Origin of the sequence: Caballeronia sp. LP006, assembly GCF_031450995.1 — a bacterium.
Taxonomy (GTDB): Bacteria; Pseudomonadota; Gammaproteobacteria; order Burkholderiales; family Burkholderiaceae; genus Caballeronia.
Window position 1 is genome coordinate 230,687 of record NZ_JARTVW010000004.1, and the last position, 55,767, is coordinate 286,453.

Here is a 55,767-nt window from a genome sequence, read left to right on the forward strand (position 1 = left end):
CACGTGCGCCACTTCACGCAGATAAGTCGTCGCGCCGTTCACGGTTCGCACGGGCAGGTCGTTGAGACCTTCCACGGTGGTCGGTGAACCGTTCATGTTGATGGTGAATTCCTTCGGCCCGATCTTCGCCGTGCCGGTCGGCAGAATCAGGTTCTGCGCGTTGACGGCGCTGACCACATCGGTTGGCGTCAGGCCTTTGGCGAGCAGCGCGCGCGTGTCGAGGTCGATGGAGATGAGACGCGACTTCCCGCCATACGGATACGGCACCGATGCGCCCGGAATGGTCACGAGCTGCGGGCGCAGGAAGTTGAGCGCCGTATCGTTGAGCGATTGCTCCGACTCCTTGGGACTCGACAATCCAAGCTGGATCACCGGAATGCTCGACGCCGAATAACTGATGACGAGCGGCGGCGTTGCGCCGGGCGGCATCTGCTTGAGCTGCGCCTGTTCGACGGCCACCGTCTGCGCGATCGCCGTCTGAATGTTCGCGGTCGGCTGCAGAAACAGCTTGATGATGGCGATACCCGGCAACGACTGCGACTCGATATGCTCGATGTTGTTGACGGTGGTCGTGAGACTGCGTTCGTTCACGGACGTGATGCGGTTGGCCATGTCCTCGGACGAGAGGCCCGTGTACGTCCAGATGATGCTGACAACCGGAATGTTGATCTCCGGAAGTACGTCCACCGGCGTCGTCAGAATGACGAATGGCGTGGCCAGCAGGATCATGATGGCCATTACGATGAACGTATAAGGCCGCTTCAGCGCTACATTGACAATCCACATTGAGGCGTTCGGAAGAGCGAGGGAGGGACGCAGGTGCTTTCACGCGCGGGACGAGTCTCGAAGGCGAGTCGGTGAGCCGCCTTCGGTGCCCTATGGTAGTGGCAACGTACCAACGAGATAATGACGCGAAAATGGCGATTTCGTCATCTTGCGTGGAATGAAAGGCGTGCGTAATCCTAAGCGCTCGAAAGGAAAGCCGGCAGCGCGCAATGGAAGGTGAACGTAATCGGAAACTACGTCGATGCGTCGCGCGAAAGGCAATGCGAGTACCGCAGTGAGACGGCGCGGAATCGCTTGAATTCAGCGGAAACCGCGCTGGCCTCGTTCGGAATGGCGTGACTGTTGAATGACGTTATTGCGGAGTCTGGCCGAGCGGCGTGGTCGTCATGGTCGGTTGTCCCGATGCGGACGAGCCTTCCGACGATGCGCCATACGACGGGTTCGAGACCTTCTGTTCGGCAGCCTGAATATCGTTCGGGTAAAACGCATCGCGCTCCGACGGGTTGTAGCCGGCTTGTTCGACCTTGACGAGATCCTGTCTGACCTGTGCACGGGTGAGTCCTTCGCTTTGAGCAAAGGCGGCAAGTGGCGCTGCGGCCAACGTAACGATAGCGATGCGAGCGAGTAGTTTCATGGCGAACTCCCTGAAAAGTTAAGGACGATTCGCGGCGTGCGGTTTCGTGGTTTCGAGCGTCATGAAGCTCGTTACACCCACCACCGCCACGGCACCGATTCTATGTCTCGCACCGTGACGAGATGCTGGCGGTCAAATGGCGCTTTGGTCAGATTGAAGCGGGCGCTGTCACAAACGTTTTCGCCTGTGGCGGCGAGCGCCCGATGATAGACTCGCGAGCTTCGAGCGTCCTGTAAGACAAAGGCATGGTTCGTTTCAGTGACGCTCGCTTTCGTTCAAACATCTTTCGTTCAAACATCGACACCGGGACCGTCAATTGCCGTTCAAGCTGCCGACCACGGCCACCGCGCCATTCTGTCCGTCTGAAGTCAAAGGCTCCGTCGCCGTCGCGCCTGGCGCGTCGTTCTGGAAAAAGCTGCTGCAGTTCGCGGGGCCGGGGCTGCTCATCTCCATCGGTTATATGGACCCGGGCAATTGGGCCACCGATATCGAAGCCGGATCGCGCTATGGCTACGACCTGCTTTTCGTGGTCGTGCTTTCGAGCCTTGCGGCGATGGTGCTGCAATGTCTGTCGATGCGCCTCGGCATTGTCACCGGACGCGATCTCGCGCAGCTATCACGCGAACGCTACGCAAAGCCCGTCGCTCATGCGCAATGGGCGCTCGCCGAACTCTCGATCATCGCGTGCGATCTCGCCGAAGTGCTCGGCGGTGCGCTCGCGTTTCACTTGCTATTCGGCTGCTCGCTGATGTGGGGCGTGATCTTCACCGCGTTCGATACGCTCATCGTGCTCGGTCTCAAGGGCAAGAACTTTCGCGATCTCGAAGCCATCATGCTGGGTTTGATTGCGACCATCGGGCTTGGTTATATTGTCGAGCTCGTGCTCGTGAAGCCGCATTGGGCTTCGGTCGCCGCAGGTCTCGTGCCTTCGATCAGCCTCTTCTCGCAGCGCGAGCCGCTGTATCTCGCCATCGGCATTCTCGGCGCAACCGTGATGCCGCATAACCTCTATCTGCATTCGTCGATCGTGCAAACGCGCGTGGTTCAGCGCGATAAGAAGAGCCTGGCGTCGGCCATCGGCTTGTCGCGCATCGACACTATCGTCGCGCTCGTGCTTGCGTTGCTCATCAACGCGGCAATTCTGATTCTCGCGGCATCGGCGTTTCATGCGACAGGGCATACGCAAGTCACCGAGATCGAAGATGCCTACAAGCTGCTGGCGCCTATCGTCGGCACCGGGCTGGCCGCGGTTCTATTCGCGGTGACGCTATTCGCTTCGGGACAAAGCTCGACGTTTACCGGCACCATCGCGGGCCAGGTCATCATGGAAGGCTTCCTGCACTTGAAGATTCCGTGCTATCAGCGGCGTTTCATCACGCGTGCGCTCGCGCTCGTGCCCGCGCTGATCGGCGTGTATGCGATGGGCAACGGCGCGGTCGGCAAGCTGCTGGTCGCGAGTCAGGTCGTGCTGAGCCTGCAATTGCCGTTTGCATTGTGGCCGCTCATTCGCATGACGAGCGATCGGACGCTGATGGGCGAGTTCGCCAATGCCATGACCACGAAGTTGCTCGCATGGCTGTTGTTCGTCGTGATCAGCGTGGCGAATGTGTGGCTCGTCGTGCAGACCGTGAGCGACTGGCTCTCCTGAGCGCATAAAGAAAGCGCCATGCACGCGTGATTCGTGCATGGCGCATCTGTCGATGAAGGCTGGAGCTTACTTGACCACCGCTGCCGGTGCGGTCGATTTCGCCGCCACGGCCGCCGGAATCGCGGTTTCGGGAGGCAAGGTCTGATCCACCGTCGTGCGGCCGCCATCGCGGAAGAATGCCTGTTCCGCAGCCTTGTTCAGCACGAGAATACTGATACGGCGGTTGGTCGGTTCGTCGGCAACGTCCTTATTGAGCGGCAGCGCATCAGCGAGACCGCGCACCTGAAGAATCTTGCTTTCCTTCATGCCGCCGCTGACCAGCGCCCGGCGCGCGGAGTTGGCACGCTCGCTCGACAGCTCCCAGTTCGAGTAACCCGTTTGATTGCCGGAGTAGGGCACGGCGTCCGTGTGACCGGCGATAGACACGCGGTTATCGACGTCATTCAACGACGCGCCGATATTCGTGAGAATCGTCGTCACATAGCTTTCGAGCTTGAAGCTGCCCGACGCGAACATGGGCCGCTTGAGCGAATCGACAATCTCGATACGCAAGCCCTCGCTCGTGATCGCGATCCGAATCTGATCCTTGAACGCTTTCAGTGCAGGCGTCTGTTCGATCAGCGCTTGCAGCTTCTGCTTCAGTTGCTGCAGGCGCTGCATGTCGTCCGCGGCGACGGCGGCACGCGCGATTTGCGGCGGCACCGGCTGAGTCTGGCTCTTCTTGCCTTCGCCGGGACGCGTGCTCGACAGATCGCGTCCGCCGCCTGGAATCACGCTCGTGTGCGCGGATGCGCCGCCGTCGTTGCCGAAGAGCGCGGAGAGCGGTGTGTTGAAGTAGTCCTCGATGCCTTCCTTGTCGTACTTCGACGTGGAGCCGAGCAGCCACATCAAGAGAAAGAAGGCCATCATCGCGGTGACGAAGTCGGCGTAGGCAATCTTCCATGCGCCGCCATGATGACCGTGTCCGTGCGCCTTCTTCTTGCGGCGCACGATGATGGTCGGCGCGAGCACGGATTGCAGCGGATCGCGTGAAGGTTTCTCAGCCATGAACGTGTTTTCCGGTAATGAGCGCGAGCGGCTTTAAGCGGACTTTGGCATCTTGGTGGCGCGCACGGCGTCGTCCAGTTCCTTGAAACTCGGACGGTCCGCCGTGAAGAGCACCTTGCGGCCGAACTCGACGGCGATGGTCGGCGCGTAGCCGTTCATCGACGCGAGCAACACGGACTTCACGCACTGGAACGGCTTGGCTTCGGCCGCGCCCTTTGCGTTGAGCAAGTCAGCGAGCGGTCCGAAGAAACCGTATGCGAGCAGAATGCCGAGGAAGGTTCCGACGAGCGCACCCGCGATCATCTCGCCTAGCACGGCGGGCGCGGCGCCGACCGAGCCCATGGTGTGCACCACGCCCATCACCGCCGCGACGATACCGAACGCCGGCAAGCCGTCCGCCATCTTCTGAATTGCGTTACCGGCAATGGCGCTTTCGGTGTGATGCGTTTCGAGTTCTTCGTCCATCAGGTCCTGCATTTCCATCGCGTTGACGTTGCCTGCGGACATCATGCGCAGATAGTCGACGATGAATTCGAGCAGATGATGATCGTTCATCACGTGTTCGTACTTCTGGAACACGGGGCTGGCTTCGGGAGCATCGACGTCGGCTTCGAGCGCCATCATCCCTTCCTTGCGGGCCTTTTGCAGCAGCTCATAGAGCAGCGCGATCAGCGCAAGGTATTTTTCTTTCGTGTAGGCGCCGCCCTTGAAGGCCTTCGGCAGACCTTGCAAGGTCTTCTTGAGCGTTGCGGTCGGATTGGACACGACGAACGCGCCGATTGCCGCCCCGAAAATACACAGCAACTCGAACGGCTGAACCAGCGCCGCCAGATGCCCGCCGACGCCGATAAAACTCCCGATCACCGAACCGATGACCACTACCCAACCGATAATGACAAACATGATCTCTCCGCAAGAAGTCAGGGCGTCGCGAGCACTGCGAGCTCGACATGAGACACGCACGGCACGCGAAACTTTATTGGCTTGTTGATGGCTTTTAACGGCGCGGACCACCCGAGATTTAGGGTTACGCGCGCAAAGATTTCTGCGCAATGGTTTGCGAGGTAAATGTTACGACGGCATTCGGCGCAACTTTGACCGGTCATTACGTGTCAGGTAATGGATCGCGGATGGACGAATCGACTAAGATCGGCGGCATGAATTCGACTCTTGCGTTCGTTGCATCGAGTGTCGCGCCGCCCGCGACGGTCGGCGCGCTGTTGCGTGAATGGCGCCAGAAACGGCGCATGAGCCAGCTCGACCTGGCCAGCGACGCTGAGGTATCGACGCGTCATCTGAGTTTCATCGAATCAGGGCGATCGTTGCCGAGCCGCGAGATGCTCATGCGCCTGGCCGAGCAACTCGATGTGCCGCTGCGCGAGCGCAATACGCTTCTGATGGCGGCGGGTTATGCGCCGCTATATCGCGAACGCCCGTTCGCCGATCCGCAACTCGATGCCGCGCGCCGTGCCGTCGAACTCGTGCTCAAGGGACACGAGCCGTATCCGGCGTTGGCCGTCGATCGTCACTGGACGATGATCGCTGGCAACGCCGCCGTGTCGGCGCTGGTTGCGCTCGCGGCGGATGCGTCGCTACTCGCGCCGCCCGTGAACGTGCTGCGCTTGTCGCTGCATCCGCAAGGCTTGGCTCACGCAATCGAGAACTGGCACGAATGGCGCTCGCATCTACTGGCGCGTGTGCGTCGGCAGATCGAGGTTTCCGGAGACGCCGCGCTCGCCGCGCTGCTCGTGGAACTCGAGGCGTATCCAACGCCGCCGCATGCCGGCAAGGCGAGGAGTGCCGAACTCGATCCCGTGGTCGTGCCGCTGCGCCTTTTGACGCCGCACGGCACACTGTCGTTTCTGAGCACGACGACGGTATTCGGCACGCCGGTGGACATCACGCTATCCGAGTTGGCGATCGAGGCCTTTTTTCCCGCCGACGAATTTACGGCTACCGCGCTCGCGGAGATGTCGTTGCGCTCACGGCCATCAGCTTACAAAAATGAACCTGACGACGCGGCGCGAATCAATGAATGAGCACGCGGCGTTTTAGCGAAGCGGCTAACCATGGCTTTTGTCCAACCAACGCGGAAGACAGCGATGATTCAAACATTCGAACAAGTAATCGGCGGGCAAAGCATGCAGTTCTGCGCGAGTATCGCGGACGGCGGCGGTCCCCGGCGCGTCATCATCAGCCGGGCGGATTCGGCGGAATCGCTCGTGATCGTGGAGGCGGGCGGCATTATCGGTGCCATCAAAGCGGAAGTCGAGGCGCCGGATACGTTCGTCGCGGATGCCGTGAAGCGGGCGCAGGAGGAAGGCTTGATCGAGCGCGCCCTGCAGACGGGTGCCGTGCAAACTACGAATTTGTAATTCTGGTTTAGACGGCAACAACGCCCGCGCGGCGATCTTCGGTCGCGCGGGCGTTCTGCTTTCTGTGTTTGGATGATAGTGCGAGCCACATAGCGCGCTGCTTAGGCTCCTGGCCTGCCGTCTCTGCGGTCAGTTAGGCGTGACCTCGACCGGCGCCGGCATTCAGCGGAGTCGCGCGGTCCGTTTCACGAAAGCAGCGCCGCTCGAACAACGCGCGCCTTCAAAGGCGCGGCTGCCCATTCCTCGGATCGGCGGGAACGAGTGGCATCGCTGAATCCGGGCCATCGGGCATGTCCGGATCGTCGGGGTTCGGCGCCGCGTCGGGGTCGAGCAGCTTGTCCGGGTCTGGTTCCATCGGCTCTTCGGGTGAGCGGGGCATCGTCGACATGATGGGGTGTTCTCCAGGGTATGCAGTTCGTGTGTGACCGGCACGGTTTCGTCGATGCCGGGCGTCCCTCATGCGTCTGCAACGCGCGTTCCCGAGTCTCGTCGCATTATTCCGTCGCCTGCCGTGCCGCGCTCATCGGGCGATTGCCACGCGCATCGCGCACGAGAAACCCGCTGAAGCAAGCGCAGACTAGGAGCGCGACGGATATGCCCGCCGACCAGCGCACCGCATCGACGATCTGCGCCGTTGCCGCGCCGCCTTCGCCATGTCCCGCGAGCGCGCCGAATGCCGCCACGCCGATTGCGCCCGCCGCCTGCCGCGCCGTATTCAATACTGCGGACGCCGTGCCCGCGCGCTCCTGACCGACCGTGCCGAGAAGCGCGGTGGTCATTGCCGGAACCGCGACGCCCATGCCGGTTGGAATCAGGAGGAACGGCACGACGAGCGCGAGCGTGGGCGTGTGGGCATCGACGAAAACGAGCGCCGCGAAACCGGCGGCGTCGATAAGCGCGCCGGCGATCATCGGCGCACGCGAGCCGAAACGCGCGACGACCGGTCCGCTCGCCAGATTCGACAGCAGAAAGCCGCCCGTCAGCGGCAGAAAAGCGAGACCGGTCTGCAAGGGCGTATGTCCGAGCACGCGCTGCAAGTACAGACTCAGCACGAACACCATCCCATAGTAGGTAAGATTCACGCCGATACCGAACACCACCGCCGCGCTGAAGGTGCGCTCCTTGAAGAGCGCGAGCGGCAGCATCGGCGAGCGTGTGCGGCCTTCGATCACGACGAACGACGCGCCCGCCAGCAACGCCAGCGCAACCCCGCCGAGCACTAGCGGATGTGTGAGTCCGAGCGGCCGCATCTCGATGACCGCGCCGACGAGCGCCGTGAGCGCGATCACGGCAAGCGCCTGACCGGGCAGGTCGATACCGCGCGCGCCACGACCGCTTCCAGGTTGCGCGGGTGTTTCGCGGACCCACGCGAGCGTCGCCGCTATGCCCGCCGCACAGATCGGCACGTTGACCCAGAAGATGCTGCGCCAGCCGAACGCCGCGATCAGCACACCGCCGACGATCGGCCCGGCCGCGATCGAAATCGAGCCCGCAGCCGTCCACAGACCCACCGCGCGCGCCCGCAAACGCGGATCGTGACCGCAGGCTGCGTTGAGCAGCGCGAGCGAATTGGGCAGCATCGCCGCCGCGCCGATTCCTTGCAGCGCGCGGGCCGCGATCAACTGCGGGGCATCGCGCGAGAACGCGCAGGCGAGCGACGCCAGCGCGAACAAGGCGAGCCCGCCCGCAAACAGCCGCCGCGCGCCGATGCGATCGCCGAGCGAGCCGGCGGAAAGCATCAGCGCGGAAAAGGCGAGCGCGTAGCTATCGATGGTCCATTGCAGACTCGCGACGTTCGCGTGCAGGTCGTGACCGATGCTCGCCAGCGCCACATTGACGATGGATACATCGAGTTGCGAGACGACGAAGCCGACGCTGGTGGCGGCAACGATAAGCACCTGACGCGCGCTCAGGCGCGACGTTTTGGGATCGAGATCGAGGTTCGAGTTCATGCCCTCAATGCTAGACGCGGCGCACGCTCGATGTTTCAGGCACGGGTGAAACGTGGCGGTTCAAGGCGAAAAAAGCGCACTCACGGGGAGTGCGCGTTGCGTGATCGGATCAGGCCCGCCGTTCAGGCCTCGACCGCCGCATCCCGGATAAACAGCGTAGTCACCGCGCCCACCGCGCACAGCGCGCAGACGTAGATCACGGGCGCCATCGGACTGGATTTCATCATCAGCGAAACGACGATCGGCGTGAGTCCGCCGAAAACGGCATATGCGACGTTATACGAAAACGAAATGCCCGAAAAGCGAATGGCGGGCGGAAACGCTTTCACCATGACGAACGGAATCGCGCCGATCACGCCAACCGTGAAGCCCGCGCACGCGTACCACGGCAAGAGCACGGACGTATCGAGCGAAACTTGCCGGAACAGCAGGTAATACGACACGCCGAGCGCAATCGCGCCGATGAAAATCGTCCTGCCCGCGCCGATGCGCCCCGCAATCGCGCCCGCCAGCACGCAACCGATGGTCAAGAACAGCGTCGCCACGCAATTGGCCGCGAGCACGGTCGCCGGCGCGATGTGGAATTGCTTCTGCAGAAGCGTCGGCGTCATCAGAATGACCACGACGATAGCCGCGGAAAGCATCCACGTGAGCAGCATCGACACGATCACGGCGCGGCCATGATCGCGCAGCACGGCTTTGAGCGGAATCTCGGCGGCAAGCGACTTGCGCTTTTGCAGTTCGGCGAACACGGGCGTTTCATGCAGCCAGCGTCGCAGATACACCGAGCACAGCCCGAATAATCCGCCGAGCAGGAACGGCAGACGCCATGCGAAGTCCGCGACTTGCGCCGGCGCGAAGCTCTTGTTGATCGCGGTCGCGACCAGCGAACCGAGCAGAATGCCGGCCGTCAGTCCCGCCGTGAGCGTGCCGCACGCGTAGCCGACATGACGACTCGGCACGTGCTCCGACACGAAAACCCACGCGCCAGGCACTTCGCCGCCGACGGCCGCGCCTTGCATCACGCGAAAGAGGAGCAGCAGAACGGGCGCCATCATGCCAATCGAAGCGTAAGTGGGCAGCAGGCCCATCAGGAGCGTCGGCACCGACATAAGCAGCACGGAGAGCGTGAACATACGTTTGCGGCCGAGCAGATCGCCGAAATGCGCCATGACGATACCGCCCAGCGGCCGGGCAAGATAACCCGCCGCGAAGATGCCGAAAGTCTGCAGTTGCCGCAGCCAGTCAGGAATCGTGGCGGGAAAGAACAGCTGGCCGATCACGGGCGCGAAGAACACGAAAATGATGAAGTCGTAGAACTCGAGAGCGCCGCCAAGTGCGGCGAGGGTGAGCGTTTTATAGTCGCCGCGCGTGAGACGGCGGCCCGCGGCGCTCGTGGTGTCCGAGGCGCCGGGCAGAGGTGTTGCGTGCATCGAAAAAAGAACCCGTAAATGAAAAGAGCCGCGCACGTGTCGGGACGTGCCGCGCAAGAAGAGGCGTTGTCCTGCGGCTTTTCAAGACGCGCCGGGTGAGCGCGAATCAAGGACCGGATGATGAGTCCGACGGACGCATTGTCGTATCGCGCCCGGCGGCCGCGCTGCGCGAACGACTCGGAGTCGCGCGGCAGCGTTCCTTTGCGAGACATCGGTAAGAGCTCGCAAACGGGGACGTTCAAGCCAGACGCGCGATGTTACAGGATGAAAGGCCACCTCCGGCAGAACGGCCGATCTATTTTCGAGATGGTTGTGCATGCGACACGGTGTCGAAATCGTCACATGCGTTGACAAATTCGGATGAGTCCGATGGGAAAGGGAAACAGGTCTGCCCAGAATGCCGCCTGTATTTAACCGTCTCAGTCTGTAACGAGACGTCCTGCGGTGCCCGTTCGACAAGGCATCTGCTTATTGCCCCTCAGACTCATCAGGCCAGACCCTATGCGCGTCGCCGTTTTGCAAACCGACCCAAGTTATAGAAATCTCATCAGCGACGTCGTCAAGCGGCTTGGTCACGCGTGCGTGACCTTTGGCGACGGCCTTCAGTTGTCCAAGGCGCTCTCGCGTTCCACGGTCGATCTGCTCATCCTCGACTGGAATTCATCCGGTCTGTGCGGTCTCGATCTGCTCAAATCCGTGCGCTCCAGTTTCGGCGAGCGCGTGCCGGTCATGTTCGCCACGCCCGACGGCGCCGAACACAACGTCGTTTGCGCGTTGACGGCAGGCGCGGACGATTATGTCGTTTATCCGGTGCGCCCGGGCGAATTCGGCGCGCGCATCGAAGCGCTGATCCGCCGGGCGTATCCAACCACGTCGAGCGCTTGCCTCGAAGTCGGGCCGTATCGCTTCGATTCGCGTCAGCAAGCCGTCACGGTGCGCGGCCGTCCGGTGCAGTTGAGCGGCACGCAATTCCGCCTCGCCCAGTTGTTCTTCTCGAATATCGGTCGCGTGCTGTCGCGCGATCATATTTTCGCGATGGTCTGGGGTCGCGAGTTCCGCGAAACCACGCGCACTATCGACAGTCACGTGTCGCGTCTGCGTCTGGCGCTGGAAATCGAGCCGGTCAATCACTTCCGCCTGCAGCCGGTGTACAAGAGCGGTTATCGCCTGTTGCATCTGTATGGCGATGGCGAGGAAACCGGCGACGAGCGCGTCGAACCCGAGCATGCCCGTATTGCTGCTTAAGAGCACCAAGTAAAAATGCCGTCGCGAGACGGCATTTTTGCGTTTGCCTTGAAAGACTCACGCTTTCACATATGGATTCCGTCGCGAGACGGCATCGCTTTGTTCGGCGAAATCAGAGCCGCGGCAATTCAGGCCGCGTTTCGATACTTCGCCGGATCAGCGCTTCGATCTCCTTGCGTTCGTCGCCGGCAAGCGGAAGTCGCGGCGGGCGTACCGGCTCCGTGCCAAGGCCGACGATCGTTTCCGCGAGCTTGATGTTCTGCACGAGCTTGTGCGACACGTCGAGCGCGAGCAGTGGCGCGAACCAGCGGTAAATCGCGCGCGCTTCCTCCATGCGTCCCGCCTGCAAAAGCTTGTAGATCGCCACGGTCTCGCGCGGAAAAGCGCACACGAGGCCAGCCACCCAACCGTGCGCGCCCATCAGCATGGCTTCCATCGCCAGATTGTCGACGCCGCAAAAGAGCGCATAGCGGTCGCCGACTTCGTTGATCAGGTCGGTAATGCGCCGTACGTCGCCGCTGGATTCCTTGATCGCCGCGAATTTGCTGTCTTCGGCCAGTTCCGCGAACATGCGCGGCGTGACATCGACGCCATACGCGAGCGGATTGTTGTAGACCATGATCGGCAGCGGACTTGCATCCGCGACCATGCGGAAATGGTTGAGCGTCTCGCGCCGATCCGACATGTAACGCAGACCCGGCAGCACCATGTAGCCTTTCGCGCCCCGGCTCGCCGCGCGCGCCGCCTGGCGGCAGCCGTCGAGCGTGCTGTTTTCCGCGATGGTCAGCAGTACCGGCACGCGTTCGCGCGCCGCGTCCACGGCGATATCGAGCACGTCGAGCTTTTCGTCGAGCGAAAGCGTCGAAGCTTCGCCGAGCGAGCCGCACACGATGATGCCGTCCACGCCAGCCTCGATCTGCGCTTCGATGTTCTTCTTTGTCCACGCGCGGTCTATGCTGAAATCGGCGTTGAACTTGGTGGTGACGGCGGGCATCACGCCTTCCCAGATATGCGACACGGCGGCTCTCCGAAAATGTTTGAACGCTGTGCAGTTTAAGCACGGCAAAACAAGGCGTCTTGCGCGTTTCGCGCGCGGCGCGTGCCGATTTCGGCACAGCGCGCGCGGGCTCCGGCGAGCGTCATCGGGCGAGGGCGGGTTATGCCGATATCGTCATCGAAATCGCGTAGCCGCTCCAAGACGCCTGCCGCGCGCATTTTTAGGATAGGCGGCATGAAAACCATCGACATCATCGATTCGCATACGGGCGGCGAGCCGACCCGCCTCGTCACCGCGGGCGGTCCGGACTTGGGCGACGGCACACTCGCGCAACGGCTGGAGACGTTTCGCACGCTTTTCGACGACTGGCGCCGCGCCATCGTCACCGAGCCGCGCGGCTCCGACGTCATGGTCGGCGCGCTTCTCTGCGCGCCCGACGACCCCACCGCGACTGCGGGCGTCGTCTTCTTCAACAACGTCGGCTATCTCGGCATGTGCGGGCACGGGACCATCGGGCTCGTGGCGTCGCTGGCGCATGCGGGACGGATAGCGGCGGGGCGGCATCGTATCGATACGCCCGTCGGTCCCGTCGATGCCACGCTCAATCCGAACGGCAGCGTCAGCGTGCGCAATGTGCCGGCATACCGGCATCGGCGCGCGGTGACGGTGGATGTGCCTGGCTACGGTCCGCTCACGGGCGATGTCGCGTGGGGCGGCAACTGGTTCTTCCTCGTCGCGGACCACGGACGTACGCTCGACGGCGCGCGTATCGCGGAGTTGACGGCATTTTCCGATGCGATTCGCGAAGCGCTGCAGGCGCAGGGCATAACGGGCGCGGCGGGAGCGTACATCGACCATATCGAACTGTTCGCGGATTCGCCTTCGACGGGCATCGACAGCCGCAGCTTCGTGCTGTGCCCAGGCAGCGCGTACGACCGGTCGCCGTGCGGCACCGGCACGAGCGCGAAGCTCGCGTGTCTCGCGGCGGACGGATTGCTCGCGCCGGGCGAAATCTGGCGGCAGGAAAGCATCATCGGCAGCGTGTTCGAGGCGAGTTACGAGCACGCGCAAGGCGAGATCGTGCCGACGATCACCGGCTTTGCGCACGTCATGGGCGAAGGGCGGCTCGTGTTCGACGAGCGCGATCCGTTCGCGCGCGGCATTCCGGCGAGCGTTGCCGCGTGACGCACATGTCGGCGGATGTGATCGTCGTCGGCGCGGGCATCGTCGGCGCGGCGTGCGCGGCGGAACTGGCTGCGCGCGGGCTTGTGGTCGATGTCGTGGATGCGCGGGGTATCGGCGGCGGCGCGACGGCGGCGGGCATGGGGCATATCGTCGTGATGAACGATTCCGCCGCCGAATTCGCGCTGACCCGCGCGTCGCGCGACTTGTGGCTGGCGCTCGCGCCGCACTTGCGCGAACGCGACGCCTTCGTGCGATGCGGCACCGTCTGGGCCGCCGAAGACGACGAGGAACTCGACGCGGCGCAAACCATGCACGATGCCTTCGCGGCAGGCGGCGTGCGCGCGCATTTGCTCGATGCGACCGGCTTGCGCGAGGCGGAGCCATCGCTGAGTCACGCGCTGCGAGGCGGCGTTCTCGTCGATGACGACGCCATCGTCTATGCGCCCGCAGCCGCGCAATGGCTGCTGACGTGCTCCGAAGGCGCCGCGCGCATTCGCGTCGTCACCGGCTGCGCGGTCGCTGGCGTCGCCGCGACCGACAGCGCCGCGAGCATCACGCTTCGCGGCGGCGAACGGCGTCACGCGGCGCATGTGGTCGTCGCCAACGGGATCGCGGCGGCGGAGTTGATCGATGGCGTGTCACTCGAAGCCAAGAAGGGGCATCTGCTGATCACGGATCGTTATCCGGGCACGATCAGGCATCAGGTGGCGGAACTCGGGTATATCAAGAGCGCGCATCACGCGCGCGGCGTGTCGGTGGCGTTCAACGCGCAGCCGCGGCCGACGGGACAGATTTTGATCGGCTCTTCGCGGCAGTTCGGCAATGTCGATCCGGCCATCGATGCCCGGGTGCTCGCGCTCATGCTCAGACGCGCGTCGCGGTTTTTGCCGGGCATCGGCGCGCTCAACGCGATTCGCGCGTGGACCGGTTTGCGCGCGGCGACGCCGGACGGCATGCCACTGATCGGCCCGGCGCGGTATGCGGGCGATCGGTTGTGGCTTGCGGCCGGGCATGAAGGGTTGGGCGTCACGACTTCGCTCGGCACGGCCGCGTTGCTGGCGGATCAGATTCTCGGCGCGATGCAAGCGCCTTACTCGGCTGCGTTTTCGCCGCAGCGGTTTGCGCGGGAGCCTGTCGATGGTTGAGAGCGCGCGCTTGCCGCTTGCGTGGCCGCTTTGGCTTCGCAAGCTCGCAAGCAGGAATGCCTCGACGATTGCTGCCGGGCGTGGCGCCATCGACGGCGAAGCGCCGGTTCCGCTCGCGCTCTTACAAGATCATCCAGATGGCTGAAACCGTCCGCATCTTCATCGACGGTGAAGCGCTCGACGTCGCCGCTTTCACCACCATCGCCGCCGCGCTCGCGATGCGCTCGATCGGAGGCACGCGCCGCTCTGTTTCGGGAGAGCCGCGCGCCGCGCTCTGCGGAATGGGCGTCTGCCAGGAGTGCCGCGTCGTCGTGGCGGGCCGCGCGCATGTGCTCGGCTGTCAGACGTTGTGTGACGAAGGCCTCGTCATCCAGACGATGGCGACGCCGCGATGACGCCCGAAATGTTCGATATCGCGATCGTCGGCGCGGGGCCGGCGGGGCTCGCGGCGGCGCAGGAAGCCGCGCGCGCGGGCGCGCGGGTCGCGCTCATCGACGATAACCCGCGTCCCGGCGGTCAGATCTGGCGGCAAGGTCCGCAGGCAGCGCTCGCCGATCCACTTCGTCACTGGCTCGCCGATACCGCCACGCGCCCGAATCTCACACGCTTGAGCGCAACCAAAGTGGCCGCCGTCTCCGGCGACAAGCGGCTCTTGCTGGAGCAGCAGACGGCATCGCTCGAAATCGCATGGTCGAAGCTGATTCTCGCGACCGGCGCGCGGGAGCGTCTGTTGCCGTTCGAGGGCTGGACGTTGCCCGGCGTCACGGGCGCGGGCGGCTTGCAGGCGCTCATCAAGAGCGGGATGCCGGTGCGCGGGCAGCGCGTCGTGGTGGCGGGAAGCGGTCCGCTACTGCTCGCCGCCGCCGATACCGCGCGCCGTCATGGCGCCGAAGTTCTCGCGGTCATCGAGCAGGCGCGTTTTGGGCGCATCGCGCGTTTTGTCGCGTCACTTGCGGTGACGCCCGCGAAGCTCGCGCAGGCCATGGCGCTTGGAACGGCGGGCTATCGGACGGGCGGTGTCCTCGTGAAGGCGCACGGGCGTGAGCGCGTCGAAGCTGTCACGATCCGCACTGGCAGTCGGGAGCGAATCATCGAAGCCGATCGCATTGCGTGCGGTTACGGGCTCGTGCCGAATACGACGCTCGCGCAGGCGCTAGGCTGCGCATTCGCCGATACCGCCGCCCTTTGCGTCGACGACACTCAGCGCACTTCGCTCGATGCGGTGTTCGCCGCCGGAGAATGCACGGGCATCGGCGGCATGGAGCTGGCGCGCGTCGAAGGATTGATTGCGGCGCGCGCGGCGCTGGGGCTCGCCATCGACATGCGTCTCGTGCGCGAACGCAGGCGCTGGCGTGCGTTTGCCGGGCGCGTCGAGCGCGCTTTCGAGCTGGGTGCCGCCGCACGCACGCCGCCATCCGCCGACACGCTCATATGCCGCTGCGAGGACGTGCGCTTTGGCGACGTCGCGGCGCATGCCAATTGGCGCGATGCGAAGCTGCAGACGCGCTGCGGTATGGGCGCGTGCCAGGGACGCATTTGCGGCGAGGCGGCGTCGGTGTATTTCGGCTGGGAACGCCCGATGACGCGTCCACCGTTCGCGCCAGTTCGCATCGATACATTGATGGCGGAACTCGACGAAGGCGCGGTGGATTGAGGTCTTGGCGGCCGATGAACCGCGTACTAGCGTGATGAAGCCGTGCCGCGATACGCTTGACGCCAACGCCAACGCCAACGCCAACGCCAACGCCAACGCCAACGCCAACGCCAACGCCAACTTCAAGAACCGACGCCCGCTCACGCATGAGCCGCCATGCGAGACAGACGCCACGCTCAATTTTGTCCCGATGCACGCGCTCCTATAATCACCCGCATCGCGCTCAAAGAAAGCCCACCGAAAACGCATGCCAACCTCGCCCGGCCTTCCCGACGAAGAACCCGCAGCCGATGCCTCGCCTGCATCGACGCTCGGCGCCATGCTCGCGCACTTCGCGCTGCTCGCGCCGGTGTTCGACGCGATGCCCGACATCGTGTTCTTCGTGAAAGATCGCCACGCGCGCTACGCGATGGTCAACCGCACCCTCGCGCGCCGCTGCGGCCACAAGGACGACAAGTCCGCGCTGCTCGGCCGAACCGCCGAGGACGTTTTTCCGAGCCGCTTCGGGCGCATCTATACGGCGCAGGATCAGGCGATCATCGCGCAGGGCACTCAGCTTATCGATCAACTCGAATTGCATCTGTATCCCGGCCGCGAGCCCGGCTGGTGCATGACCTGCAAACAGCCGCTGCACGATGCGACGGGCAAAATCGTGGGTCTCGCGGGTATTTCGCGCGATCTGCAAGCGGCCGAAGGCACGCATCCGGCCTATAGCCGGCTCGCGGCGGTCGTGCAGCACATCCAGGAAAATTTCGTGCAGCCGCTCAACATGCGGCAACTCGCGCAGATGGCGAACATGTCGATCGCGCAGCTCGAACGATATTTCCACAAGGTCTTTCACCTGACACCGCGCCAGGTATTGCTGAAGACGCGGCTCGATGCCGCCACCGCACTGCTCGTCTCGAACGACAACAAGGTGACGGACGTGGCAGCGTTATGCGGCTACACCGATCACAGCGCCTTTACGCGGCAGTTCAAGGCGACGGTCGGAATTACGCCGACGGAATATCGCGCGCTGTTGCAGACGTCGCAGGCGCCGCAGCCGTCTTCCACGCGCCCCGATTCCGCCGCGAACCTAAATGTCTGATGAGAAATCGGGGCATGGCTGCGGTTTTAATTACACGGTCGTGCGGCTTTACCGGCCGGTGCGCCACTAGAAAAACGCTGAAACCGCCGCCAGTCAAGGGTCTGCGGGCGAAGCCGCAGACCGGTCCGGTTCTTGCTCGATTTCGGTGCGCCGAGACCGGCATTACCCCCGTTGTCCCGGCGCGAGACATACTGCGCGGCATTCCGCACCGGTGCACGCGCAGCATAGAACACGGTGCGTTCGGAATTCCCGCCGCGTTTTCTTGTCAACGTATGCTTGGTGCGCGCAGTCGACGCAAGGTTGCCCAGGCAGTCAGGAGCGGCGAGCCGTGGAGACCGTGCGCGAGAATTCCGTTTTAGGCAGTCGAAAAGAACATCATGAACGAAGTAGCAAGACTGGGGCACACGCGGATCGTGCTGGTCGAAGACGATCCCGAAAGCAGGGCATCACTGCAAATTTTGCTGGAAGAAGAAGGCGCCGATGTGATCGCCGTAGCCGACGCCGAAGACGGCGCGGAAGCCGCGATCCGGAATCTTCCCGATGCGGTGATATGCGATCTCGACCTTCCCGGAATGGACGGTTTCTACCTCGTGCAACGTTTGCGCGACCACGAAATACGGGGCAATCTCCCGCCTTCCGTGGCCATCGCGCTGACGGGACACGACGGCGACGAATACCGATTACGAAGTATTGGCGAAGGATTCCAGCATTTCATGACGAAGCCCGCGCATCCCGATGAACTGGTGGCGCTGATTCAAGACGCGCTGTCGGCACGTGTGGTGACTTGAATTCGCGTTTGTCTTGCGCGAGCGGCGTCGGCTGCAAGCGCAAGACAGCGGGAAAAGGCAGGCGATAAGCGGCTACGAGCGGTCGCGATTGCGGGCGCGCGTTGCGCCGGTAATGACGGCGATGCCGAGCAGGATGACGGCTACGATGGCGATCGTATGTTGCGACACGTGCATGGCAACGAGCCCCCACGCTACGCCGCCGATGAAAATCAGCCAGCCCACCAGATAAATGATCAGCGTCACGGTTTCTCCTGTTGTCCTGTGTGCGTGTGAAAGAGATGCGCCCTCGGGCGCGCGGACATCATCCTTCGACGTATGCTCGCGTGGTGTCGGCTTGCAAGTCGCATACCAACGCTCACGATAACAATACGAGGCAACAGCGTGCTCACCGTCCATCACCTCAATAATTCCCGCTCGCAACGCGTCCTCTGGATGCTCGAAGAACTCGGCGTCCCGTATGAGCTGAAGCGTTACGAGCGCGATCGCAACACCATGCTCGCGCCGCCCGAATTACGCGCCGTGCATCCGCTCGGCAAGTCGCCGGTCATCACGGATGGCGCGCAGACCATTGCGGAATCGGGCGCCATTCTCGAGTATCTCGTCGATCGCTACGGCGAAGGGCGTTTCTCGCCGCCGCATGGCGCATCGCCGGAACGCGTGCGCTTCAACTACTGGATGCATTACGCCGAAGGCTCGGCCATGCCGCCGTTGCTGCTCAAACTCGTGGCCTTGCGCATCGGCAGCGCGAAGATGCCGTTCTTCGTGAAGCCGATCGGCCGCCGGATCGCGCAGACCATGCAGACCAGTTTCATCGATCCGCAATTGAAGCTGCACTTCGGTTATATCGAAAGCGAACTCGCGAAGTCCGAATGGTTCGCGGGCGACACCTTCAGCGCCGCCGACGTGCAAATGAGCTTTCCGCTCGAAGCCGGCAGTCAGCGCGCGGGCGCGAAGAGCCTGCCGCATGTGCGCGCGTTTCTCGAACGCATTCACGCGCGGCCTGCCTATCAGCGTGCGCTCGAGCGCGGCGGCCGTTACGATCTCGCGGGATAGCGTCGGATAGCGCCCGACGCTTCGGCGCGCGCCGTTGCGTACAATGAAGCGCGACTTCATCGCAGATGCAACCAAGCTCCAAGGCAAGCATGGCTCGAATCGTTCCCGACGACTGGAAGAACCTGGAAGCAACCGGCGCAGCGGCCCGCGAGCTCGAAACGCTCGCGCTGCTGGAAAAGCTGCCCGAGGACTATACGGTGTATCACGGCGTGCACTGGACGCGCGTCAACGAAGGCTTCTCCGTCTTCGGCGAAGCGGATTTCGTGGTGGTCGCGCCATCGGGCCGCGTGCTGATGATCGAGCAGAAAGCCGGTTTCCTGCGCGAGACCAGCGCGGGGCTCGTGAAGGTCTACTTGCAGAAGGAACGCAACGTCGCCATTCAACTTGCGCGCACGCTGGAAAATCTGCATCGGCGCTTTACGGCGGCGTTCGGCGCGGGAACGTATCGCATCGAGGAACTGCTGTATTGCCCCGACTACACGGTGAAGGACGCGGCCATCGCCGGCGTGCCGCCCGGACGTATCGTCGATGCAAGCCGCAAGGCGCAACTGCCGAAAGTCGTGCTGGAGATTCTGCCGCCCGACGAGCCGCGCTTCGAGTCGGCCGCGCGCATCCATCACTTTCTCGCCGATGAACTCTCGCTCACGCCCGATACCAACGCGCTCGTCGGCGCAGCCAACACGCTCGTCACGCGCCTTTCAGGCGGTTTGGCGACATGGGCGCGCCGGCTGGAGTTTTCGCCGTTTCGCTTGCGCGTGATCGCAACCGCCGGCGCGGGCAAGACGCAACTCGCCGTGCGCGTCATGCGCGACTCGCTCGCGGCGGGCAAGAGCGTGCTGTACGTATGCTTCAACCGGCCGCTCGCGGATCATATCCGCGCGATTGCGCCGAAAGAGGCGAGGATCGCGAATTATCATCAGCTGAGCGCCTCGGTGGCGCGCGATGCCGGCAGTCCGCCCGACTTCTCCCAGCCCGATGTCTTCGCGACGCTCGAAGAACGCTTCGCCGCCGTGCCCGTGCCCGAGCACTGGAAGACGGATGTGTTGATCGTTGACGAAGGACAGGATTTTCAGCCGGGCTGGGTCGAACCGCTGAAACGGTTGCTGAATCCGGACGGCGCGTGGTGGTGGCTCGAAGATCCGATGCAGAACCTGTATCTGCGCGAGCCCGTGCCGCTGCCCGGCTGGACCATTCTGCGCGAGACGACCAATTACCGCAGTCCGCGCGATCTTCTGGGCTTCATCCGCAAGATCGTCGGTCCGGGCGCGCGACTGGATGCGGGCAGTCCGTTCGATGGCTCGGACGTGACTATCGCCACCTACGAGAACGGCCATTCCGACGAAGTGATCGAGGCGACCAAGCGCGCCATCACGCAGGCGCTCTCACTCGGCTTTCGCAAGCAGGACATCGCGGTTCTGTCGTTTCGCGGGCGCGAGGGTTCGGCGCTCACGCCCGTCGATCATCTCGGGCCGCATCGGTTGCGCGCGTTCACCGGCACGTACGATCTGTTCGGCAATCCGGAGTATCGCGATGGCGACGTGCTGCTCGAATCGATCTATCGCTTCAAGGGACAATCCGCGCCGTGCGTGATCCTCACCGAAGTCGACTTCGACGTGCTCGATGAACAAGCCGCGCGCAAAGTCTTCGTCGGCGCGACGCGCGCGACCATGAAGCTGATCGTGGTCGCGTCGGAGCGGGCGGCAGCCGCCATCGAAACGCTGCCATAAAGCAATGTCCGTCATAGCCGCCAAACCTGCCGCGCCCGGCATGCCCGGAAGGCCGTGGTTTCGCCGTTTCTGGTACGCGGCGCTGATCGTGCTCGCGGTGGCACCGCCTATCGGCGCGGTCGGCTACATGCTGTATTCGGGGCTGTTGGCGCGCGATTCGCATCGCTTCGCGCTGCCTTACGACGGTCTCTATTGGGACGCGGCGCAATTTCAGATCGACTACGAGCGTTTCGAGAGCCAGGTGCTGCTGTTCCGTGGCGGAATCGATGAAGACGCCGATGCCGTGCGCGCAAGCTACCGGCAGCTACGCGCGCGGCTGAAGCAGGTCGCGGAATCGAACGATCTGCTCGCCGGACACGACACGCTGCGCAATCGTCAGCAGGAAATTCTCCGGCAGATCGACACCGCGCTCGGCTCCGTCGAAACCGATGTAGAGGCATTGCGCGCCGACCATCAACGCACGCTGCGCACCATCGGCGTGTTGCGGCAGAACGCACCCGCCGTCGCGGAACTCGCGAGCGGCCGGCGTCTGATGGAAATCGTCGGGCGCGATTCCGTGGTGCGCGACTTCGAAAAGAAGCGCACGTATCTGATCTACGGTGGCATTCTGCTTGGGCTTTTATCGGCGGCGGCCACGGCGCTATTGCTGTTCAACGGCTACCGGCGCACGCGTCTCATCGAGCAGCAACGCGCCGCGCTCAGCGCCGAGCATCAGGCGACCCGCGCCGCGCGCGAGGCGGGCGTCGCGAAAGACACGTTCCTCGGCATGATCAGCCACGAACTGCGCACGCCGCTGCACGCCATCGTCTCGTCGGTCGAGCTTCTCGGGCTGAATCTGCGCGCCGAGGCGGATCGCAAGATCATTCAGCGGCTCGAAGCAGGCGCGCGCCATCTCGAAGCGCAGATGCGCGATCTCACCGACTACGCGCGTCTCGGCGCGGGCAAGCTCGAACTGCGCATGGCCGTGTTCGATCCCGCCGAACTGCTCGATTCGATCGTCGATGCCAACACGCCCGCGGCCAACGCGAAAGGTCTTGCGTTACGCGGCGGATTCGAAGGCGCGCGCGGGCCGCTCGAATCGGACCCGCATCGCGTGCGGCAGATCGTGACCAACCTCGTGACCAATGCCGTCAAATACACGGAGGCAGGTTCCATCGACGTGCATTTCGTGCGCGCCGACAAGCGCCTCGACATCTCCGTGGTGGATACCGGCCCCGGCATCTCGCGCGAACAATTGCCGCTCATCTTTCAGGAGTTCACGCAACTGGATTCATCCAGCACGCGGCGCTTCGACGGCGCGGGCATGGGCCTCGCGGTCGTGCGCGGCCTGGTGAATTTGCTGGGCGGGACGATCGAGGTATCGAGCGAAGTCGGGCAGGGCGCGGCGTTTCGCGTAAGTCTGCCGGCGGTATCGGTGGACTACTTGCCGGAGCCGCGCGATGAAGCGATGGAAACGCCCGCCAGCGGCAGATCGCGCGTCCTCGTGATCGACGACCACGAAGCGATCCGCGATTCATTGACGGAAATGCTCACGCACCTGGGTTATTGGACAGTCGCAATGCCCGATGTGGACAGCGCGCTCGCATGGCTGCGCGCCAACGACGCCGATGTGATCCTCGCCGACCTGCACATGCCGGGCAAGGACGGCTACTCGTTCGCCAACGAATACCGCGCGCGCCTTTCGCCGGGCGCGAGCGTGCCGATCATCGCGGTGAGCGCCTACGCGCCGGAACTCGTCGACCCGCGCGCGGCGATTCTCTTCTTCGATTATTTGCTGAAGCCCGTGCGCTATGACGTGCTGAAAGGCGCCGTGCACCGCGCCGTGACGGTGCGGCGGCGCGCGGCGTGAGCGGACTCAACTACGCAAAAGCCGCTTGGAAAGATCCGCGACGAGAATGCCGAGCCGCGCCGGTTTTTCGAAACACGTCACGTTGTAGTCGCGAATCACCTGGCTGATTTCGGACTCGCTCGCCTTGCCGGTGGTTAATTCGCCTGTCAGCACGAAGATGGGCGCATCCGGATTGTCCGACTCCCGCACGTCGCGGATGGCGCCGGCTGACGTGTGTACGCCGAACAGCCAGTCGATCACCACGGCATCGAACACCTGCACTTGCAGCGCTTCGTGGAACGCGTCGAGCCCGTAGTAAGCCATCGCCGTGAAGCCGCTGAATTCCAGATAGTCGTGCAGATTGTCGGCGGAAGCGTGATCGTCGTCGACCACGGCGATGATCGGCTTCTCGATATCCGCGCGGCGCGGCAGGATCTCGATCTTGTGGACGTCGAACGCTTCGTGAAGCAGCACGCCTTCGTGACGCGAGACGATCCAGCGGTTATTCAGCTTCTGCGCGATGAAGTCGGGCCGGCTGCCCGCGTCCAGCGCATTTCCGACCCATGTCATGCAGGGAATTTCCAGCGAGCCGATCTTGAGCACCGCGTCGTGCGCCGTGCCTTCACTCTCGTCGGCGCGCGTGTCGATGGGTTCGAAGAGCTTGAGCGCGGCTTCGTCGAACGCGTCCGCGACCTTGCGAATTTGCGCGAGCGTCCACGGGCTGTTACCGCGCAGTTTGCGGTGCCCTTGCGAAAAACTCAGGTCGAGGATGCGGCACAGTTCCGCGGTTTGCTGCCGCTTGCCAATACCGTGGCGGGCCATGAGCTCACGCACGCGCTCAGCGACGGCGAGCGATTCCGATGAAGACGTTTCAGTGACCATACAGCCAAATGCGTAGAGGGGTGTCGACAAGGAAGCGGTTCGCGCGAGGCAAGACGCCTGAGTGCCACATTGTAAAGGGCGCGGCTAAGCGAACTCAAAACGGACCGGCGGACGATCGACAATGAGCTTGCATTTTACTTTCGTGCGATTGCTGCCGTCGTTCGTTGGCGCTCATTGAAGATCGTGGTTTACGAGGCGTGCGTAAGTGTTGCCGATCGACCCGCCAGGGGCGTCGGATCGGCGTCGCGAGCCGCGACGCTCGATTGCGCAACCGGCATCGGTTGCGCCGGTTTCAGGCAAATGCGGACGCGGTTTGGCGCGCGGATTTTTGCACGACGGGCATTTCATCGAGCAGCGTGGAAAGCTGGCTTTCGGCGTCGCGTCCACTGAATTCGCGCAAGGTGGCAAGCAGCGTGCGCCACGGCGCGGGCCAGCGCGTCTCGCGGACGCAGTGTCCGGTTGCATCTGTGATGCGCAGTAGCGTGGTGTCGGGGAAGTACGTGAGCGTGACGGGCATTCCGTCGAGTACGCAAGTGGCAGTGCAGGCTTTCGGTGTGAACATGCTTTCTTATGTGAGTAATGTTCGGGCGCGGCCCGATTTATCGTCTGGTCAATGCGACCGTGAGAGCCACAGCAACGCGCGTTCCCGACGATGGCTGCGAACGCTACTTGAGCATTCGGAATCGGCTCCGTCTTAAAAAGTCGCTTCGATATTTAAACGACGTTTTGCGAAGTTGGGGATAAGTTGACCGAGATTATCGCTTTATACTGCGACGTAGCCAGTTTAAGGAGGTTCTCGTGTTCGTCGCTATTCTTCTTTTTAGCCCAATCGGCATCGCCGCTTTATTTGCCTTTGCCATGTTCGCCGACCGCGCCTTTCACGACCAGCACTTGGAAAGGTCTGGGACTGCGGTCCACCCCGAGACACCTCGGCGCATGTTCAAACTTCGCTTACGCGACGCAAAACCCGCTCGCCGATAAGCCAGCCGATCCGCTTTCGCTATCGAACGATTGCCCTTTCGAATTGTTGCGCTATTGCCGTGGGACTATAGTGCGTCTCACGGCATTCATTTCTTGCATGAATGACGCAACAACAAGGAGACGAAAGGATGAACCGGATCGATCTGGCGGGCCGCACGGTGGTTGTCACAGGCGGCGCGCGCGGCATTGGCCTCGCGGTGGCGGAACGGGCGCTCGAATCGGGCGCGGATGTCGTGCTGTGGGACGTCGACGGCGAACGGCTGCAACGCACGACTGCGGAACTCTCCGCCAAGCATGAAGACCGCAAGGTGAGCGACGCAGTCGTCGAACTCACCGATGAAGCCTCTATCGAGGCGGCCGTCCAGAAAGCGCTCGCCGCACACGGCCATATCGATGTCCTCGTGAACAACGCAGGCATCACCGGCGGCAACGGCACGACCTGGGAACTCGCTCCCGATGTCTGGCGCCGCGTCGTCGATGTCAATCTGATCGGGCCGTATCTCACTTGCCGCGCCGTCGTTCCGCACATGCTGAAGGCGGGTTACGGGCGCATCGTCAACGTGTCGTCCATCGCGGGCAAGGAAGGCAACCCGAACGCCTCGCACTACAGCGCGTCGAAGGCCGGGCTGATCGGGCTCACCAAGTCGCTCGGCAAGGAACTCGCGGGCAAGGGCATTCTCGTCAACGCGGTCACGCCGGCCGCCGCCAAAACCGAAATCTTCGATTCGATGTCGCAGCAGCACATCGACTACATGCTGTCCAAAATTCCGATGAACCGCTTTCTTCAGCCGCAGGAAGCCGCGTCGCTGATTCTCTGGCTCTCGTCGGAAGACTGCGCGTTCAGCACGGGCTCGGTGTTCGATCTGTCGGGCGGACGCGCGACTTATTGATATCGCCGTGATTGCTCGATCGCCATCATAAAAAAGCAAGGCGACCTGGAGAGAGACATGAATGACTCCGTTAGCGCGGAAGGCGCCGTCACGTCCCGCGTGATGCGCCGGCTGCTGCCGTTTCTGCTGCTCATGTATGTGCTCGCGTTTCTGGACCGCGCGAACATCGGTTTCGCGCAGAAGGCGCTGCAGCAGGACACCGGCCTCACCAATGCCGCGTTCGCGTTCGGCGCGGGCGTGTTCTTCGTCGGCTACGCAATCTTCGAGGTGCCGAGCAATCTGCTCTTGCATCGCGTGGGCGCGAAGCTGTGGATGTGCCGCATCATGGTGACGTGGGGTCTTGTTTCGGCGGCGATGTCCTTCGCGCACAACGCCACGACCTTCTACACGTTGCGCTTTCTGCTCGGCGTGGCGGAAGCCGGATTCTTTCCCGGCATCGTCTATTACTTGACGCGCTGGTTCCCGCAAAGCGCTCGGGCGCGTGCGCTCGGCGTGTTTTACTTCGGCGCGCCGCTCGCGTTCATCTTCGGTGCGCCTTTGTCCGGATTGCTGCTGGACTTGCACGGCGCGCTCGGCTTTTCGGGCTGGCAATGGCTCTTTCTGGTCGAAGGCTTGCTCGCGTCGATCGTCGGTGTCTGGGCGTTCTGGTATCTCGACGACGACCCCGCCCGCGCACGCTGGCTCACTCAGGATCAACGCGCGCTGCTCGTCGCGCGTCTCGATGACGACGCCCGCAACGCGTCATCGCACGGACCGCGTGGCGTGCTGGCGGCGCTCATCGATCCGCGCGTGCTGGTCTTGTGCTGCGCGTATTTCCTGATCCAGGCAGCCGTCTATGGCGTGGTGTTCTATCTGCCGCAACAAGTGTCCGCGCTGCTCGGAACCAAGGTCGGCTTTCGTGTCGGACTCGTGACCGCGTTGCCGTGGGTGGCGGCCGTCATCGTCACGTGGATCGTGCCGCGTTATGCGGATCGCACCGGCAAGCATCGCGTGTGCGCTATCGCGTTGCTCGTGATGTCGGGCGTCGCGATCGTCGTGTCGGGCATCGCGGGAACGCCGGTGGTATCGCTTTTCGCGCTGTGTTGCGCCGCGAGCGGATTCATCGCCGCCCAGCCGCTCTTCTGGACGTTCCCGACGCGTTATCTCACTGGCGCGGCCGCGGCGGCCGGCATCGCGCTCATCAACTCGTTGGGCGGCCTCGGCGGATTCTTTGCACCGATGGCCCGCACCGCCGCGGAAGCCGCATTCCATTCGACCAGCGCCGGACTCATGGTGCTCGGCGCGGCGAGCGTCCTGGCCGCGCTCGTGATCGTCGCCTTCGTGCGCGTGCCGCAGCGCGACGCCTCGCGCGATGCCCGCGCCAAACCCGCCAGCGCATCCTGAACAACAACGCCTTCAAACGGAGACAGACACTCATGTCCATGCCCACCATTCGCCAAGTGCGCGCTTTCACCGTTCGCGGCGGCGGCGCCGATTATCACGATCAGGGCGCTAACCACTGGATCGACGATCACATCTCGACGCCGATGGCGCGTTATCCCGAGTATCGCCAGAGCCGTCAGTCGTTCGGACTGAACGTGCTCGGCTCGCTCGTCGTGGAGATCGAGGCAAGCGATGGCACGGTCGGCTTCGCGGTGACGACGGGCGGCGAGATCGGCGCATTCATCGTCGAGAAGCATCTGGCGCGCTTCCTCGAAGGGCAGCGCGTGACGGACATCGAAAAGATGTGGGATCAGATGTATTTCGCGACGCTGTACTACGGGCGCAAGGGCATCGTGCTCAACGCGATATCGGGTGTCGATCTGGCGTTGTGGGATCTGCTCGCGAAGGTGCGCCAGGAACCCGTGTTCCAGTTGCTCGGCGGACCGGTGCGGGATGAACTCCAGTTCTATGCAACCGGCGCGCGGCCGGATCTCGCCAAGGAGATGGGATTTATCGGCGGCAAGATGCCTTTGCAGCATGGACCGGCCGAAGGCGAGGAAGGGCTCGCGAAGAACATCGCCAAACTGGCCGACATGCGCTCGAAAGTCGGTGACGACTTCTGGCTCATGTTCGACTGCTGGATGAGCCTCGACCTCAACTACGCGAAGCGCCTCGCGAACGCGGCGCGCGAGTATGGCCTGAAATGGATCGAAGAGGCGCTGCCGCCCGACGATTACTGGGGCTATGCCGAACTGCGCCGCGCGGTGCCAGGCGGCATGATGGTGACGACGGGCGAACACGAAGCCACGCGCTGGGGTTTTCGCATGCTCTTCGAGATGGGCTGCGCGGACCTCGTGCAGCCGGATGTCGGCTGGTGCGGCGGCATCACGGAACTCATCAAGATATCGGCGCTCGCGGATGCGCATAACGTGCTCGTGGTGCCGCACGGTTCGTCGGTGTATAGCTATCACTTCGTGGTGACGCGTCACAACTCGCCGTTCGCCGAGTTCCTCATGATGGCCGAGAAAGCCGATCAGGTCGTGCCGATGTTCACGCCCTTGCTGCTCGACGAACCCGTTCCGGTGAACGGCCGCATGAAGGTGCCGGAGACGCCGGGCTTCGGCGTGCGGCTGAATCCCGAATGCGCGTTGACGCGTCCGTACACTCATTGAAGGAAACGTTCATGCTGTTGAAAGACAAAGTGGTGATCGTGACGGGCGGCTCGCGCGGCATCGGCCGGGCGATCGCGCTGGCGAGCGCGCGCGAAGGCGCGAACGTTGCGATCAACTATTGGGGCGACAACGACAAGTCGTACGGCAAGGGCTACGCGGTCGAGTCGATCCTGCGCGAGATCGAGGCGCTCGGCCGTCGCGCGATTGCGGTCGAAGGCAATGTCGCCGAACACGAGACCGGCCGCGAACTCGTGCGCCGAACGGTGGACGCCTTCGGGCGCGTCGACGTGCTGTCGAGCAACGCGGGCATCTGTCCGTTCCATGCGTTTCTCGACATGCCGCCATCGGTCTATGAAACCACGGTCGCGGTGAACCTGAACGGCGCGTTCTACGTGACGCAGGCCGCGGCGAATCAGATGAAGGATCAAGGCACGGGCGGCGCGATCATCGCGACGAGTTCGATCAGCGCGCTCGTCGGCGGCGGCATGCAGACGCATTACACGCCGACCAAGGCGGGTGTGCATTCGCTGATGCAATCGTGCGCCATCGCGCTCGGCCCTTACGGCATCCGCTGCAATTCGGTGATGCCGGGCACCATCGCCACCGACCTCAACGCCGAAGACTTGTCCGATACGGAAAAGCGCGCCTATATGGAAAAGCGCATTCCGCTTGGAAGACTCGGTGAACCGGACGATGTGGCGCAGTGCGTCGTGTTTCTGGCATCGGATCGCGCGCGTTACGTGACGGGCGCGTCGCTGCTCGTGGATGGCGGTCTCTTCGTCAACCTGCAGTGACCGCGAGCGACGACGCCGAATACTTGCGCAACAGCGCGATGAAGTATTCGGCGGGTTCGGAGAGCGTCTCGAACTTGCGGCGCAGCAAGCCGAAGCCCGACAGACTCTTGCCGATTTCAATGGGCAGTTCCACCAGCAATTGCGCGCGCAGATAATCTCGCACGACGGATTCCGGCAGCATTGCGACGGCGTCGCTGTTTTGCAGCAGTTGCAGCGTCGCGAAGATGGACGCGCATTCCACGATATCGGCAGGCGTGGTGAGCCCGGCACGCGCGAGTTCATCCTCGAAGAGATGACGCGCGGGACTCGTGATCGGCTGGAGGATCCACGGCCAGCCGACGAGTGTATCGAGCGCGAGCGTCGTCTTCGAAACGAGTGGATGTCTGGCGCGCACGACGAGCCGCATGGCTTCGCGCGCAAGCGGTTCGAAATCGAAGTCGTTGTGCTGCAAAGGCGTGGTGAGACGGCCGAGCGCGAGATCGACTTCGCGGCGATGCAGCAGTTGCACGACCTGGTCGCTGGTTTCGCCGAGGATGCGCACGTTGAGCAGCGGCCGCTCCGACTTGAGTTCGGTGACGGCCATGGCGAGCACGTCGGGCGCGGCGCCCATGATCGCGCCGACCGTGAGTTGGCCATGTCCGCCACGGCGTTTGTTGTCGAGGTCGTCGGCGAAGCGGGTGAGGTCGGCAAGCGAGCGGCGCGCGTAGGCGAGCGCGGACATGCCGAGCGGCGTTGGCTGCATGCCGCGCGCGTTGCGCTCGAAGAGCAGGAAGCCGAACGCTTCCTCGATATCGGCCAGCATGCGGCTCGCGCTCGGCTGCGCGACGTTGATGGCGTCGGCGGCCTGGTGCAGATTGCGCGCGTCGTCGAGCGCGACGAGCAGCGCCAGATGCTTGAATTTCAGGCGATTGATGAGCGCCACCTGTGAGACGTTCTGATTCATTGTCGGTCCGCGGTGATGCAACGCAGTAGCTTCAAACCGATACGCATTTGCGATCGGCCAATCCTTCTTTCGGATTGTCGTGTTATCGGTCGGCGAATTATAGTCGCAGCACAACGAGCCGCGAACATTCGGGCTCACTAAACAAAATCAGGCGGTCTGCCATGGAGACAATGGCATTTCGCATGACCCTGAAGCCGGGCATGCGCGAGGAATACGAGAAGCGCCATCGCGAGATATGGCCCGAACTGGCCGATGCGCTCGTTGCAGCGGGCATCCGCGACTACTGGATTTTTCTCGACGAAGCGACCGGACATCTGTTCGCGACCTACAAACGCACCGGCACGCATTCGACCGACGCGTTGCCGCACTTGCCCATCATGCGCAAATGGTGGGACTACATGGCCGAGCTGATGGAAACGCATGCGGACAACGCGCCTGTTGCCGTGCCGCTTGCGCCCGTCTTTCATCTTCCGTAATCGCGCATTTCCAAGCTCGTGAGGAACACCATCATGCAGGTCGTCGATCCGCATATCCACTTGTGGGATTTGTCCACGCATCACTATCCGTGGCTGGCGAATCCGCAGACATCGTTTGTCGGCGACGCGCGCGATTTGAAGCATGACTATCTGCTCGCCGATCTGTTGCGCGATGCCGGCGACATCGAAGTGCTGAAGATCGTGCACGTCGATGCGAACCACGATCCCGCCGATCCTGTCGAGGAAACGCGCTGGCTGCAAGGACTCGCCGACGACACAGGCCGCGGCATGCCGAACGGCATCGTGGCGGGCGCGGATTTATCGGCCGACGATGCGCCCGCCGTGCTCGAAGCGCACGCGGCCTTCGCCAACACGCGCGGCATCCGGCAGATTCTCAACGTGCATGAAAATCCGTTGTATGACTACGTCGGGCGGTACTTCATGCACGAGCCTCGGTGGCGCCGGAACTTCGCGTTGCTCGAGCGCTTCGGCATGTCGTTCGACTTGCAGCTTTATCCGTCGCAGATGAACGATGCCGCGCAACTCGCGCGCGAACATGCAAACACGCAGTTCATCGTCAATCATGCGGGGATGTTCGTGGACCGGTCTTCGGTCGAAGGATATCGCGCGTGGCGCGACGGCATGCGTGCGCTCGCGGCTTGTCCGAACGTCGCGGTGAAGCTGAGCGGCTTCGCCATGCTCGATCACGAATGGACAGTGGAGAGCTTCCGGCCGTATGTGCTCGAAACCATCGATACCTTCGGCGTCGGCCGCGCGATGTTCGCATCGAACTTCCCGGTCGACAGGCTTTTCGGTACTTACAAACAGCTGTGGAACGCCTACGCGCAGATCGTGAGCGACGCGAGCGACAGCGAAAAGCAAGCACTATTCGTGCGTAATGCGGAGCGGATTTACCGCATTTGATAGCAACGTTCGACGACCGGAACTGGCGTCGGACTTGATCGAAGGCGTCGCGTGAAACTCGCGTAAGCGCTCAGGCGCAACGCCAAGGTCCACGGCGTTGCACAGGCCGGAGCAAGCGCCAGCTTCGGCCGACAAACAGGAGACAGCGCATGACAACCAACAAGCCGCCAAGACTCGAATTGCGGCACGCGAGCAAGGCGTTCGGCCGCGTGCGCGCATTGGGCGACGGCAGCCTGCAACTCTTCGCGGGCGAAGTCCACGCGTTGCTCGGCGAAAACGGCGCGGGTAAATCCACGCTCGTCAAACTGCTCGCCGGCGTGTATCAGCCGGATGCAGGCGAGATTCTCGTCGATGGCGAACCGCGCCGCTTCGCCAATCCCGCCGAGGCACGCGATGCCGGTCTCGCCGTCATCTATCAGGAGCCGACGCTGTTCGCGGACCTTTCCATCGCGGAGAACATCTACATGGGCCGGCAGCCGCGCGACCGGCTCGGACGCATACGCTACGACGAAATGCATCGCGAAGTCGATGCGTTGCTCGCGTCGCTCGGCGTGAACCTGCGCGCGCAACGGCTCGTGCGCGGCTTGTCGATCGCGGACCAGCAAGTGGTCGAGATCGCCAAGGCGCTTTCGCTCGACGCGAACGTGCTCATCATGGACGAGCCCACCGCCGCGCTCTCGCTAACGGAAGTGGAGCGGCTCTTCGCCATCGTGCGTGCGCTGCGTGAGCGCGATGTCGCGATCCTCTTCATCACGCACAGGCTCGACGAAGTCTTCGCGCTGACGCAGCGCATGACCATCATGCGCGACGGCATGAAGGTCTACGACGCGCTCACCAGCGACATGACCATCGATGCCATCGTGAGCAAGATGGTCGGCCGCGATCTCGACACGTTCTATCCGAAGGCGGACGTGCAGCCCGGCGACGTGCGTCTCTCCGTCCGCAACCTGACGCGCGAAGGCGTATTCAAGAACATTTCCTTCGATGTCCGCGCAGGCGAGATCGTCGCGCTCGCGGGCCTCGTCGGCGCGGGACGCAGCGAAGTCGCGCGCGCCATCTTCGGCATCGATCCGGTCGATGGCGGCGAAGTGAAGATCGCGGGGAAGGCGCTCGCCCTCGGCCATCCGGCGGCAGCGGTGCGCGCGGGCCTCGCGCTCGTGCCGGAGGATCGCCGCGCGCAAGGGCTCGCGCTGGAACTGAGCATCGCGCGCAATGCATCGCTCACCGTGCTCGGCCGCTTGATGCGGCACGGGCTCATCTCCGCGAAAAGCGAATCGACGCTCGCCGCCGACTGGGGCAAGCGCCTGCGCCTCAAGGCCGGCGATCTCGATGCGCCCGTCGGCACGCTGTCGGGCGGCAATCAGCAGAAGGTCGTGCTTGGCAAGTGGCTCGCGACGAATCCGAAGGTGCTCATCATCGATGAACCGACGCGCGGCATCGACGTGGGCGCGAAAGCCGAGGTGTATCGCACGCTCGCCGAACTCGTGAAAGAGGGCATGGCCGTGCTGATGATTTCAAGCGAGCTGCCCGAAGTGCTCGGCATGGCGGACCGCGTGCTCGTCATGCACGAAGGCCGTATCAGCGCCGACATTGCTCGCGCCGATGCAAACGAAGAACGGGTGATGAGCGCCGCGTTGGGCGCATCGCCGCAAACCCTGGGACGCGCCGCATGATGACACGACACTCTCCCACCATGCCCGCGCTGCCTGCCGCCGAAACGAAACGCGAGAGTCTCGCGGGTTCGATCGCGAAGAGTCGCGAGCTCACGCTCTTCATCGTGCTGCTCGTGCTGATTGGCGCGACCGCTGCGGTGAAGCCGGACTTCCTGAATCTGCAGAATCTGCGTGACGTGCTGCTGAATGTGTCGATCATCGGCTTGCTGACGGCGGGCATGACGATCGTCATGCTGATGCGGCATATCGATCTGTCGGTCGCGTCGATTGTCGGCGTGAGCGCCTATGCGGTCGGCAGCCTCTTCGTGATGAACCCGCACATGCCGGTGATCGTCGCGATGTTCGCGGGCATGGGCGTCGGGCTCGTGATCGGCGCGGTGAACGGCGCGCTCGTCACCTTCGGGCGCGTGCCGTCGCTCGTCGCCACGCTCTCGACGCTGTATATCGTGCGCGGCGCGGACTACGCGTGGGTCCACGGCGGCCAGATCAACGCGACGAGTCTGCCGGATAGCTTCGCCTCGATCGCAACCGGATCGCTGCTCGGCGTGCCGAATCTCGTGTTGATCGCGCTCGTCGTGCTGATCGCGTTGTCGGTGTATCTAAAGCAGTATCGCGGCGGCCGCGAGCATTACGCCATCGGCTCGAACCCCGAAGCCGCGCGTCTCGCGGGCATTCGCGTGGACCGCCGCGTGATGATCGGCTTCCTGCTGTCCGGCGCGATCGCCGGCCTTGCGGGCGTGCTGTGGCTTGCGCGTTTCGGCACCGTCGATGCCAGCACGGCGAAGGGCATCGAGCTGCAGGTGGTCGCGGCGGCGGTGGTCGGCAGCGTTGCGATCACGGGCGGCGTCGGCACGGTGGCGGGCGCGACGCTTGGCGCGCTGGTGCTGGGCGTCATCAACATCGCGCTCGTGGTGTTGCGCGTGTCGCCGTTCTGGCAGCAGGCCATTCAAGGCGCGCTGATCGTCGCGGCGATCGCGCTGGATACGTTGCTCGCGCGCTCGGTCGCGCGCCGCATGATGAGGAAACGCGATCATGGCTAAACCCGACTCGGCTCTTTCCACGGCAAAACGCCGTCATCTGCAATGGGAGGCGATGCTCGCCATCGTGCTGGTCGTCTCGCTGATCGGCGGACGCGTGCTTTCGCCGATGTTCCTTTCCGGCGCGAACCTCTCGAACATGCTCGCCGATTTCACCGAGATCGCGCTGATCGCCTTGCCGATGACGCTCATCATCGTCGCGGCGGAAATCGATTTGTCGGTGGCGTCGGTGCTGGGCGTGTCGAGCGCGTTGATGGGCGTGCTTTGGCACATGGGCTTGCCGATGCCGCTCGTCATCGCCATCGTGCTCGTCGCGGGCACGATGGCCGGGCTGCTCAACGGGCTCGTGATCGTGCGCTTCAATCTGCCATCGCTTGCTGTCACCATCGGCACGCTAGCGCTGTTTCGGGGTCTCGCTTACGTGTTGCTCGGCGATCAGGCCATCGCGGACTTTCCGGCGTCGTACACGTCGTTTGGCATCGATACCATCGCGGATACCTTCCTGCCGATGCCCTTCGTTCTCGTGATCGCGGGCGCGCTCGTCTTCACGGTGCTGTTGCAGGCGACGCCGTTCGGCCGCAACCTCTTTGCCATCGGCGCGAACCCCACGGCCGCGCAGTTTTCGGGCATCGACGTGGCGAAGACCAAGATCAGGCTCTTCATGCTGTCCGGCGCGATGGCGGCGCTCGCGGGCATCGTCTATACGCTGCGTTTCACCAGTGCGCGCGGCGACAACGGCGAAGGCTTCGAGTTGTCCGTGATCGCGGCGGTGCTGTTTGGCGGCGTGAGCATCTTCGGCGGACGCGGGTCGATGATCGGCGTGCTGCTGTCGCTCGTGATCATCGGCGTGCTGCGCAATGCGCTGACCCTCGCGGATGTATCGAGCGAAACACTGACTATCGTGACCGGGGCGCTGCTGCTGTCCTCGGTGCTAATTCCCAATCTGGTCGCGCGCTGGCGGGCCGCGCGTGAAAGACGCTTCATGGCGCAGACGTCGTAGGTGTTGAGGGCTGGTCGAGGGTGCATTGAAGAACGTTGATAACCAGCGCAACGGTTTGTCCAAAGGCAAAACTCGCGCGCAATGACAGGAGACATACATGAAAAAACCGTATCGATTCTCACGCGGGCCGGTGCTCGCGGCGGCCTTGCTGGCCGCCACCGTGGCGCTTGCCGCAAGCGCCGCCGAGCTGAAGAGCGGGCTGAAGATCGCTTTCCTGCCCAAGCAGATCAATAACCCGTACGAAGTCATTGCCGATGACGGCGGCATGGCCGCGATCAAGGAGTTCAAGGGCGATGGCAAGGTCGTCGGCCCGTCGGATGCGGGCGCGTCGTCACAGGTGAGCTATATCAACACGTTGATCACGCAGCGGCAGAACGCCATCGTGATCGCCGCCAACGACGCCAACGCGGTCGTGCCGTATCTGAAAAAAGCGATGTCGCAGGGCATCAAGGTCGTGACTTTCGACTCGGACACCGCGCCCGACGGACGGCAGATTTTCGTGAATCAGGCCGAATCGGAAGCGATCGGACGTGGACAGATCCAGTTGCTGTCGAAGCTGATTGGCGGTGAAGGCGAATTCGCGATTCTCTCCGCGACGCCCAACGCGACCAATCAAAACACCTGGATCAAATGGATGCAGGACGAACTGAAGAAGCCGGAGTATTCGAAGATCAAACTCGTGAAGATCGCCTACGGCAACGATGACGATCAAAAATCATTCGTGGAGACGCAGGGCCTGTTGCAGGCTTATCCGAACCTGAAGGGAATCGTGGCGCCGACATCGGTGGGCATCGCGGCGGCGGCGCGTTATATCTCGAGTTCGCCAGCCAAGGGCAAGGTCACGGTGACGGGTCTCGGCACGCCGAACCAGATGCGCGCGTTCGTGAAGAACGGCACGGTCAAGGCGTTCCAGTTGTGGGACCCGGGTCAGTTGGGTTATCTCGCGGCGTACGCGGCGGCCAGTCTTGCGTCGGGCACGATCACGGGCAAGGAAGGCGATTCGTTCGAAGCCGGCAAGCTGGGCAAGCGGACCGTGGGAAAGAGCGGGGAAGTGATTCTCGGACCGCCTACGACGTTCGATTCGGCGAATATCGATAACTTCAATTTCTGAGGTCGAAAGGGTAGTGGGAATGAGAGGTTGGCCCCGCGGTCGCGGGGCTTTTTTATTCGCGTATGCAAATGGGTCATCCACGAAACTATCCACAGTTTCTGTTGAAAGCCCTGTGGATAGCCGCTGCGTGACCCATCCAACGCATTGATCCGCAAAGGCTTTCCTGAGGATGGCGATTGCGCGTCAAGATCAGCGTAAGGGCTGCCCGTCCCTGAGCACTTGAATGGCCGTGGCCGATTCGAATTGCGCATGCACCATATCTCCGGACTTCAAGCCGTCAAGCGATAAGTCCGGCGCGACCGCAAGCGTCACCGTGTGGGTCGGGCCGCGTAGCGTGATCTCGCGCTTTTTCTTGTCGATGTGCTGAATCGTCGCCAGTATCTCCACCGTTCGCGCCTGCGCCGTCACGCCGTTCGTCGCCGGAACGGTCGCTTGCGTGTCGACGCGCTCACGAATCGCACCCGGCTTCGCCTTGACCGCGCGCATCAGCACGGCGTTGCGATACTCGATGTTCACCGTGTCGCCTATCTTGAGCTTCTTGACATCGGCGACCTGCGGATTGACGGCAACTTCCACGACGCGCCCCGCCGGCCCTTTTAGCGCGACGCTGTTCGTCACCGGGTCGATGCCAACCACATGCGCCTGCACTTGCGCCACCGCCGCCCCGGCTCGCGCTTGCGGTTCCGACGCGGCATCCTGCGCCGCAGCCGGCAAAGCCGAGCCACAAGCAAGCGCGACGAGTGCGCATCCGATCCATGAACTGCCTGCACGACGCGAAGTTCGAAGCATGGTCATCTCCTTTGATATGTGAACATCACCGGCATCAGCGTCGCGACTTCGACAGCAGATGCCCAAGCCCGAGATTGGTCGCGATCTGCCACACATAGACGCGCGAATAACGCACGCCGAAGCGCCGCTCGATCAGTTCGCGCAGACGCGAGTTGGTCCACGCGTCGCTCGCAAAACCATGCACGCGCGCCGGGCCCTGCAAGGCGGCCGCGATCCATTCGAGCGCCTCGCGGTCCAGCACCGATACCCGTCCGCCCACGCCCATTTTCGCGAGCTCGTCGAGCCCGCCATCGGACACGATTGCCTTGTAACGCTTCACCGTCTGCAAGGACAGATGCAGATGCTCCGCCACGGCCTGCACCGATGCCCCTTCGAGCAACATGCGCCCGGCTGTCATGCGCCGCTCGACGCTCGGCAGGGTAGTGGGCCGGGGCAACATGGCGCTCCTCGTTCGATACGCGTTTCGCGGACGCTATACGTCAGCCGCGATGCAAGGCGAGGCCTGAGCGCGTGCTCCGCTTCCTCGTCTGTCGATGCAGCTGCCAATCAGTTTCGGTTTCGGTATCGTGGCGCGCGAGGCGTCGGTAAGCGTTCATGCGTTCCCCCTGTCGAGCAAAGACTGCGGGACCTGTTCGGCGTACTTGCGGTGTACTAACGGTGTGCTGGATGTAACGATGAAGTGTTCGCGAAACGGCGGCGCTTTCAGGAAAGCCGGGTACTGGTCACCACCAATAAACGTTTTCCGCCGCGAAAGGGAACCATCGTCGAAATTTTTTAGGCTTGATTATTCGCGATGAATTGCCTATGCGCGAGGCTTCGCACGCGCCGAGCCGCGCAATTGCATGCGTGTGCGTTTCGAGTGTGCACGGCCGGTCGGCAAATGCGGGCGCGATTAACCACGCCGTCTTTGCGAAAAACCGGCGCGCGCAGAAGCGCGCGGAGCATTCCGCTTGCATGGCCTGAGGTGACAATGACGAAGGCGAAACGCCCATGCCTTACGAATCGCGCTAAATGACTACGCATAATGATGGCGTTTATTGGCCACCGTGCATGCGTATCCGAAAGGCGGGGAAACGAGGAAGGGCGTTACACGCGATAAAACTCGATATCCTGACCGGCATGCACGGCGCGCTTCAGCCATTCGGGCATGTCGCCCAGGCCGTCCCACGTATCGCCGCTGGCGTTACGGAAAATCGGCGCTGCGCCGTCTCCGGATTGCGGCAGTGACGGCAATTGCGGCATGGCCCGAGCTGGCTTCGCCGTACCGTTGGCGCCGTTGGTCTTGGTAAAGGTAGGCGGCGGTTCGGCCGCTGGCGCGTCGGCCAATGCTTCGGCCAGCGCGCCTTCCGTAATGCCGAACTCGACCATCCGGCTGCGTAAATACGCGATGATGCTGTCTCGCTTTCTTTCGTCCACGGCTTTCCTGATTCAGCTTTTTGATTTGCGAAAGACGAACCGATGCCCCGCGCGGACCGGGGCGGCTCGATGACTAGGTTTGATATGTTTTATCCAGCGTGACGCACAGTGAAACGTGCGTCAATTAGTGTATTTACCGCAGACCGCGCTTATCCCATCACACGCGCCGCCCACACCGATTAATGTCCCCGCTGTGTCGGCTATATAACAGTAATACCGGCTTCGGACATTGGCTCGTGCGGGAATCGCCATGACGGACGCACGACTATAGTGCGCGCGGGAGGTCACGTCGGGAGGCTACGAACTGCGGGAAAGCGACACTCGAACCGCCCGGTTTCCCGAACGGCTGATGCGTCGCCTGAACGCTATTGTATGCTGCTTGCGCCAACTATTAAATTGTTTTAACGACTATGTTGTTCACCCGGCAATTCCGCACCGTGCGCGCGAATTGCCGCAATCAGTTCGGCGGGCGTAATTTCATAACGAACTTCACGATGAATACCCGGCTTGCGCTCGTCGATCTCGATCAACAGAACAGCCTTGCCGTCGGATGCGGGTTCGAGCCGCAGCGAACGCACTTCCTGGCCGCTCGATTCATCGTATTCCGTCAGGAGCGTCATGGCGCCCGTGGCGGCGCTTTTCGGCATCGACATTCTTCCTCCCGTCTTGCGACGTATTTGTTGTTGTCTTGCCGCGCCTCCTCTCTCATGCACGAATTTCGGGCGCACGACGAAGGCAGACACGGCGGATAAGCAGATGCAAAGCGCGCACGCGCCCCGCCTGTCTCATTATTGCCTGTCAAAAAGCGCGCGCGTAAAGCGTAGGGGCTTTCCCGAGTGTCGTGCGGCCTTCGTCGTTGCGCCGATTCAACCGCCGGCGGCAATCGAATCGCGTACTTCCGCCGTGATCTCGAACGAGCGCAGACGCGCCCGATGATCGAAGATCTGCGCCGTGACGATCAACTCGTCGGCCTGAGTCTGCTCGATCACCGAGCGCAAACCCGCTTCGACATCCGCACGCGCGCCGACCACCGAACACGCGAGCGACCGCTCGACGCCTGCGCGCTCGCCCTCGCTCCACGCGATCTGGTCGACGGGCGGCGGCAACTGGCCGGGCGTGCCGCGCCGCAAATTGATGAACTGCTGCTGCAGCGAGGTAAATAGAAAGAGGGCTTCATCGACGGTATCGGCGGCGAAGACGTTCACGCCGACCATCGCGTGAGGCTTCTTGAGCGTCGCCGATGGCCGGAATTGCGTGCGATACACCTCCAGCGCGGTCAGCAGATAATCCGGCGCGAAATGCGACGCGAACGCGAACGGCAGCCCGAGCGCCGCCGCCAGTTGCGCGCTGAAGAGCGACGAGCCGAGCAGCCAGATGGGCACATGAAGACCGGCGCCGGGCACTGCGCGCACGCGTTGTCCCTCGACGGGATCGGCGAAAAAACGCTGCAGTTCGACGACGTCGTCGGGGAAGGAGTCGGCGCTGCCTTGCAAGTCGCGACGCAGCGCGCGAGCCGTGGTCTGGTCGGTGCCGGGCGCGCGTCCGAGGCCCAAGTCGATACGTCCCGGAAACAGCGACGCGAGCGTGCCGAACTGTTCGGCGATGACGAGCGGCGCGTGATTCGGCAGCATGATGCCGCCCGAGCCGACGCGAATGGTCTTGGTGCCCGCCGCGATATGGCCGATCACGACCGCCGTCGCCGCGCTGGCAATGCCCGTCATGTTGTGATGCTCGGCGAGCCAGTAGCGGTTATAGCCCCAGCTTTCCGCGTGACGGGCGAGGTCGAGCGAATGCGCGAAGGCGTCGGAGGCGGTCGAGCCGAGCGGAATCGGTGAGAGGTCGAGAAGCGAGAAGGGGATCATTGCGACGTTCCGGATGCGTGGGACGGCGAGAAGCGTGGCCGTCAGCGTTCAGGCCCGGCTGGCGGACAAGCCGCGCCGGCGCCTCGCGTTTAAAAGTCGATTGTGACGAATGTGCGGGATTCTTGCCGAAGCGATCAGGCGAGCCGCGGATAGCCTTGCGCGATGGCATCGCGTTCGAGGTCGAGAATCGGCGCGTAGTCGGCGCGCGTGGGGCGCACGAAGCCGTCGAGCCGCAGCCGTTGCGCAAGCGCGGGATGGTCGCGTACGGAATCCGCGAGCGCGGCGGCGAGCCGCTCGATGCCGTCTTGCGGAACCCGCTTCGAGGCGATGAAAGGCAGCGCGGGCGAACTCGCCGTCACGCCGATTTCCCTGACGCCTTCGGCTAGTTCCGGCACATGTTCGCGCACGTAAGCAAAGGTCACGCAGTCGATGGCGGCGACATCCGCGCTTCGGTCCGTCGCGAGCGCTTGAAGCGAAGCCAGATGCCCGCCGCTTCGCTCGACCGATGCGAAGAAGCGGCCCTCGCGGGCCAGCGGCGCGACCGCGTGACGCAAGAAGTTCATGCCGCTGTTGGAGTCGTCGCTGTTGTAGATGGCTCTGAGGCCGCGACAGTCGGCGAGCGTCGTCGCTTGCGTGTGCTTTCCGGCGACGATCGCGCTGCGATAGCTGCCGTTCGCGCAGCCGGGGACATCGAAATTGGGCGTGGCGACGAGTTGCACGCGGCCTTCGAGCGCGTGAACGAGCGGATAACCGCAGGTTTGCGACAAGAGCAGATCGTCGCGTTGCCAGAAAGTGGTGAGATCCGCACCCGGATCGACGATGTCGAGCGTGTCAGCGCGTTCGTCCAGCCAGTCTGTCACCCGCGCTTTCACGTCCGTCAGCAGCGCGCGCCAGTCGGCAGCCAGCGCGGGCGTGACGTTGTACATCGGAAGGGCGGTGATCCATTGCATGGGCGAGCTTTGCGAGAAGCGAGAGCGCTCTATCGTACAGGGCGGCTCGACCGCAGGCCGAGCTACGAAACCTTCGCCGAGCGCGGATCACGCGTGGACGCCGCAGCCCTGACCAGCACCGGCTGCCCGAAGCGCTTGGCCGCGCCGCGTTGCATCGCGTTCGTGCGCGTCGTGACGGCGGTATCGGCGATCCATTCCACCGGCGCGCGCGTCCCGCCCGCGAACGGATGCACTGGTGAAACCGCGCGCGCGAACGCATGCTTTTTGATCCACTCGCCGTACCCGCGCACGACAAATCCGCCATTGCTCGCGCCGTACGCTTCGCGCCGCTGCCGATACACCGCGCCCAGCGCAAACCACGGCACGCCGGGCAAGTCGTGATGCACCGAATGATAATTGTTGTTCAGAAACAGCAGTCGCCAAGGCCACGCCGCCTCGTTAAGAACGGTGCGTTCGCGGGCATCGCCTTCCGCGCGATGCTCCTGAAACGATCGCACCGAAGCCAGCGCCAGCGATGCATAGCCGACGCCGAACAGAAACGCGCGCCACGGAATGCCGCAACGGGCATCGAGCCACCATGCAAGCGCGGCAAGCGACGCTGCGTGCACGAGCCAGCTCGCGACGATCCGCCATTGACCTAGCGCGACCGCCTGCGCGGCTTCGCGCCACGAGGCGGCGATCGAGAACCATGGACCGATCAGCACGCGGCCCAAGAACGTATTGCGGGCAGCGAGGGCCGCGCGCAATACGACGCCCGCATTGGCCCACTGCTCCGGCGTGACGTAATAGCTTTCCGGGTCGCGGCCGGGCTCGGTCAGATGCGCGTCGTCGTGATGACGCAGATGCGAGTCGCGATACACCGCATACGGAAACCACACGGCGAGCGGCGCCAGGCCGAAAAGCATGTTGACGAGCGGCCAGCGCGTGGGATGTCCATGCAGCAGTTCGTGCTGCAGCGACATGTACCAGCACGAGAGCACCGCGAGCAGCGTGAGCGTGACCGGCAAGCCGAGCGTGCGCGCATGGAGCGCCACGCCGAACCAGCCGCTGTACACCGCGACGATCACGAGCCACGTCGGCCACGCGCTGCGCCAACGCCACGTCGCGCGTTGTTCCTGAAGTTGCTCGCGTTGCGCGTCGTCGAGATAGCGGGGCATGGCGAAAGTCGGGATAAGCGAAGTGCCATCCTAGCTGCGCGCTTCGATGCGCCCAACCAATGAATCCGCCTATGTTTTCCCCGCTCAGCGAATAGGAATAGGCAAAAAGTCATATATGCGGCAGGTCACGTGATTGCCGGTGAACGCGCCGAACGCGCGGGAGTGGCCGCGCCGATTATTGGCCGCCCATCGAAGCGCGGTATCCTTTGACCCTTTGTGGCCCCAAATCCACCGACATGTCCCGATTTCACGACAGAGACGCCAACCCGAGTCACAGCGCGGGCATCGAGACTGCCGGGCGAATGGGCGCTTTCAGTCTGCGACGCAAGTCGACGCGCATGTTTGCCGGGCTCATCGTCTTCAATGTGCTCGCGTGGCTCTGGGCGCTCGTCGCGTTCCGGCACTATCCGGTGCTGCTCGGCACGTCGCTGCTGGCGTATTCGCTCGGACTGCGCCATGCCGTGGATGCCGATCACATCGCCGCCATCGATAACGTCACGCGCAAGATGATGCAGCAGGGTAAGCGTCCGCTTGGCGTCGGCATCTTCTTTTCGCTCGGCCATTCGACGGTCGTCGTGGTGGCGAGCGCGCTCATTGCCGCGACCGCGTTCGCCGTGCAGGGCCGCTTTGCGCAGTATCGTGAGATCGGCGGGGTGATCGGGACGTCCGTCTCCGCCCTTTTTCTCTTCGCCATCGCGGCGATGAATCTGTTCGTGCTGCGCGGCGTCTGGCGCGCATTCGGGCGCGTGCGTCGCGGCGAAGCATGGCGCGACGACGACGCCGATCTGCTGATGGCGGGCGGCGGACCGATCGCGCGCATCGCCCGGCCGCTTTTCCGCCTCATCAGTCGAAGCTGGCATATGTATCCGCTCGGCTTTCTCTTCGGACTCGGTTTCGACACAGCGACCGAGATCGGCCTCATGGGTATCGCCGCCGCGGAAGCCGCGCGCGGCATGCCGGTGTGGTCGATCCTCGTGTTTCCGGTGCTTTTCACCGCGGGCATGTCGCTCATCGATACCGCCGACAGCATGCTCATGGTCGGCGCCTATGGCTGGGCTTTCATGAAGCCGATCCGCAAGCTCTACTACAACCTCACGGTCACGCTGGTCTCGGTGCTGATCGCGGTGCTGATAGGCGGCATCGAAGCGCTCGGGTTGATCGCCGACCGGTTGCAACTGAAGGGCGGACTGTGGGACGCGGTCGCCGTGCTTTCCGAACACTTCGGCGCGTTTGGTTATGCAATCGTCGGTCTCTTCGCCGCGTGCTGGCTTATCTCAGCGCTGATCTACAAGTGGCGCGGCTATGATTCGCTCGATGGCGGCATCGTCCGCTAGAAAATGTCTTCAAACTGACTCGTCGGGCATTCTTTCTGCTTGAAAGCTTCGCCGCCGCTCATCCGATCCCTGCATCGAGCGGCTTTCAGGGAGAAAAACATGTCACAGCCGAAACCCGGCGCGCAGCAAGAAGAAACATCCACCGAAGCTTCTCCCAAGGAAAGTTCCGCTGGCGCACAGTCGCCCAACCTCGATAACGCCGAGCGTGAACAGGCGGCCGAGCATTCGACGCCGCATGCGCTCGTCGTTCATGAAATCGTCCGCGAAGAAGGCGAGGCGGCGATGGAGCGGACCTTCGGCGCGCTGATGTGGTCGGCGCTTGCCGCCGGCCTTTCGATGGGTTTCTCGTTTCTCGTCCAGGCGATTCTCGAAAGCTCGTTACCGGAGACGAGTTGGCGTTCGCTCGTGTCGAGCTTCGGCTATACGATCGGTTTCGTGTTCGTCGTGCTCGGACGCCAGCAGTTGTTCACCGAGAGCACGCTGACCGCTGTGTTGCCGGTGCTCACGCGCCGCGATATGAAGACGCTGTTCAAGACACTGCGGCTTTGGGCGATCGTGCTCGTCTTCAACCTTGTCGGCACGGCAATTTTCGCGGGCATTCTGCAGATCAAGGGCGTCTTCTCGCCGGAAGTCACCGAAGCGCTCGCCCACGTCGCCGAGATGCCGTTTTCCGCCGACTTCGGCGTGACGCTCGTGCGCGGCGTGTTTTCGGGATGGCTGATCGCGTTGATGGTCTGGCTGCTGCCGAGCGCGCGCTCGGCGCGGCTGCTGACTATTCTGATCGTCACCTACACGGTTGCCGTGAGCAAGCTGACGCACGTGATCGCGGGATCGGTGGAAGCGGCCTATGCGGTGATGATCGGCGCGGCGAGTATCGGCGATTACTTTCTGGTCTTTATGATTCCGACCGTGATCGGCAATATGCTCGGCGGGATATCGCTCGTGGCGATCGTGAATCACGCGGCCATTGCGCCGGAAATCGAGGGAACGCCGCAAGGCGAGAAGTAACGGATAGGCGGCACAGGGCGCTGGATAACCGGCAACGCCCTGGTCGCTATCCGACCACACGCCTTATTTATTGTTGCCAGCTCCCGTGCCGTATAGACCGTTGTTGAACCCGCCCGCGCCATCGGTCTTGTGATCCTTGCCGGCGCTGGGGCCTCGCGCCGCGCCCGCCGCATCCTTCGATTGCGGCTTTTGCGACTCATGCACCGTCACGCCCGCCGGATTCGCACGCGAAGTCGAATCCGAGGCGCGACTGTCTTGCGAGTCGGAGCCGGAGCCCTGGACGATCTGCGCAAAGCCGTAAGGGCTGAACACCGTCGTGCCGATGGCAACGATAGCAGCGACCATCTTCGAGGTGCGGTGTGATGTGTTGGACATGGCGTTCCCTGTATGAATCGATGACCTTTCATCGAGCAGGAACGATGCCCGGCAGTGAGCACCGGGAACCCCTCGCGCAGCTTTCGCGTGAACGGATATGACAATAGCGCGCGCCGCAGCGCGGAATTTCGCGCCGCCCGGCGCGAGTGGCGAAAGCGGTTTTTAGGCCGCTTTCGCCCACAGCCTGTTCGTGGATTTCTTGCGGCTTCCCGGGCCGCTCGGCCCTTTGCTGCTCACGGAATCGAGCGCCGTCGAAAGCGCTTCGATGCGCTGCTTCTGCGCCGGCACGAGCGCGAATCCCGCCGATACCGCCGCAAGCCGCTCGCGCCAATAGTCCACGTTGAGCGTGCCGGAAGACTGGTTGTTCATCGTGCGAAGCTGCGCGACTGCGCGCTCGATATGCTGAAGTTCGAGATCCGCCATGGCCGAGGGCAAGAGACTGCCCTTGGTCTCACTTTTCTTTTTTTTCATTTGTGGTCTTCCTCTCGGCAGGCAAGCGCGCGATGAATTCGCTCATCGTTGCGCTACGCCGTGGCCGCTTCACCCCGTACCCCGATCACCCACGCCGGTTCTAGTCGAACCGTCGTGAGCGCCCCTTACTCGTCTTTGTTTTCACGACGCGTGCGGCGACGACATCCCCATGTCAACGCCTTGCGAATCGTTGAAAAAATAGTCGCAAACGGCGAGGCGGCGCTCCGTCTGGCATCGCACATTCAAGCAGGCGCGGTGCGGCGCTATGTGCGCTGCGCCGCGCAAAGGGCTGATGAGATTCGGAAGGATGCGGGACTACCCGCGAAGACGAAATCGCTACTCGGACGCGCGCTTGCCGCTGCGGCTGATCTGCGCTTCGAGCGCCTCGTCGAGCTTGCTGACCTTGCGCGGCTTGCCGGGCTCGCGCGCGTTGACGAAGGCGACGAAATCGTCCATTGGCATTGGCTCGGAGATCTTGCGCGAGCCTTCCGCCGATCGTTCGATTAGATAGAAGTAGCCGCCGGGCATGGAGACGGCCGCATAGTGCACGTTGCCGCTACGCGTTTTAAGCCGTTCGACGGCGTTGATGGCTTTGGTCGAGCGCATTTGGACTCAGGGCGCGCACTTCTTGCCAGCGCCTTCGATCCAAAGATTCGATGCGTGGCGCTCGCCGGGATAAAAGCGGTACGTGGTCTCGCCGTTGTCGTAGCGGACCTTGACGACGTTAGAATCGCCGAATTCGAGCATGGTGCCCTGCGGGATTGGCGTCGACTTGTATTTGGTGTCGTGCTTCTTTGCTTCGTCGGTGATGCACTGGACGATTTCGCCGACCCGGTTATCCGTGGATGCGGCTTCGACTTCGGGTTGCCCGGCATCGGCGTTATGAAAACGGCCGCACGCGGTAATGAGCAAAGGCAGCGCTAGCGCCGCGACAAATTTCTTCATGAGTCTCCCGAATGACCGTTGTTCTCTGCGAACCCGCATTAGAGCACAGGGCCTTTACAGTTCGATAAGGCGGACATGCGGCAAGGTTCGCGCTCGATGATTGGGCAGCAAAGTGCGCGCCCGCTCAAGCATCCGGCGGCACGCCCAGCAATGGCAACGTCGCGCCGACGATGCCAGAGAACACCGGCCCCGCCACTGTCCCGCCGTAATACGTCGTGCCCGACGGCTCATCGATCATTACCGCGACGATCACGCGTGGATCGCTCATCGGCGCGATGCCGACGAACGACGCGCGATACTTGTTCGCCGCATACGACCGCCCGATCTGCTTCCTCGCCGTGCCGGTCTTGCCGCCCACGCGATAGCCTTCGACCGCGGCGGCGCGGCCGGTGCCGTTCGGTCCCATCGCCATTTCCAGCATGTTGCGCACGGCCTTCGCGGTGGCGGGCTTCGTGACCTGCAACGGGTCGCGGCGCGTTTCGCCCTGAATCAGCGTGGCTGCGTGAAAGCGCCCGTCGCCGGCATAGGCCGTATAGATTTGCGCAATCTGCACGAGCGACAGCGACATGCCGTAGCCATAAGCCATGGTCGCCTGCTCGATCGGCTTCCAGCGCTCGGGCGCGCGCAACCTGCCGACCGCCGCGCCCGGAAAAGTCAGCTCCGGCGCGCGGCCGATGCCGTAATCGCGGTACTTGTCCCAGATGGTCTGCGCGGGAATCTGCAGCGCGAGCTTCGTGAGCGCGACGTTGCTCGACATCTGCACCGCCTCCGACACGGTGATGACGCCGTGATTCGACGTATCGTGGATCACGTTCGGGCCGATCTTGAGCGTGCCGGGCGACGTATCGATGCGCGTCTCCGGCCGCGTCTTGCCGAGGTCGATGGACAACGCGGCGACCAGCGGCTTGATGGTGGAGCCGGGCTCGAAGGTATCGGTGAGCGCGCGATTGCGCAGTTGCTCTCCGGTCAAATGGCTGCGGTCGTTCGGATCGAAGGTCGGATAGTTGGCGAGCGCGAGCACTTCGCCGGTCTTGGCGTCGAGCACGACGACACTGCCCGCGCGCGCCCGATGCTTCGCAATCGCCGCCTTCAGATGCGTATGCGCAAGCTGCTGAATGCGCCGGTCGATGGTGAGCGCAATGGTCTCGCCGTTTTGCGGCAAGTCGGGCTCGCCGATCTGCGAGATCACGCGCCCGAGCCGGTCGCGAATCACTTCGCGCTGACCCGCTTCGCCTGTCAGACGCGCGTTCGCCGCGAGTTCCACGCCTTCCTGACCGTTGTCCTCGTTGTCGGTGAAGCCGACGATATGCGCCGCCGATTCGCCTTCCGGATAAAAGCGCTTGGTGTCCGGCACGAGCGTGATGCCCGCGCGCCCAATCTGCGCGATCTTCTCCGCTGTCTCGGCCTCCACTTGCCGCCGGAGCAACACGAAGCTGCGTCCGGTTTCGACGCGTCTTTGCAAATCGCGCGCGGGCATGCCGAGCAGTTGGGCAATGTCGTCGCCGCGCGTGCCATCGAAGAGTTTCGGGCTTGCCCAGACTTCATACGTCGACAGGCTGACGGCGAGCATGGCGCCGTGACGGTCCACTATCTTTCCGCGCGTCGCCTGCAAGGAGAGCGTGCGCTGATAGCGCTTCTGACCTTCGCCGATATAGAACTCGCGGTCGACCACCTGCACCCACGCCGCTCGTCCGGCGAGCGCGGAAAAAGCCGCGGCAAGGCCGATCACCACGAGTTGCGAACGCCACGCGGGCAACTGCCGCGCGAGCATCGTACTGCGATGATGAGTCTGAAAATCGCTGCCGCCGCGCGTCTTTTTCTTGAGCATCGTGGTCTCGTGCGTGTGCTGGGAGTGGGATCGGCGTTGCGCTCGATGCGTTACGGAAGCCGCGCGAGCGCGCCATCGAGATCGGCGGCATCCGGCAGACGAATGGCGAACTCGTCCGACAGCACACGCCTTAGTTCTTCTATCGTCTTCAGTTCGCGATGACTGGTGCCTTCGCGGTCGTCGTGCACGCTCAGGCGCCGGTTGAAAAGCCCGTAACGCTTGCCGGGCGCAAGACGTGCCGCGAGCAGGTTGTTCACGAAGACGGAACTCGGGTAAGTCGACACGAAATGGTTCGACATCTCGTAGTCGACGTCGTATTGCGGATCGAGGTCGAAGCGATAGACCGGCTTCCAGTCGCCGTCGATATAGGCGTTCAGGATGTAGCCCGGCAGCATGGTTCCGGTTTCGATGCCGTCGAGCCGGAACGCGCCATGAGGCGTGATCTGTTCAAGCCCGGACTTGAGCGCGAGCGGCGCGGAGAGCGTCATGCCGCCGAAACCGACATCCGTGAGGAAGGGACCTTCGTCGAGATCGACGATCAGCAGCATGTGGGCACGCGGCGGCATGGCGGGATCGTCGCGGCCCCACAGCACACGTCCCGCGTAACCTCGCGCGCGAAAACCGAGCGCTTCTAGTACCCTGCGGAACAGCAGATTGTGTTCGTAACAATAGCCGCCGCGCGCATTGGTCACGAGCTTGCGCTGAACCGAGGCAAGATCTAGGCGAACGGGACGGCCGAGCAGGACATCGAGATTTTCGAACGGGATGGCTTGCGGGTGCAGCGCATGCAGGGCGCGCAGTGTTTCGAGCGTGGCCGCCGTATGCTGCGTTTGTTCGTAGCCGATGCGTTTGTAATAGGCGGGCAGGTCGATCTTGGTATCGTCGGCATTCATGTGAGGTCCGTGTCGCATTGATGGTTGATGATGACGCATGCCCCGCACCGCCCGTACCCACGCCGCTGGCGCGCATATTTTACGACACGTAAGGTTGCGAATTACAAAAACCATACGTTTTTATTGCTTCTACCGCAAAGCACTGCAAGCTTTTGAACTGTGCCGCGTCGCTCGGGGTCTGTCCTGAGTACTGCACAAAACGATCAAGGGGCGAACGAGTCATGCCGAACGAGAACAACGAAGCACAGCAATCGAATCCAACGCAATTGAGCGGGCAAAAGCCGGAACAGGCCACGCCGCTTGCCGGCAAGCATCCCGCGCCGCCTTGCACGCTGGTCATCTTCGGCGCGGGCGGCGATCTCACCAAGCGGCTCCTGATGCCCGCGCTCTACAACCTCGCATCGGATGGCCTGCTCGACGACGGCATGCAGATCATCGGCGTCAATCACGGCGAGCGCGAAACCGCCGACTGGCGCGATGAGCTGACGCAGTCGCTACGCAAGTTCGCCGCCGACAAAGCGAGCACGTTCCACACGTCGCAACTCAACGAAAAAGCGTGGAGCTGGGTCACCGAGCGGCTCGAATACTTCGCGGGCGAATTCACCGAAGACGAAACCTTCGAGCGCCTCAAAAGCCGGCTCGCGAAGGCCAAGGGCGGCAACGTCGTGTTCTATCTGGCGGTGAGCTCGCGGTTCTTCGGGCCTATCGTCGAGCATCTCGGCAGCGCGGGCCTGCTGGAAGAGAAGGACGGCAGCTTCCGCCGCCTCGTCATCGAGAAGCCGTTCGGTACCGACCTGGCCACGGCGCAGGAGCTCAATCGCTGCATTCTTTCGTATGCGTCGGAGTCGCAGGTTTATCGCATCGACCATTTTCTCGGCAAGGACACGGTGCAGAGCATTCTCGCCGTGCGCTTCGCCAACGCCATGTTCGAGCCGATGTGGCGGCGCGAGTACATCGATCACGTGCAGATCACGGCGGCGGAAACCATCGGCGTGGAAGGGCGCGGCAGCTTCTACGAACAGACCGGCGCATTTCGCGACATGCTGCCGAACCATCTGTTCCAGTTGCTCGGCATGGTGGCAATGGAGCCGCCCAATTCCTTCGACGCCGAGACCGTGCGCGACAAGAAAGCCGAGGTGTTCGATGCAATCGTGCCGCTGCATCCTAAAGACGTCGTATTCGGCCAGTACGAGGCCGGTCCTGCGGGCAAGGGTTACAAGGAAGAAGACGGCGTCGCGAAAGACAGCCGCACCGAAACCTATGCCGCGGCGCGCGTCTATGTGGACAACTGGCGCTGGGCGGGCGTGCCGTTTTACTTGCGCACTGGCAAGCGTTTAACCGAGCGCCGCACGGAGATTTCGATCTATCTCAAGGCCGTGCCGTTTCGCCTGTTCCGCGACACGCCCGTCGATGAACTCACGCCCAACGTCTTCACGCTGCGTATCGATCCGGCGCACGGCACGAGTTTCGACTTCAACGTGAAGGTGCCGGGACCGATCATGCAGATCGGCGCGGTGCGCTCGGCGTTCAATTACGGCGATTTCTTCGCGGAGCGCGCCAACGTCGGTTACGAGACGCTGCTCTACGACTGCATGCTCGGCGACGAGACGCTGTTTCAGCGCGCGGACAGCATCGAGACGGCATGGGCCGCGGTGGACGACGTACTGCATCCGCATGACGGCGAGGTCGAGGTGCACGGCTATCCGGCCGGTAGCGCGGGGCCCGAGGCATCCGACAAGCTGCTCGCAGCCGATGGCCGCGCGTGGCGCTCGCTTATCGACACCATCAAGAAAACCGACTGATCAAGGGGACGAAAAGCGTGAGCACGACATCCGTAGCGAAAAAAACCAAGAGCCGCACGACCATCGACAAAGGCGCCGCGCGCGCCGAGCGCATTCTCGCCATCGACGTGGGCGGCACGGGCTTGAAAGCCGCGATCATCTCGGAAGAAGGCGAAATGAAGAGCGATCGCCTGCGCGTGGCAACGCCGCATCCGGCGACGCCCGAAGTGCTCGTCGATACGCTCATCAAGCTGGTCGAGCCGCTCGTTGCCGAACCGCCGACGCATATTTCCATCGGCTTTCCGGGCGTGGTGCGCAACAACGTCGTCCTGACCGCGCCCAATCTCGGCAACGAATACTGGAACGGCATCCCGCTCGCGGATTTGATCTCGCAGCGCGTCGGCGGCGTGCCCGTGCGCATGATCAACGATGCCGAAATGCAGGGGCTCGCGGCTATCGAAGGGCGCGGCCTGGAGTTCGTGCTGACGCTTGGCACCGGCGCCGGCACCGCGCTCTTTCGCGACGGCGAACTCATGCCGCATCTGGAACTCGCGCATCATCCAGTGTCGAAGAAGGGCGACGCGTATGACCAATACATCGGCGCGGCGGCGCGCGAGAAGGCGGGCAATAAACGCTGGAACAAGCGCGTTCAGAAGGTCATCGGCATTCTGTCGTCGCTCGTGAATTACGACAAGCTGTGGATCGGCGGCGGCAATGCCGCGAATCTGAAGTTCGAGTTACCGCCGAACGTGGCGGTGGTGTCGAACGCGGCGGGCATCGAAGGCGGCGCGAAGCTCTGGCATCCGCGTTCCGTGCGGGAAACGCGTCAGTTGCCGCATTTCAATGCGCAGCACGCGGACAAGGAAAAGGGAGCGCAAGCATGAGCGCCGCCGATATCCGCTACGGCCTCCATAGCGCAACCGGCGACGGCGCCGCCGCGTTCGAGGCGCTCGCGAAGGTCGAACTCGTCGTCACCGATTGCGACGGCACGCTGCTCTACACCGACAAGACGCTCGGCGACAAAGCCGTCGACGCCGTGCGGCGCCTGCGCGAAGCGGGCGTGCAGTTCACGGTGGCGAGCAGCCGGCCGGGCAAGGGCATGCGTCATATCGTGAAGGCGCTAGGCGTGGATTTGCCGTTTGGGTCCTACAACGGCGGCAGTCTGGTTCAGCCGGGAACGTGGGAAACGTTCGCCGCGCACAAACTGCCGCGCGATGCCGTGCAGACCGCGCTGGACACGCTTGCCGAAACGGGCGTGGATGCCTGGGTGTTCATCGACGATAACTGGTACTTGACCAATCCCGATGGCGAATACGTGCCGCTCGAAACGCGCACCGTGGGCTACGAAGGCGTGCGCGTACAGCGCTTCGACGAACTCGATCTGTCGGCGGTGGACAAGATCGTCGGTTCGACTTCGAATGCGACGCTGATCGAACAGGTCGAGAAACGGTTGGAGGAGCGGCTGAAGGATCGCGCACACGCGGCGCGTTCGCAAACCTATTACCTCGATGTCACGAGCCTCGAAGCTAATAAGGGCGACGCCGTGCGCGAGCTGGCGAAGCGCGCGAATGTGCCGCTGGATCGTGTGGCCGTGCTCGGCGACATGGGCAACGATGTCGCCATGTTCGAGATCGCGGGTGTGTCGATTGCCATGGGGCAAGCGTCGGAGGCCGTGCAACGGCGCGCGAGCCTGGTTTCGGCAAGCAATGACGAAGACGGTTTCGCTATCGGCCTCGACGCCATATTGGCGATGCGGGCCGCTCGATAGCTCGATTAAGCGAAATGTACAGACATCGACGCGTGGCGCAGCCGTGGCGGTTTGCCCGACCGGGCTGGCTAGCGGCCGCGTCGAAGTTGTGAAGATCCGCTCAAGGTAATGCACGCGTTTGCCGCGGATCGGGCGGGCGCGTTCCTGATCAAACCGTTACCGCATGTACGACGTTCCTGCTTAACGACGGCGCATCGGCGCACGCGGGCCGCCGCTGCCTGCGCGTTCGTCCTTGTGCCGGAAGTTGATGCGGCCCTTGGTCAGGTCGTACACCGACAATTCCAGCGTCACGCGGTCGCCCGCGAGAATACGAATGTGGTTTTTGCGCATGCGGCCCGAGGCGTATGCGCCCACGACGACGCCATTGTCCAGCGTCACGCGGTAGCGACTGTCGGGAAGCACTTCATCAACGATACCGTCGAGTTCGAGTAGTTCTTCTTTCGCCATATGGAGCTCCTGTTGAAGTAGTAATCATGGGTGCCGCGCCGTTGCCATAGTGCCTCGCCGCGGAAGTCGCCAAAAAGGCGGGCGGCGCTGCACGGGCGTGGTCGCTGCAGGGCGGCGTGCATCGCAAACAAAGCGCGAAAGCGGTGCCCGACGCGCCCCTGACGATGAGCGCGCCGCGTCTCAATTCAGGCCCGAGAGCTTGACGGACAGAGGCCGGAACGACATGGCGGCTCGGAAGTGAGCGCCTGGCCGGCATGACCGGGACGGCGACATCGGCGTGGCCAAGGCCGTGCAGGACCTTGAATTTTTGCCGACGTGCAGTTGGTGCGGTACAGGTGAAGCTTAGAGTGAACGTGTCGAATGCGCGCTGGCAACAGTCTAGAGGAAATATGAGGCCGTTTCGCGTCAATTCAAGCTACCAGCTCTGAACCGGTGAGCCTGCCGACAGACCCTGAAGCCCCTCGCGCCGACATGTTCTGTTAGACAAATGAAATCGCGTTTTGGTTCCGTTTTGGCGCCAGGCGCGAGCTCTGCAAGACAGCATTATAGCCAACCTGCCTTCTTGAAGCGCCAATATAGTACTAAATCCACCGCTAGCATGACAGCAAGACACGCAGGATAGCCGTAAGCCCAGTCCAGCTCGGGTATGCGATGGAAGTTCATCCCGTAGATGCCGGCGATCATGGTCGGTACGGCAAAGAGCGCGGCGAACGAACCGAGACGCTTGGTTACTTCGCTTTCCGAGAGCGCGATCAGGCCGAGATTCACCTGTATCGCGGTGACGATCATTTCGCGACGTCCTTCGATGGTCTTCACGATTCGCAGCAAGTGATCGTACACATCTCGGAAATATTCCTGCATGCCCGCGCACACCCCCGGCGAGCGTCCGCCATACAGTTTGCTGACTGCTTCGAGCAACGGTGCCGTGTGATGTTGCAGGATCGTCATGCGGCGCTTGAGCGAATAGAGATCTTCGATGATCTCGCGCGAAGCCGTCGAGCCGTTCTGTTCGAAGATGCGCTCCTCGACTTCATCGAGTTCCGAGCCGAGCGATTCCAGCACGGGAAAGTAACGATCGACCACCGCGTCGAGCAGCGCGTACATCACGAACGCCGGACCGTGCTTGAGCAAATGCGGCTCGCGCTCGCAGCGCTTTCTGACTTCCTGAAAGCCTTGCGTTGTCCGGTTACGCACCGAGAGCACATAGTTCTTGCCGACGAATACGTTCATCTCGCCAACGAGCACTTCGCCTTCTTCATCGAACTCGACAGTGTGGAACACGGCGAATAGCGAATCGCCGTATTCCTCGATCTTCGGACGTTGATGCCCGTTTTGCGCGTCTTCAACCGCGAGTTCGTGCAAGCCGAACTGATGCGTCATGTGGGCGAGTTCGCCGGGACCAGGTTCCTTCAATGCAACCCAGATGAAAGAATCGGGCAGATCGCGATAAGCGTTGATATCGTCGATATGCACGTCCGCGAGCTTCCGGCCGTTTTGATAAGCCGCGCAATTGACCAGCATGGGGCGCCCTTGTTGTGTCGATGTCACGGGCCACGCGTCGATGGGCGCTCGGGCCGCGTCATGTACGAGCGACATGCGAGGGCGCGAGCGCGTGGCCTCTTCATCTCTCGAATCTTAGCGGAAATGCCTCGCCTTGCATGCTCGCTGTTTCCCTTGCTGCAAGAACGCGACGCCTTATTTCGCCGAGTAATCGAGCACGGGAATGGGTTCGGGCGCGGGCAGCGTGGCGACGAGGCCGCCTTGCATCGAATCGAGCCGAGTCAGCTTGCCTTCTACGGTCGCGCCGACATCCATGCGCAACTTTTGATAATAGATGTTGCCGTGCACGTGAGCGTTGGACTGAAGCTCGACGAAATTCGCGACGGTGACGTCGCCGACCACGCGTCCGTTGATGATCACATCGTGCGCGACGACGTTGCCGTGAATCGCGCCCTGATCGCTCACGACGAGCAGCGACTCGTCGCCCATGCGGCCCGTCACGTTGCCAGTGACCTGACCGTCCATGCGCAGGCCCTCGCTGAATTCGAGGTCGCCCGAGATATGAACGTTATGCGCGATGAGCGTGGCGAGCTTGGCTTGCTTCACGCCTTGAGTGTCTTTCTTCGATGAAAACATATCGAGTCCTTGCAATGCTGTTTGGATGTGACGAGCGACGCCGGCGGCGCGGCGAGAAGCGCATCAACGCTGTTTCTTGAGGAAGGCGAGATCGGTCTGCAATTTCTCGATCTGCGCGGTGGCCTGCGCCGCGCGTTGTTCGAGCGCCGTGCGCGTCGCGGCTTCCTGTTCGAGCGCGAATTGCGCATGCTGAAGTTGATCGCGCAACGTCTGTTCGGGGGCGGGCGGCGCGCACAGCACGTCGAGCTTGCGCGCCTGTTCGTGCGAAGTCTTGAGCGAATAGCCGGCAGCGCCGAGCGCGGCGATGGCGCAGACCGCGGCGATGACGCCCGGTACGAACGCGAGACTGCGCTTGGGCGTGAGCGAGTAGGTGTGGCGCGCGAGTTGCATCGACGCCCGTTTGGAATCAGCCTTGCGCATGAGCGATGCCCCTGAAAAGCATGAGATAGGGCTTCGGATTGATCTGCGCGCCATCGAGGATCACCTCGAAGTGCAGATGCGGTCCGGTCGAACGCCCCGTGGAACCGACTTCGGCGATCTCTTGTCCCGGCATCACGTACTCGCCCTGATGCACGAGCAGTTTCGATGCATGGCCGTAACGCGTGACGACGCCGTTGCTGTGACGGATATCCACCGCATTGCCATAGCCGGAATGCTCGCCGGCCTGGACCACGCGACCGCCCGCACTCGCGAAAATGGGTGTGCCCGTGGGCGCGAC

General features: G+C 63.0%; 59 protein-coding genes (2 of these 59 only partly in view). 29 read left to right on the forward strand and 30 right to left on the reverse strand.

Annotated elements, in window-relative coordinates; genetic code table 11:
- Both P9250_RS11165 and P9250_RS11170 read right to left on the reverse strand, forming a co-directional pair.
- Window positions 1-786, reverse strand: the 5' end (the start) of a protein-coding gene (locus tag P9250_RS11165; protein ID WP_309849536.1) for an efflux RND transporter permease subunit. It extends 2,415 nt beyond the left edge of the window; the window shows 786 of its 3,201 coding nt (coding positions 1-786); its start codon is at window positions 784-786; its stop codon lies off the left edge, out of view.
- 352 nt (window positions 787-1,138) lie between these two features.
- Window positions 1,139-1,420, reverse strand: a complete 282-nt coding sequence (locus P9250_RS11170; RefSeq protein ID WP_244828483.1) for a DUF4148 domain-containing protein — start codon at window positions 1,418-1,420, stop codon at window positions 1,139-1,141.
- Between the two features lie 316 nt (window positions 1,421-1,736).
- Here P9250_RS11170 and P9250_RS11175 point away from each other — a divergent pair, with 316 nt between their 5' ends.
- Complete coding sequence (locus tag P9250_RS11175) at window positions 1,737-3,068, forward strand: Nramp family divalent metal transporter (protein WP_250493246.1); 1,332 nt, start codon at window positions 1,737-1,739, stop codon at window positions 3,066-3,068.
- A gap of 66 nt (window positions 3,069-3,134) precedes the next feature.
- Here the strand turns inward: P9250_RS11175 and motB are convergent, their stop codons facing one another.
- Together motB and motA are read right to left on the reverse strand one after the other, a co-directional pair.
- Window positions 3,135-4,115, reverse strand: coding sequence for a flagellar motor protein MotB (gene motB / locus P9250_RS11180; RefSeq protein ID WP_244828478.1), 981 nt, complete (start codon window positions 4,113-4,115; stop codon window positions 3,135-3,137).
- Between the two features lie 33 nt (window positions 4,116-4,148).
- Entirely contained in the window at window positions 4,149-5,018 is an 870-nt protein-coding gene (motA, locus tag P9250_RS11185; RefSeq protein WP_244828477.1) for a flagellar motor stator protein MotA, read from the reverse strand.
- Window positions 5,019-5,272: 254 nt separating this feature from the next.
- Between motA and P9250_RS11190 the strand changes: the two genes are divergently transcribed.
- Both P9250_RS11190 and P9250_RS11195 read left to right on the forward strand, forming a co-directional pair.
- The gene (locus tag P9250_RS11190) at window positions 5,273-6,154 is read left to right on the forward strand and encodes a helix-turn-helix domain-containing protein (protein WP_409014895.1); all 882 of its coding nucleotides are present in this window, start codon (window positions 5,273-5,275) and stop codon (window positions 6,152-6,154) included.
- 63 nt (window positions 6,155-6,217) lie between these two features.
- Window positions 6,218-6,490, forward strand: a complete 273-nt coding sequence (locus P9250_RS11195) for a hypothetical protein (protein WP_244828475.1) — start codon at window positions 6,218-6,220, stop codon at window positions 6,488-6,490.
- Between the two features lie 220 nt (window positions 6,491-6,710).
- Here P9250_RS11195 and P9250_RS11200 read toward each other — a convergent pair whose 3' ends face one another.
- The 3 genes from P9250_RS11200 to P9250_RS11210 all read right to left on the reverse strand — a co-directional run bounded on the left by P9250_RS11200 (window position 6,711) and on the right by P9250_RS11210 (window position 9,875).
- Window positions 6,711-6,878, reverse strand: a complete 168-nt coding sequence (locus P9250_RS11200) for a hypothetical protein (protein ID WP_310393020.1) — start codon at window positions 6,876-6,878, stop codon at window positions 6,711-6,713.
- A 106-nt stretch (window positions 6,879-6,984) separates the two neighbouring features.
- Complete coding sequence (locus tag P9250_RS11205) at window positions 6,985-8,442, reverse strand: MFS transporter (RefSeq protein WP_310393023.1); 1,458 nt, start codon at window positions 8,440-8,442, stop codon at window positions 6,985-6,987.
- Window positions 8,443-8,564: 122 nt separating this feature from the next.
- A complete protein-coding gene (locus P9250_RS11210; RefSeq protein WP_310393025.1) occupies window positions 8,565-9,875 on the reverse strand; it encodes an MFS transporter in 1,311 nt (436 codons plus the stop codon).
- Window positions 9,876-10,376: 501 nt separating this feature from the next.
- Between P9250_RS11210 and P9250_RS11215 the strand changes: the two genes are divergently transcribed.
- Window positions 10,377-11,120 carry a response regulator transcription factor gene (locus P9250_RS11215; RefSeq protein ID WP_250466750.1) on the forward strand — a complete coding sequence of 248 codons (744 nt, stop codon included), beginning with the start codon at window positions 10,377-10,379 and terminating at the stop codon, window positions 11,118-11,120.
- Window positions 11,121-11,232: 112 nt separating this feature from the next.
- Here the strand turns inward: P9250_RS11215 and P9250_RS11220 are convergent, their stop codons facing one another.
- Entirely contained in the window at window positions 11,233-12,138 is a 906-nt protein-coding gene (locus P9250_RS11220) for a dihydrodipicolinate synthase family protein (RefSeq protein ID WP_310393027.1), read from the reverse strand.
- Window positions 12,139-12,351: 213 nt separating this feature from the next.
- Between P9250_RS11220 and P9250_RS11225 the strand changes: the two genes are divergently transcribed.
- The 7 genes from P9250_RS11225 (at window position 12,352) to P9250_RS11255 (ending at window position 17,976) form a co-directional block, all read left to right on the forward strand.
- On the forward strand, window positions 12,352-13,302 hold the full coding sequence (locus P9250_RS11225; protein ID WP_409014869.1) for a 4-hydroxyproline epimerase: 951 nt from the start codon (window positions 12,352-12,354) through the stop codon (window positions 13,300-13,302).
- 5 nt (window positions 13,303-13,307) lie between these two features.
- Window positions 13,308-14,447, forward strand: coding sequence for an FAD-dependent oxidoreductase (locus P9250_RS11230; RefSeq protein ID WP_310394129.1), 1,140 nt, complete (start codon window positions 13,308-13,310; stop codon window positions 14,445-14,447).
- 137 nt (window positions 14,448-14,584) lie between these two features.
- The gene (locus P9250_RS11235; protein WP_250467446.1) at window positions 14,585-14,842 is read left to right on the forward strand and encodes a (2Fe-2S)-binding protein; all 258 of its coding nucleotides are present in this window, start codon (window positions 14,585-14,587) and stop codon (window positions 14,840-14,842) included.
- A complete protein-coding gene (locus P9250_RS11240) occupies window positions 14,839-16,101 on the forward strand; it encodes an FAD/NAD(P)-binding oxidoreductase (protein ID WP_310393029.1) in 1,263 nt (420 codons plus the stop codon). The genes P9250_RS11235 and P9250_RS11240 overlap by 4 nt, the downstream gene beginning before the upstream one ends.
- Window positions 16,102-16,132: 31 nt before the next feature.
- Entirely contained in the window at window positions 16,133-16,309 is a 177-nt protein-coding gene (locus P9250_RS11245; protein WP_310393031.1) for a hypothetical protein, read from the forward strand.
- 39 nt (window positions 16,310-16,348) lie between these two features.
- Window positions 16,349-17,188, forward strand: a complete 840-nt coding sequence (locus P9250_RS11250; RefSeq protein ID WP_310393033.1) for an AraC family transcriptional regulator — start codon at window positions 16,349-16,351, stop codon at window positions 17,186-17,188.
- Between the two features lie 377 nt (window positions 17,189-17,565).
- On the forward strand, window positions 17,566-17,976 hold the full coding sequence (locus tag P9250_RS11255; RefSeq protein ID WP_244828431.1) for a response regulator: 411 nt from the start codon (window positions 17,566-17,568) through the stop codon (window positions 17,974-17,976).
- Between the two features lie 72 nt (window positions 17,977-18,048).
- Here the strand turns inward: P9250_RS11255 and P9250_RS11260 are convergent, their stop codons facing one another.
- The gene (locus P9250_RS11260) at window positions 18,049-18,219 is read right to left on the reverse strand and encodes a hypothetical protein (protein ID WP_244828429.1); all 171 of its coding nucleotides are present in this window, start codon (window positions 18,217-18,219) and stop codon (window positions 18,049-18,051) included.
- A 138-nt stretch (window positions 18,220-18,357) separates the two neighbouring features.
- Here P9250_RS11260 and P9250_RS11265 point away from each other — a divergent pair, with 138 nt between their 5' ends.
- The 3 genes from P9250_RS11265 (at window position 18,358) to P9250_RS11275 (ending at window position 22,605) form a co-directional block, all read left to right on the forward strand.
- Window positions 18,358-19,029, forward strand: coding sequence for a glutathione S-transferase (locus tag P9250_RS11265; protein ID WP_250466759.1), 672 nt, complete (start codon window positions 18,358-18,360; stop codon window positions 19,027-19,029).
- Window positions 19,030-19,118: 89 nt separating this feature from the next.
- A complete protein-coding gene (locus tag P9250_RS11270; protein ID WP_310393035.1) occupies window positions 19,119-20,756 on the forward strand; it encodes an ATP-dependent helicase in 1,638 nt (545 codons plus the stop codon).
- 4 nt (window positions 20,757-20,760) lie between these two features.
- Window positions 20,761-22,605, forward strand: coding sequence for an ATP-binding protein (locus P9250_RS11275; RefSeq protein ID WP_250509940.1), 1,845 nt, complete (start codon window positions 20,761-20,763; stop codon window positions 22,603-22,605).
- A 6-nt stretch (window positions 22,606-22,611) separates the two neighbouring features.
- Here the strand turns inward: P9250_RS11275 and P9250_RS11280 are convergent, their stop codons facing one another.
- Together P9250_RS11280 and P9250_RS11285 are read right to left on the reverse strand one after the other, a co-directional pair.
- Entirely contained in the window at window positions 22,612-23,466 is an 855-nt protein-coding gene (locus tag P9250_RS11280) for a helix-turn-helix domain-containing protein (protein WP_244828425.1), read from the reverse strand.
- 292 nt (window positions 23,467-23,758) lie between these two features.
- Entirely contained in the window at window positions 23,759-24,028 is a 270-nt protein-coding gene (locus P9250_RS11285; protein WP_310393039.1) for a hypothetical protein, read from the reverse strand.
- A 547-nt stretch (window positions 24,029-24,575) separates the two neighbouring features.
- On the opposite strand from P9250_RS11285, the gene P9250_RS11290 reads away from it, so the two are divergent.
- From P9250_RS11290 to P9250_RS11305, 4 genes are read left to right on the forward strand one after another with little or no spacing between them, the layout of a single operon-like run.
- Window positions 24,576-25,337, forward strand: a complete 762-nt coding sequence (locus P9250_RS11290) for an SDR family NAD(P)-dependent oxidoreductase (protein ID WP_244828423.1) — start codon at window positions 24,576-24,578, stop codon at window positions 25,335-25,337.
- A gap of 57 nt (window positions 25,338-25,394) precedes the next feature.
- Window positions 25,395-26,720, forward strand: coding sequence for an MFS transporter (locus tag P9250_RS11295; protein WP_250493259.1), 1,326 nt, complete (start codon window positions 25,395-25,397; stop codon window positions 26,718-26,720).
- A 32-nt stretch (window positions 26,721-26,752) separates the two neighbouring features.
- Window positions 26,753-27,931 carry an L-rhamnonate dehydratase gene (gene rhmD, locus P9250_RS11300; protein WP_244828420.1) on the forward strand — a complete coding sequence of 393 codons (1,179 nt, stop codon included), beginning with the start codon at window positions 26,753-26,755 and terminating at the stop codon, window positions 27,929-27,931.
- 11 nt (window positions 27,932-27,942) lie between these two features.
- Entirely contained in the window at window positions 27,943-28,725 is a 783-nt protein-coding gene (locus tag P9250_RS11305; RefSeq protein ID WP_244828419.1) for an SDR family NAD(P)-dependent oxidoreductase, read from the forward strand.
- Here the strand turns inward: P9250_RS11305 and P9250_RS11310 are convergent.
- Window positions 28,712-29,668: a LysR family transcriptional regulator gene (locus P9250_RS11310; protein ID WP_310393041.1), complete on the reverse strand. Its 957-nt coding sequence runs from the start codon at window positions 29,666-29,668 to the stop codon at window positions 28,712-28,714. The genes P9250_RS11305 and P9250_RS11310 overlap by 14 nt on opposite strands.
- 161 nt (window positions 29,669-29,829) lie before the next feature.
- Between P9250_RS11310 and P9250_RS11315 the strand changes: the two genes are divergently transcribed.
- From P9250_RS11315 to rhaS, 6 genes are all read left to right on the forward strand, one after another.
- Window positions 29,830-30,144 (forward strand): L-rhamnose mutarotase, encoded by a 315-nt coding sequence (locus P9250_RS11315; protein ID WP_250466771.1) that lies wholly within the window; start codon window positions 29,830-29,832, stop codon window positions 30,142-30,144.
- Between the two features lie 33 nt (window positions 30,145-30,177).
- Window positions 30,178-31,068, forward strand: a complete 891-nt coding sequence (locus P9250_RS11320) for an amidohydrolase family protein (RefSeq protein ID WP_310393043.1) — start codon at window positions 30,178-30,180, stop codon at window positions 31,066-31,068.
- Between the two features lie 149 nt (window positions 31,069-31,217).
- A complete protein-coding gene (locus P9250_RS11325; protein WP_244828413.1) occupies window positions 31,218-32,741 on the forward strand; it encodes a sugar ABC transporter ATP-binding protein in 1,524 nt (507 codons plus the stop codon).
- Complete coding sequence (locus tag P9250_RS11330) at window positions 32,741-33,781, forward strand: ABC transporter permease (RefSeq protein WP_409014896.1); 1,041 nt, start codon at window positions 32,741-32,743, stop codon at window positions 33,779-33,781. Before P9250_RS11325 ends, P9250_RS11330 begins: the two co-directional genes overlap by 1 nt.
- Entirely contained in the window at window positions 33,774-34,778 is a 1,005-nt protein-coding gene (locus tag P9250_RS11335; RefSeq protein WP_310393046.1) for an ABC transporter permease, read from the forward strand. Before P9250_RS11330 ends, P9250_RS11335 begins: the two co-directional genes overlap by 8 nt.
- Window positions 34,779-34,875: 97 nt before the next feature.
- On the forward strand, window positions 34,876-35,889 hold the full coding sequence (gene rhaS / locus P9250_RS11340; protein WP_244828410.1) for a rhamnose ABC transporter substrate-binding protein: 1,014 nt from the start codon (window positions 34,876-34,878) through the stop codon (window positions 35,887-35,889).
- A gap of 189 nt (window positions 35,890-36,078) precedes the next feature.
- On the opposite strand, the gene P9250_RS11345 is transcribed toward rhaS, so the two are convergent.
- From P9250_RS11345 to P9250_RS11375, 7 genes are all read right to left on the reverse strand, one after another.
- Window positions 36,079-36,678, reverse strand: coding sequence for a hypothetical protein (locus tag P9250_RS11345; protein ID WP_244828408.1), 600 nt, complete (start codon window positions 36,676-36,678; stop codon window positions 36,079-36,081).
- Window positions 36,679-36,712: 34 nt separating this feature from the next.
- The gene (locus P9250_RS11350) at window positions 36,713-37,117 is read right to left on the reverse strand and encodes a helix-turn-helix domain-containing protein (RefSeq protein WP_244828407.1); all 405 of its coding nucleotides are present in this window, start codon (window positions 37,115-37,117) and stop codon (window positions 36,713-36,715) included.
- A 647-nt stretch (window positions 37,118-37,764) separates the two neighbouring features.
- The gene (locus P9250_RS11355) at window positions 37,765-38,094 is read right to left on the reverse strand and encodes an H-NS family nucleoid-associated regulatory protein (RefSeq protein ID WP_244828406.1); all 330 of its coding nucleotides are present in this window, start codon (window positions 38,092-38,094) and stop codon (window positions 37,765-37,767) included.
- A 401-nt stretch (window positions 38,095-38,495) separates the two neighbouring features.
- Window positions 38,496-38,747: a hypothetical protein gene (locus tag P9250_RS11360; protein ID WP_370652151.1), complete on the reverse strand. Its 252-nt coding sequence runs from the start codon at window positions 38,745-38,747 to the stop codon at window positions 38,496-38,498.
- Window positions 38,748-38,960: 213 nt separating this feature from the next.
- Window positions 38,961-39,956 carry a luciferase-like monooxygenase gene (locus tag P9250_RS11365; protein WP_250493262.1) on the reverse strand — a complete coding sequence of 332 codons (996 nt, stop codon included), beginning with the start codon at window positions 39,954-39,956 and terminating at the stop codon, window positions 38,961-38,963.
- A 134-nt stretch (window positions 39,957-40,090) separates the two neighbouring features.
- Complete coding sequence (locus tag P9250_RS11370) at window positions 40,091-40,906, reverse strand: PhnD/SsuA/transferrin family substrate-binding protein (RefSeq protein ID WP_310393049.1); 816 nt, start codon at window positions 40,904-40,906, stop codon at window positions 40,091-40,093.
- A gap of 62 nt (window positions 40,907-40,968) precedes the next feature.
- A complete protein-coding gene (locus P9250_RS11375; RefSeq protein ID WP_310393051.1) occupies window positions 40,969-42,063 on the reverse strand; it encodes a fatty acid desaturase in 1,095 nt (364 codons plus the stop codon).
- Window positions 42,064-42,365: 302 nt separating this feature from the next.
- Between P9250_RS11375 and P9250_RS11380 the strand changes: the two genes are divergently transcribed.
- A complete protein-coding gene (locus tag P9250_RS11380) occupies window positions 42,366-43,397 on the forward strand; it encodes a HoxN/HupN/NixA family nickel/cobalt transporter (protein ID WP_310394132.1) in 1,032 nt (343 codons plus the stop codon).
- Window positions 43,398-43,496: 99 nt separating this feature from the next.
- The gene (locus tag P9250_RS11385; protein ID WP_244828402.1) at window positions 43,497-44,405 is read left to right on the forward strand and encodes a formate/nitrite transporter family protein; all 909 of its coding nucleotides are present in this window, start codon (window positions 43,497-43,499) and stop codon (window positions 44,403-44,405) included.
- A 63-nt stretch (window positions 44,406-44,468) separates the two neighbouring features.
- Here the strand turns inward: P9250_RS11385 and P9250_RS11390 are convergent, their stop codons facing one another.
- The 6 genes from P9250_RS11390 to P9250_RS11415 form a co-directional block, all read right to left on the reverse strand.
- Entirely contained in the window at window positions 44,469-44,780 is a 312-nt protein-coding gene (locus tag P9250_RS11390) for a beta-xylosidase (protein WP_250493265.1), read from the reverse strand.
- A gap of 162 nt (window positions 44,781-44,942) precedes the next feature.
- The gene (locus tag P9250_RS11395; protein ID WP_244828399.1) at window positions 44,943-45,251 is read right to left on the reverse strand and encodes a hypothetical protein; all 309 of its coding nucleotides are present in this window, start codon (window positions 45,249-45,251) and stop codon (window positions 44,943-44,945) included.
- Window positions 45,252-45,587: 336 nt separating this feature from the next.
- Window positions 45,588-45,857, reverse strand: a complete 270-nt coding sequence (locus P9250_RS11400) for a hypothetical protein (protein ID WP_310393054.1) — start codon at window positions 45,855-45,857, stop codon at window positions 45,588-45,590.
- A 6-nt stretch (window positions 45,858-45,863) separates the two neighbouring features.
- Complete coding sequence (locus tag P9250_RS11405) at window positions 45,864-46,196, reverse strand: hypothetical protein (RefSeq protein WP_250509951.1); 333 nt, start codon at window positions 46,194-46,196, stop codon at window positions 45,864-45,866.
- A 124-nt stretch (window positions 46,197-46,320) separates the two neighbouring features.
- On the reverse strand, window positions 46,321-48,024 hold the full coding sequence (locus tag P9250_RS11410) for a penicillin-binding protein 2 (protein ID WP_310393057.1): 1,704 nt from the start codon (window positions 48,022-48,024) through the stop codon (window positions 46,321-46,323).
- Window positions 48,025-48,074: 50 nt separating this feature from the next.
- On the reverse strand, window positions 48,075-48,917 hold the full coding sequence (locus tag P9250_RS11415) for an arylamine N-acetyltransferase (RefSeq protein WP_250466790.1): 843 nt from the start codon (window positions 48,915-48,917) through the stop codon (window positions 48,075-48,077).
- Between the two features lie 221 nt (window positions 48,918-49,138).
- Here P9250_RS11415 and zwf point away from each other — a divergent pair, with 221 nt between their 5' ends.
- From zwf to P9250_RS11430, 3 genes are read left to right on the forward strand one after another with little or no spacing between them, the layout of a single operon-like run.
- The gene (zwf, locus tag P9250_RS11420; protein ID WP_310393060.1) at window positions 49,139-50,719 is read left to right on the forward strand and encodes a glucose-6-phosphate dehydrogenase; all 1,581 of its coding nucleotides are present in this window, start codon (window positions 49,139-49,141) and stop codon (window positions 50,717-50,719) included.
- A gap of 17 nt (window positions 50,720-50,736) precedes the next feature.
- On the forward strand, window positions 50,737-51,582 hold the full coding sequence (locus tag P9250_RS11425) for an ROK family protein (protein WP_250526624.1): 846 nt from the start codon (window positions 50,737-50,739) through the stop codon (window positions 51,580-51,582).
- Window positions 51,579-52,466: an HAD family hydrolase gene (locus P9250_RS11430; protein WP_310393061.1), complete on the forward strand. Its 888-nt coding sequence runs from the start codon at window positions 51,579-51,581 to the stop codon at window positions 52,464-52,466. Before P9250_RS11425 ends, P9250_RS11430 begins: the two co-directional genes overlap by 4 nt.
- Window positions 52,467-52,646: 180 nt before the next feature.
- On the opposite strand, the gene infA is transcribed toward P9250_RS11430, so the two are convergent.
- From infA to P9250_RS11455, 5 genes are all read right to left on the reverse strand, one after another.
- On the reverse strand, window positions 52,647-52,913 hold the full coding sequence (infA, locus tag P9250_RS11435) for a translation initiation factor IF-1 (RefSeq protein WP_244828391.1): 267 nt from the start codon (window positions 52,911-52,913) through the stop codon (window positions 52,647-52,649).
- A 543-nt stretch (window positions 52,914-53,456) separates the two neighbouring features.
- The gene (gene corA / locus P9250_RS11440) at window positions 53,457-54,434 is read right to left on the reverse strand and encodes a magnesium/cobalt transporter CorA (RefSeq protein ID WP_244829707.1); all 978 of its coding nucleotides are present in this window, start codon (window positions 54,432-54,434) and stop codon (window positions 53,457-53,459) included.
- A 174-nt stretch (window positions 54,435-54,608) separates the two neighbouring features.
- Window positions 54,609-55,049 (reverse strand): polymer-forming cytoskeletal protein, encoded by a 441-nt coding sequence (locus P9250_RS11445; protein WP_244828389.1) that lies wholly within the window; start codon window positions 55,047-55,049, stop codon window positions 54,609-54,611.
- 63 nt (window positions 55,050-55,112) lie between these two features.
- Window positions 55,113-55,469 (reverse strand): hypothetical protein, encoded by a 357-nt coding sequence (locus P9250_RS11450; protein ID WP_244828388.1) that lies wholly within the window; start codon window positions 55,467-55,469, stop codon window positions 55,113-55,115.
- A protein-coding gene (locus P9250_RS11455) for a M23 family metallopeptidase (RefSeq protein ID WP_310393063.1) crosses the window boundary here: on the reverse strand, window positions 55,456-55,767 show its 3' portion. It continues 672 nt past the right edge of the window; 312 of the gene's 984 nt are visible here — the last part of the coding sequence; its start codon lies beyond the right edge, outside the window; the stop codon is at window positions 55,456-55,458. Before P9250_RS11455 ends, P9250_RS11450 begins: the two co-directional genes overlap by 14 nt.

Bases quoted from the DNA above. Each gene is read 5' to 3' on its own strand.
- P9250_RS11170 (WP_244828483.1), bottom strand. From the start codon at position 1,420: ATGAAACTACTCGCTCGCATCGCTATCGTTACGTTGGCCGCAGCGCCA.
- motB (WP_244828478.1), bottom strand. From the start codon at position 4,115: ATGGCTGAGAAACCTTCACGCGATCCGCTGCAATCCGTGCTCGCGCCG.
- motA (WP_244828477.1), bottom strand. From the start codon at position 5,018: ATGTTTGTCATTATCGGTTGGGTAGTGGTCATCGGTTCGGTGATCGGG.
- P9250_RS11190 (WP_409014895.1), top strand. From the start codon at position 5,273: ATGAATTCGACTCTTGCGTTCGTTGCATCGAGTGTCGCGCCGCCCGCG.
- P9250_RS11195 (WP_244828475.1), top strand. From the start codon at position 6,218: ATGATTCAAACATTCGAACAAGTAATCGGCGGGCAAAGCATGCAGTTC.
- P9250_RS11200 (WP_310393020.1), bottom strand. From the start codon at position 6,878: ATGTCGACGATGCCCCGCTCACCCGAAGAGCCGATGGAACCAGACCCG.
- P9250_RS11205 (WP_310393023.1), bottom strand. From the start codon at position 8,442: ATGAACTCGAACCTCGATCTCGATCCCAAAACGTCGCGCCTGAGCGCG.
- P9250_RS11210 (WP_310393025.1), bottom strand. From the start codon at position 9,875: ATGCACGCAACACCTCTGCCCGGCGCCTCGGACACCACGAGCGCCGCG.
- P9250_RS11215 (WP_250466750.1), top strand. From the start codon at position 10,377: ATGCGCGTCGCCGTTTTGCAAACCGACCCAAGTTATAGAAATCTCATC.
- P9250_RS11225 (WP_409014869.1), top strand. From the start codon at position 12,352: ATGAAAACCATCGACATCATCGATTCGCATACGGGCGGCGAGCCGACC.
- P9250_RS11230 (WP_310394129.1), top strand. From the start codon at position 13,308: ATGTCGGCGGATGTGATCGTCGTCGGCGCGGGCATCGTCGGCGCGGCG.
- P9250_RS11235 (WP_250467446.1), top strand. From the start codon at position 14,585: ATGGCTGAAACCGTCCGCATCTTCATCGACGGTGAAGCGCTCGACGTC.
- P9250_RS11240 (WP_310393029.1), top strand. From the start codon at position 14,839: ATGACGCCCGAAATGTTCGATATCGCGATCGTCGGCGCGGGGCCGGCG.
- P9250_RS11250 (WP_310393033.1), top strand. From the start codon at position 16,349: ATGCCAACCTCGCCCGGCCTTCCCGACGAAGAACCCGCAGCCGATGCC.
- P9250_RS11255 (WP_244828431.1), top strand. From the start codon at position 17,566: ATGAACGAAGTAGCAAGACTGGGGCACACGCGGATCGTGCTGGTCGAA.
- P9250_RS11270 (WP_310393035.1), top strand. From the start codon at position 19,119: ATGGCTCGAATCGTTCCCGACGACTGGAAGAACCTGGAAGCAACCGGC.
- P9250_RS11275 (WP_250509940.1), top strand. From the start codon at position 20,761: ATGTCCGTCATAGCCGCCAAACCTGCCGCGCCCGGCATGCCCGGAAGG.
- P9250_RS11280 (WP_244828425.1), bottom strand. From the start codon at position 23,466: ATGGTCACTGAAACGTCTTCATCGGAATCGCTCGCCGTCGCTGAGCGC.
- P9250_RS11285 (WP_310393039.1), bottom strand. From the start codon at position 24,028: ATGTTCACACCGAAAGCCTGCACTGCCACTTGCGTACTCGACGGAATG.
- P9250_RS11290 (WP_244828423.1), top strand. From the start codon at position 24,576: ATGAACCGGATCGATCTGGCGGGCCGCACGGTGGTTGTCACAGGCGGC.
- P9250_RS11295 (WP_250493259.1), top strand. From the start codon at position 25,395: ATGAATGACTCCGTTAGCGCGGAAGGCGCCGTCACGTCCCGCGTGATG.
- rhmD (WP_244828420.1), top strand. From the start codon at position 26,753: ATGTCCATGCCCACCATTCGCCAAGTGCGCGCTTTCACCGTTCGCGGC.
- P9250_RS11305 (WP_244828419.1), top strand. From the start codon at position 27,943: ATGCTGTTGAAAGACAAAGTGGTGATCGTGACGGGCGGCTCGCGCGGC.
- P9250_RS11310 (WP_310393041.1), bottom strand. From the start codon at position 29,668: ATGAATCAGAACGTCTCACAGGTGGCGCTCATCAATCGCCTGAAATTC.
- P9250_RS11315 (WP_250466771.1), top strand. From the start codon at position 29,830: ATGGAGACAATGGCATTTCGCATGACCCTGAAGCCGGGCATGCGCGAG.
- P9250_RS11320 (WP_310393043.1), top strand. From the start codon at position 30,178: ATGCAGGTCGTCGATCCGCATATCCACTTGTGGGATTTGTCCACGCAT.
- P9250_RS11325 (WP_244828413.1), top strand. From the start codon at position 31,218: ATGACAACCAACAAGCCGCCAAGACTCGAATTGCGGCACGCGAGCAAG.
- P9250_RS11330 (WP_409014896.1), top strand. From the start codon at position 32,741: ATGACACGACACTCTCCCACCATGCCCGCGCTGCCTGCCGCCGAAACG.
- P9250_RS11335 (WP_310393046.1), top strand. From the start codon at position 33,774: ATGGCTAAACCCGACTCGGCTCTTTCCACGGCAAAACGCCGTCATCTG.
- rhaS (WP_244828410.1), top strand. From the start codon at position 34,876: ATGAAAAAACCGTATCGATTCTCACGCGGGCCGGTGCTCGCGGCGGCC.
- P9250_RS11345 (WP_244828408.1), bottom strand. From the start codon at position 36,678: ATGCTTCGAACTTCGCGTCGTGCAGGCAGTTCATGGATCGGATGCGCA.
- P9250_RS11350 (WP_244828407.1), bottom strand. From the start codon at position 37,117: ATGTTGCCCCGGCCCACTACCCTGCCGAGCGTCGAGCGGCGCATGACA.
- P9250_RS11360 (WP_370652151.1), bottom strand. From the start codon at position 38,747: ATGTCGATGCCGAAAAGCGCCGCCACGGGCGCCATGACGCTCCTGACG.
- P9250_RS11365 (WP_250493262.1), bottom strand. From the start codon at position 39,956: ATGATCCCCTTCTCGCTTCTCGACCTCTCACCGATTCCGCTCGGCTCG.
- P9250_RS11370 (WP_310393049.1), bottom strand. From the start codon at position 40,906: ATGCAATGGATCACCGCCCTTCCGATGTACAACGTCACGCCCGCGCTG.
- P9250_RS11375 (WP_310393051.1), bottom strand. From the start codon at position 42,063: ATGCCCCGCTATCTCGACGACGCGCAACGCGAGCAACTTCAGGAACAA.
- P9250_RS11380 (WP_310394132.1), top strand. From the start codon at position 42,366: ATGGGCGCTTTCAGTCTGCGACGCAAGTCGACGCGCATGTTTGCCGGG.
- P9250_RS11385 (WP_244828402.1), top strand. From the start codon at position 43,497: ATGTCACAGCCGAAACCCGGCGCGCAGCAAGAAGAAACATCCACCGAA.
- P9250_RS11390 (WP_250493265.1), bottom strand. From the start codon at position 44,780: ATGTCCAACACATCACACCGCACCTCGAAGATGGTCGCTGCTATCGTT.
- P9250_RS11395 (WP_244828399.1), bottom strand. From the start codon at position 45,251: ATGAAAAAAAAGAAAAGTGAGACCAAGGGCAGTCTCTTGCCCTCGGCC.
- P9250_RS11400 (WP_310393054.1), bottom strand. From the start codon at position 45,857: ATGCGCTCGACCAAAGCCATCAACGCCGTCGAACGGCTTAAAACGCGT.
- P9250_RS11405 (WP_250509951.1), bottom strand. From the start codon at position 46,196: ATGAAGAAATTTGTCGCGGCGCTAGCGCTGCCTTTGCTCATTACCGCG.
- P9250_RS11410 (WP_310393057.1), bottom strand. From the start codon at position 48,024: ATGCTCAAGAAAAAGACGCGCGGCGGCAGCGATTTTCAGACTCATCAT.
- P9250_RS11415 (WP_250466790.1), bottom strand. From the start codon at position 48,917: ATGAATGCCGACGATACCAAGATCGACCTGCCCGCCTATTACAAACGC.
- zwf (WP_310393060.1), top strand. From the start codon at position 49,139: ATGCCGAACGAGAACAACGAAGCACAGCAATCGAATCCAACGCAATTG.
- P9250_RS11430 (WP_310393061.1), top strand. From the start codon at position 51,579: ATGAGCGCCGCCGATATCCGCTACGGCCTCCATAGCGCAACCGGCGAC.
- infA (WP_244828391.1), bottom strand. From the start codon at position 52,913: ATGGCGAAAGAAGAACTACTCGAACTCGACGGTATCGTTGATGAAGTG.
- corA (WP_244829707.1), bottom strand. From the start codon at position 54,434: ATGCTGGTCAATTGCGCGGCTTATCAAAACGGCCGGAAGCTCGCGGAC.
- P9250_RS11445 (WP_244828389.1), bottom strand. From the start codon at position 55,049: ATGTTTTCATCGAAGAAAGACACTCAAGGCGTGAAGCAAGCCAAGCTC.
- P9250_RS11450 (WP_244828388.1), bottom strand. From the start codon at position 55,469: ATGCGCAAGGCTGATTCCAAACGGGCGTCGATGCAACTCGCGCGCCAC.